This window comes from Yeguia hominis (assembly GCF_014384705.1).
Lineage (GTDB): Bacteria > Bacillota > Clostridia > Oscillospirales > Acutalibacteraceae > Yeguia > Yeguia hominis.
This window is the reverse complement of sequence record NZ_JACRSN010000016.1, coordinates 1-57671: the sequence shown is the minus strand read 5'-3', so window position 1 is coordinate 57671 and position 57671 is coordinate 1. Positions and strand designations below refer to the sequence as shown.

The 57671-nt window shown below is 49.5% G+C and carries 51 protein-coding genes and 2 pseudogenes (1 of these 53 running past the window's edge); 40 read left to right on the top strand and 13 right to left on the bottom strand.

All coding sequences use genetic code 11. The features are described 5' to 3' along the window. The 8 genes from hisD to IAG03_RS10425 form a co-directional block, all read left to right on the top strand. Positions 1-1136: the 3' portion of a histidinol dehydrogenase gene (gene hisD, locus IAG03_RS10465; protein WP_249319980.1), read on the top strand. 169 nt of this gene lie to the left of the window's left edge; the window shows 1136 of its 1305 coding nt (coding positions 170-1305); the start codon falls outside the window, past its left edge; its stop codon occupies positions 1134-1136. Then, positions 1124-2185: a histidinol-phosphate transaminase gene (gene hisC / locus IAG03_RS10460; protein WP_249319979.1), complete on the top strand. Its 1062-nt coding sequence runs from the start codon at positions 1124-1126 to the stop codon at positions 2183-2185. Before hisD ends, hisC begins: the two co-directional genes overlap by 13 nt. Further along, positions 2185-2763, top strand: coding sequence for an imidazoleglycerol-phosphate dehydratase HisB (gene hisB, locus IAG03_RS10455; RefSeq protein WP_249319978.1), 579 nt, complete (start codon positions 2185-2187; stop codon positions 2761-2763). The genes hisC and hisB overlap by 1 nt, the downstream gene beginning before the upstream one ends. A 66-nt stretch (positions 2764-2829) precedes the next feature. After that, positions 2830-3903, top strand: a complete 1074-nt coding sequence (gene hisA, locus IAG03_RS10450; RefSeq protein WP_346726135.1) for a 1-(5-phosphoribosyl)-5-[(5-phosphoribosylamino)methylideneamino]imidazole-4-carboxamide isomerase — start codon at positions 2830-2832, stop codon at positions 3901-3903. Positions 3904-3926: 23 nt separating this feature from the next. Next, positions 3927-4253, top strand: coding sequence for a phosphoribosyl-ATP diphosphatase (hisE, locus tag IAG03_RS10440; protein WP_249319977.1), 327 nt, complete (start codon positions 3927-3929; stop codon positions 4251-4253). Between the two features lie 122 nt (positions 4254-4375). Continuing rightward, positions 4376-5362: a biotin--[acetyl-CoA-carboxylase] ligase gene (locus IAG03_RS10435; RefSeq protein WP_249319976.1), complete on the top strand. Its 987-nt coding sequence runs from the start codon at positions 4376-4378 to the stop codon at positions 5360-5362. Next, a complete protein-coding gene (locus IAG03_RS10430; protein WP_249319975.1) occupies positions 5359-5919 on the top strand; it encodes a biotin transporter BioY in 561 nt (186 codons plus the stop codon). The genes IAG03_RS10435 and IAG03_RS10430 overlap by 4 nt, the downstream gene beginning before the upstream one ends. Further along, the gene (locus IAG03_RS10425; protein ID WP_249319974.1) at positions 5906-6307 is read left to right on the top strand and encodes a DUF1284 domain-containing protein; all 402 of its coding nucleotides are present in this window, start codon (positions 5906-5908) and stop codon (positions 6305-6307) included. The genes IAG03_RS10430 and IAG03_RS10425 overlap by 14 nt, the downstream gene beginning before the upstream one ends. A gap of 107 nt (positions 6308-6414) precedes the next feature. On the opposite strand, the gene IAG03_RS10420 is transcribed toward IAG03_RS10425, so the two are convergent. After that, positions 6415-7386, bottom strand: coding sequence for an RluA family pseudouridine synthase (locus tag IAG03_RS10420; RefSeq protein ID WP_249319973.1), 972 nt, complete (start codon positions 7384-7386; stop codon positions 6415-6417). Between the two features lie 141 nt (positions 7387-7527). Between IAG03_RS10420 and IAG03_RS10415 the strand changes: the two genes are divergently transcribed. The 7 genes from IAG03_RS10415 to IAG03_RS10385 all read left to right on the top strand — a co-directional run bounded on the left by IAG03_RS10415 (position 7528) and on the right by IAG03_RS10385 (position 16600). Continuing rightward, entirely contained in the window at positions 7528-8370 is an 843-nt protein-coding gene (locus IAG03_RS10415; RefSeq protein WP_249319972.1) for a JAB domain-containing protein, read from the top strand. Between the two features lie 172 nt (positions 8371-8542). Next, positions 8543-10513, top strand: coding sequence for an excinuclease ABC subunit UvrB (uvrB, locus tag IAG03_RS10410; RefSeq protein WP_249319971.1), 1971 nt, complete (start codon positions 8543-8545; stop codon positions 10511-10513). 38 nt (positions 10514-10551) lie between these two features. Further along, positions 10552-13371 (top strand): excinuclease ABC subunit UvrA, encoded by a 2820-nt coding sequence (uvrA, locus tag IAG03_RS10405; RefSeq protein WP_249319970.1) that lies wholly within the window; start codon positions 10552-10554, stop codon positions 13369-13371. Between the two features lie 126 nt (positions 13372-13497). Continuing rightward, on the top strand, positions 13498-14427 hold the full coding sequence (locus tag IAG03_RS10400) for a DUF5685 family protein (protein ID WP_249319969.1): 930 nt from the start codon (positions 13498-13500) through the stop codon (positions 14425-14427). Further along, entirely contained in the window at positions 14411-15052 is a 642-nt protein-coding gene (locus IAG03_RS10395; protein ID WP_249319968.1) for a J domain-containing protein, read from the top strand. The genes IAG03_RS10400 and IAG03_RS10395 overlap by 17 nt, the downstream gene beginning before the upstream one ends. Before the next feature lie 13 nt (positions 15053-15065). After that, on the top strand, positions 15066-15602 hold the full coding sequence (locus IAG03_RS10390; RefSeq protein WP_249319967.1) for a hypothetical protein: 537 nt from the start codon (positions 15066-15068) through the stop codon (positions 15600-15602). Between the two features lie 137 nt (positions 15603-15739). Beyond that, positions 15740-16600: a bifunctional 5,10-methylenetetrahydrofolate dehydrogenase/5,10-methenyltetrahydrofolate cyclohydrolase gene (locus tag IAG03_RS10385; RefSeq protein ID WP_249319966.1), complete on the top strand. Its 861-nt coding sequence runs from the start codon at positions 15740-15742 to the stop codon at positions 16598-16600. Between the two features lie 291 nt (positions 16601-16891). Here the strand turns inward: IAG03_RS10385 and IAG03_RS10380 are convergent, their stop codons facing one another. Then, the gene (locus tag IAG03_RS10380; RefSeq protein ID WP_249319965.1) at positions 16892-17311 is read right to left on the bottom strand and encodes a DUF3842 family protein; all 420 of its coding nucleotides are present in this window, start codon (positions 17309-17311) and stop codon (positions 16892-16894) included. Between the two features lie 251 nt (positions 17312-17562). On the opposite strand from IAG03_RS10380, the gene IAG03_RS10375 reads away from it, so the two are divergent. The 12 genes and pseudogenes from IAG03_RS10375 to IAG03_RS14685 all read left to right on the top strand — a co-directional run bounded on the left by IAG03_RS10375 (position 17563) and on the right by IAG03_RS14685 (position 29608). After that, positions 17563-18435 carry a MurR/RpiR family transcriptional regulator gene (locus IAG03_RS10375; protein ID WP_249319964.1) on the top strand — a complete coding sequence of 291 codons (873 nt, stop codon included), beginning with the start codon at positions 17563-17565 and terminating at the stop codon, positions 18433-18435. Continuing rightward, a complete protein-coding gene (locus tag IAG03_RS10370; protein ID WP_283243115.1) occupies positions 18432-19673 on the top strand; it encodes a BaiN/RdsA family NAD(P)/FAD-dependent oxidoreductase in 1242 nt (413 codons plus the stop codon). The genes IAG03_RS10375 and IAG03_RS10370 overlap by 4 nt, the downstream gene beginning before the upstream one ends. 50 nt (positions 19674-19723) lie before the next feature. After that, the gene (gene cmk, locus IAG03_RS10365; protein ID WP_249319963.1) at positions 19724-20395 is read left to right on the top strand and encodes a (d)CMP kinase; all 672 of its coding nucleotides are present in this window, start codon (positions 19724-19726) and stop codon (positions 20393-20395) included. 86 nt (positions 20396-20481) lie between these two features. Further along, complete coding sequence (locus IAG03_RS10360; protein ID WP_249319962.1) at positions 20482-21138, top strand: 1-acyl-sn-glycerol-3-phosphate acyltransferase; 657 nt, start codon at positions 20482-20484, stop codon at positions 21136-21138. Then, the gene (locus IAG03_RS10355; protein WP_249319961.1) at positions 21117-21707 is read left to right on the top strand and encodes a lysophospholipid acyltransferase family protein; all 591 of its coding nucleotides are present in this window, start codon (positions 21117-21119) and stop codon (positions 21705-21707) included. The genes IAG03_RS10360 and IAG03_RS10355 overlap by 22 nt, the downstream gene beginning before the upstream one ends. After that, positions 21704-23692, top strand: a complete 1989-nt coding sequence (locus tag IAG03_RS10350) for a bifunctional 4-hydroxy-3-methylbut-2-enyl diphosphate reductase/30S ribosomal protein S1 (protein WP_249319960.1) — start codon at positions 21704-21706, stop codon at positions 23690-23692. Before IAG03_RS10355 ends, IAG03_RS10350 begins: the two co-directional genes overlap by 4 nt. Before the next feature lie 156 nt (positions 23693-23848). After that, positions 23849-24916, top strand: a complete 1068-nt coding sequence (locus IAG03_RS10345; RefSeq protein WP_249319959.1) for a 5-bromo-4-chloroindolyl phosphate hydrolysis family protein — start codon at positions 23849-23851, stop codon at positions 24914-24916. Beyond that, complete coding sequence (locus IAG03_RS10340) at positions 24903-26033, top strand: toxic anion resistance protein (protein WP_249319958.1); 1131 nt, start codon at positions 24903-24905, stop codon at positions 26031-26033. The genes IAG03_RS10345 and IAG03_RS10340 overlap by 14 nt, the downstream gene beginning before the upstream one ends. A gap of 22 nt (positions 26034-26055) precedes the next feature. Next, entirely contained in the window at positions 26056-26625 is a 570-nt protein-coding gene (locus IAG03_RS10335; RefSeq protein WP_249319957.1) for a LemA family protein, read from the top strand. Between the two features lie 37 nt (positions 26626-26662). After that, the gene (locus IAG03_RS10330) at positions 26663-27640 is read left to right on the top strand and encodes a TPM domain-containing protein (protein ID WP_249319956.1); all 978 of its coding nucleotides are present in this window, start codon (positions 26663-26665) and stop codon (positions 27638-27640) included. A gap of 349 nt (positions 27641-27989) precedes the next feature. After that, positions 27990-29183, top strand: a pseudogene (locus tag IAG03_RS10325) (IS256 family transposase). Positions 29184-29326: 143 nt separating this feature from the next. After that, complete coding sequence (locus IAG03_RS14685; protein WP_488169039.1) at positions 29327-29608, top strand: biotin transporter BioY; 282 nt, start codon at positions 29327-29329, stop codon at positions 29606-29608. Here the strand turns inward: IAG03_RS14685 and IAG03_RS10320 are convergent. The 7 genes from IAG03_RS10320 to IAG03_RS10290 form a co-directional block, all read right to left on the bottom strand. Continuing rightward, positions 29497-30150, bottom strand: coding sequence for a cyclase family protein (locus tag IAG03_RS10320; protein WP_249319955.1), 654 nt, complete (start codon positions 30148-30150; stop codon positions 29497-29499). The genes IAG03_RS14685 and IAG03_RS10320 overlap by 112 nt on opposite strands. Before the next feature lie 300 nt (positions 30151-30450). Next, complete coding sequence (locus IAG03_RS10315; RefSeq protein ID WP_249319954.1) at positions 30451-32289, bottom strand: MGH1-like glycoside hydrolase domain-containing protein; 1839 nt, start codon at positions 32287-32289, stop codon at positions 30451-30453. A 23-nt stretch (positions 32290-32312) separates the two neighbouring features. After that, positions 32313-33152, bottom strand: coding sequence for a carbohydrate ABC transporter permease (locus IAG03_RS10310; RefSeq protein ID WP_249319953.1), 840 nt, complete (start codon positions 33150-33152; stop codon positions 32313-32315). Positions 33153-33154: 2 nt separating this feature from the next. Further along, positions 33155-34048 carry a carbohydrate ABC transporter permease gene (locus tag IAG03_RS10305; RefSeq protein WP_249319952.1) on the bottom strand — a complete coding sequence of 298 codons (894 nt, stop codon included), beginning with the start codon at positions 34046-34048 and terminating at the stop codon, positions 33155-33157. Between the two features lie 68 nt (positions 34049-34116). Next, on the bottom strand, positions 34117-35454 hold the full coding sequence (locus IAG03_RS10300; RefSeq protein ID WP_249319951.1) for an ABC transporter substrate-binding protein: 1338 nt from the start codon (positions 35452-35454) through the stop codon (positions 34117-34119). A gap of 280 nt (positions 35455-35734) precedes the next feature. Continuing rightward, positions 35735-36343: a YczE/YyaS/YitT family protein gene (locus tag IAG03_RS10295; protein WP_249319950.1), complete on the bottom strand. Its 609-nt coding sequence runs from the start codon at positions 36341-36343 to the stop codon at positions 35735-35737. Continuing rightward, complete coding sequence (locus IAG03_RS10290; protein WP_249319949.1) at positions 36337-37470, bottom strand: iron-containing alcohol dehydrogenase; 1134 nt, start codon at positions 37468-37470, stop codon at positions 36337-36339. The genes IAG03_RS10295 and IAG03_RS10290 overlap by 7 nt, the downstream gene beginning before the upstream one ends. 399 nt (positions 37471-37869) lie before the next feature. On the opposite strand from IAG03_RS10290, the gene IAG03_RS10285 reads away from it, so the two are divergent. Next, positions 37870-39618: a sensor histidine kinase gene (locus tag IAG03_RS10285; RefSeq protein WP_249319948.1), complete on the top strand. Its 1749-nt coding sequence runs from the start codon at positions 37870-37872 to the stop codon at positions 39616-39618. Further along, positions 39611-40441, top strand: coding sequence for a response regulator transcription factor (locus tag IAG03_RS10280; protein ID WP_249319947.1), 831 nt, complete (start codon positions 39611-39613; stop codon positions 40439-40441). Before IAG03_RS10285 ends, IAG03_RS10280 begins: the two co-directional genes overlap by 8 nt. A 274-nt stretch (positions 40442-40715) precedes the next feature. Here IAG03_RS10280 and IAG03_RS10275 read toward each other — a convergent pair. Beyond that, a pseudogene (locus tag IAG03_RS10275) lies at positions 40716-40957 on the bottom strand (transposase); the annotation flags it as partial. 308 nt (positions 40958-41265) lie between these two features. Then, positions 41266-42645 carry a citrate/2-methylcitrate synthase gene (locus IAG03_RS10270; RefSeq protein WP_249319946.1) on the bottom strand — a complete coding sequence of 460 codons (1380 nt, stop codon included), beginning with the start codon at positions 42643-42645 and terminating at the stop codon, positions 41266-41268. A 223-nt stretch (positions 42646-42868) separates the two neighbouring features. Between IAG03_RS10270 and spoIIP the strand changes: the two genes are divergently transcribed. From spoIIP to IAG03_RS10255, 3 genes are all read left to right on the top strand, one after another. Continuing rightward, positions 42869-44008, top strand: coding sequence for a stage II sporulation protein P (gene spoIIP, locus IAG03_RS10265; protein ID WP_249319945.1), 1140 nt, complete (start codon positions 42869-42871; stop codon positions 44006-44008). A 47-nt stretch (positions 44009-44055) separates the two neighbouring features. Beyond that, positions 44056-44391, top strand: a complete 336-nt coding sequence (locus IAG03_RS10260; protein ID WP_249319944.1) for a hypothetical protein — start codon at positions 44056-44058, stop codon at positions 44389-44391. A 211-nt stretch (positions 44392-44602) separates the two neighbouring features. Continuing rightward, entirely contained in the window at positions 44603-45283 is a 681-nt protein-coding gene (locus IAG03_RS10255) for a hypothetical protein (RefSeq protein ID WP_249319943.1), read from the top strand. 108 nt (positions 45284-45391) lie between these two features. Here the strand turns inward: IAG03_RS10255 and IAG03_RS10250 are convergent, their stop codons facing one another. Beyond that, positions 45392-46012 carry a hypothetical protein gene (locus IAG03_RS10250; RefSeq protein ID WP_249319942.1) on the bottom strand — a complete coding sequence of 207 codons (621 nt, stop codon included), beginning with the start codon at positions 46010-46012 and terminating at the stop codon, positions 45392-45394. On the opposite strand from IAG03_RS10250, the gene lepA reads away from it, so the two are divergent. The 7 genes from lepA (at position 45972) to mnmA (ending at position 55343) form a co-directional block, all read left to right on the top strand. Next, positions 45972-47780 carry a translation elongation factor 4 gene (gene lepA, locus IAG03_RS10245; protein WP_249319941.1) on the top strand — a complete coding sequence of 603 codons (1809 nt, stop codon included), beginning with the start codon at positions 45972-45974 and terminating at the stop codon, positions 47778-47780. The genes IAG03_RS10250 and lepA overlap by 41 nt on opposite strands. After that, positions 47773-48894 (top strand): radical SAM family heme chaperone HemW, encoded by a 1122-nt coding sequence (hemW, locus tag IAG03_RS10240; protein WP_249319995.1) that lies wholly within the window; start codon positions 47773-47775, stop codon positions 48892-48894. The genes lepA and hemW overlap by 8 nt, the downstream gene beginning before the upstream one ends. A 117-nt stretch (positions 48895-49011) precedes the next feature. Then, a complete protein-coding gene (locus IAG03_RS10235; RefSeq protein WP_249319940.1) occupies positions 49012-49701 on the top strand; it encodes a response regulator transcription factor in 690 nt (229 codons plus the stop codon). A gap of 24 nt (positions 49702-49725) precedes the next feature. After that, positions 49726-51234: a HAMP domain-containing sensor histidine kinase gene (locus IAG03_RS10230; protein ID WP_249319939.1), complete on the top strand. Its 1509-nt coding sequence runs from the start codon at positions 49726-49728 to the stop codon at positions 51232-51234. 44 nt (positions 51235-51278) lie between these two features. Next, positions 51279-53015 carry a S1C family serine protease gene (locus IAG03_RS10225; protein ID WP_249319938.1) on the top strand — a complete coding sequence of 579 codons (1737 nt, stop codon included), beginning with the start codon at positions 51279-51281 and terminating at the stop codon, positions 53013-53015. A gap of 321 nt (positions 53016-53336) precedes the next feature. Next, a complete protein-coding gene (gene cysK / locus IAG03_RS10220) occupies positions 53337-54269 on the top strand; it encodes a cysteine synthase A (RefSeq protein WP_249319937.1) in 933 nt (310 codons plus the stop codon). 6 nt (positions 54270-54275) lie between these two features. Further along, entirely contained in the window at positions 54276-55343 is a 1068-nt protein-coding gene (gene mnmA / locus IAG03_RS10215) for a tRNA 2-thiouridine(34) synthase MnmA (RefSeq protein ID WP_249319936.1), read from the top strand. 154 nt (positions 55344-55497) lie between these two features. Here mnmA and IAG03_RS10210 read toward each other — a convergent pair whose 3' ends face one another. After that, complete coding sequence (locus IAG03_RS10210; RefSeq protein WP_249319935.1) at positions 55498-55926, bottom strand: RrF2 family transcriptional regulator; 429 nt, start codon at positions 55924-55926, stop codon at positions 55498-55500. Between the two features lie 298 nt (positions 55927-56224). On the opposite strand from IAG03_RS10210, the gene IAG03_RS10205 reads away from it, so the two are divergent. After that, a complete protein-coding gene (locus IAG03_RS10205) occupies positions 56225-57520 on the top strand; it encodes an O-acetylhomoserine aminocarboxypropyltransferase/cysteine synthase family protein (protein ID WP_249319934.1) in 1296 nt (431 codons plus the stop codon). The last annotated feature ends 151 nt before the right edge of the window (positions 57521-57671 follow it).

Below are 57671 nucleotides of genomic sequence, written 5' to 3'. Positions count from 1 at the left end.
ACGGTGTGGAACTGGGAGCCTTGGAACTTCCGCAAGAGGAAGTCAGGCGGCTTGCGGAAGCGTCTGCACCGGAGCTTCGACAGGCAATTGCGCACGCGGCGGAAAATATTCGGGCCTTTCATGAGCGGCAAAAGCAGCAAAGTTGGTTTGAGACCCGTGCCGATGGCGTTATGGTCGGCCAGAGAGTGCGTGGGCTGAAGCGCGCAGGTATCTATGTGCCGGGCGGCACGGCAGCGTACCCCTCTTCGGTTCTGATGAATGCAATTCCTGCAAAAATTGCCGGCGTGGAAGAGGTTGTAATGGTGACGCCGCCTTCCAAAGACGGCGGCATGAATCCGGATATTTTGGCGGCGGCTGTGGCGGCCGGCGTGGATCGGGTGTTCTGTATTGGCGGCGCGCAGGCTGTGGCGGCGCTGGCTTACGGGACAGCGTCTGTGCCGAAGGTCGATAAAATCGTCGGACCGGGAAATATCTATGTCGCAACGGCAAAAAAGCAGCTTTACGGCGTGGTGGACATCGACATGATTGCAGGTCCGAGTGAGATTCTCATCATGGCAGACGAAACGGCGGATCCGCGCTATCTGGCGGCAGACTTAATGTCTCAGGCGGAGCACGATGTGCTGGCGTCGGCGATTTTGCTGACTACCTCGGAACGCCTTGCAGAAGAGACCGATCGGGAGATTGCCCGGCAGATCGCCGGTCTTTCGCGCAAAGAAATGATCGAAGCGTCTCTTTCCGGATTCGGTGCAGCAATTGTTTGCGATTCGATTGACGTTGCACTTGATTTTGCCAATACCTTGGCGCCGGAACATGCGGAAATTTGCACGAAAAATCCAATGGAGCTGCTGGGACGGCTGGATAATGCCGGTTCCGTGTTCCTCGGAAACTATTCTCCGGAACCGATCGGGGATTACTACGCAGGACCGAATCACGTCCTGCCGACAGGCGGAACGGCCCGCTTTTTCTCTCCGCTTTCTGTGGATAGTTTTGTCAAGAAATCCGGTTTTATCTATTATACACAGGACGCGCTGATGGCAGCCAAATCGGATGTCATCACGCTGGCAAACGCGGAGGGCCTGACGGCGCATGCGAATGCAATTGCAGTGAGGGCGGAGGAATTGGAATGTATGCGCTGAATGAAAAAGTAAAGAACCTGGTGCCGTATAGTCCGGTTGTCGGAACTTATCCGATCCGGCTGGACGCCAATGAATCCTGCTTTAATGCATCGGAAGCACTGCGGGCGGAATTCGCAGAGGCAATGATGCAGGCAGCGTACAATCGTTACCCGGACCCTTCGGCAGGCGCGCTCTGTGCGGCGTTTGCGGAATATTATGGGATTGATGCGCGTTACGTTACGGCGGGAAACGGATCCGATGAGCTGATTTCAGTCATCATGAACGCATTTTTGCTGCGTGGAGAACGGATGCTTACCCTGACGCCGGACTTTTCCATGTACCGGTTTTACGGGTCGCTGGCAGAGGCGGAATGTGTAGAATTTCCAAAAGACGACATGCTGAAAATTGATGTCGACGCCGTCATCGCAACATGCCGCCGGGAAAATATCCGGATGCTGATTTTCTCGAACCCCTGTAATCCGACATCAATCGGCCTCGACCGCGAAGCAGTGCGGCGGCTGATTCGTTCGGTGGATGCGCTCGTCGTGCTGGACGAAGCCTATATGGACTTTTGGGATCAGAGCCTTCTGCAGGAGGCGCCGACGTATGAAAATTTGATCGTTCTGCGAACCTGTTCAAAGGCGTTCGGTATGGCGGCACTCCGGCTGGGATTTGCGGTTGCAAATGATACGCTGATCCGGGTGCTTCGCGCGGTAAAATCGCCGTATAATCTGAACACCGTTTCGCAGGCGGCCGGTGCAGCGGTTTACCGCCGAAAGGAAGAAGCAAAAGCTGCAATTTCTAGAATTCTGGCGTCCAGAGATGTGTTGTACGCCGGATGCAAGGCGCTGGAATCGCAATTTCCGGATAGGCTGGCAGTACTTGAAAGTGTGACCAATTTTGTGTTGATCCGAACAGCGGAGGCCAAGCCCATTTATGAAGCATTGCTGCAAAAAGGCATTGCCGTGCGGCTCATGAAAGGCTGCCTCCGCGTGACTGCGGGGACAGAGGAAGAAGATCGCGCCGTGCTTTCGGCGCTGGAATCGATTTTAAAAGAGGGGGAATCCTGATGCGGCGTGCAGCAGAGATCCGTGAGACCAAAGAAACGGTAATTCAGGTCGATCTGAACCTGGACGGCGGCGCGGTGGAGATTTCTACCGGAATCGGCTTTTTTGACCACATGCTTACGGCCTTTGCGGTGCACGGCGGGTTCGGGCTGACCGTAAAGGCAAAAGGCGATCTGCAGGTGGATTGTCATCATACGGTAGAGGATACCGGGATTGTGCTCGGAAAAGCGTTTGCAAAAGCTTTGGGGGATTTTTCCGGAATCCGGCGGTACGGCAGCTTTTATGTACCGATGGACGAAGCGTTGGTGCTTGCGGTATGCGACCTGAGCGGGCGGGCGTATCTTGCGTTTCGGGCGGAGTTTCCCGAAGAACGGATCGGGACCTATGACAGCTGTATGACCGAGGAGTTTCTGCGGGCATTTGCGGTCAACGCCGGCATTACCCTGCACATCAAAGAGGAATACGGAAAAAATTCCCATCATATTACCGAAGCGGTTTACAAGTCTCTGGGGCATGCGCTCAAAGAAGCGGTGACACGCTCCGGCGGGGAAAATCCTCTTTCCACGAAAGGCGTTTTGTGATAGGATATAAATGAAAACCGGCATTGTGCAGTGGAAAGGATGCCGGTCGGAGAGGAGTGGAAGGACATGATTATTTTACCTGCAATTGATTTAAAGGATGGGGCCTGCGTTCGTCTGATCCAGGGAGAATACGATACCGCACACAAAGTTGCGGAAGATCCGGTTGCAACTGCAAAAGGATTTGAACATGATGGCGCAGTCTGGATGCATGTGGTTGACCTGGATGGTGCGAAAGCCAAAAAACCGGTCAATCAAGAGGTGATTTTAAACATTGTACGGAACACGGGGCTGCAGGTAGAAGTCGGCGGCGGAATCCGGGATATGGAAACGGTCGATTTTTATCTCAAAAATGGTGTGGCAAGGGTAATCCTCGGCTCTGCCGCGCTGAATAGCCCGGATTTTGTCCGGGAAGCCGTACAGAAATATGGGGAACAAGTTGCCGTCAGTATCGATGCGCGCAACGGAAAGGTCGCGGCGGACGGCTGGACAGAAACGACTGAGGTGGATTACCTCGATATGGCGGCGGAAATGGAAAAAGCCGGTGTGCAAAACATTATTTTTACAGATATTGCGCGCGACGGCACGATGAATGGTCCGAATCTGGATATGCTTGACCGGCTGAATTATGCGTTTTCGTTCCATATCATTGCGAGCGGCGGGGTCAGTAGCCTAAAAGATATCATCAATCTGACCAACCTCAATCTGTACGGGGCAATTTGCGGAAAAGCCCTGTATTCGGGTGCGCTGGATCTGAAATCGGCGATTACGGTTGCTGGTTTGGTCGAAGAGAGCGCTGCCCGGCGTCAGAAAATGCCGACTTTGGAGCGGTTCTTTCAAAAAAGCGGACTGATTCCAGCCATCGTTCAGGAAGAAGGAACCAACGAGGTTTTGATGCTCGCTTATATGAACCGGGAGTCGCTGAAACTGACAATTGAGACGGGCCGCACTTGGTTTTACAGTCGGAGCCGGCATGAACTCTGGAATAAGGGTGCCACCTCCGGTCATTATCAGGATGTTGTCTCGATTACAGCGGATTGCGACAATGATACGCTGCTTGTAAAGGTCCGGCAGACAGGCCCGGCCTGCCATACCGGCGCACATAGCTGTTTCTTCCGCGAAATTCAAAAAAGAACGTTGTGATGGAAACGAAAGGATTGGAAAATATGGACGAAGCAATGAAGGCCTTGTATAAAACGGTACTGAGCCGCAGAGAAACCAAGGCGGAAGGTTCCTATACCTGTTATCTGTTTGAAAAAGGGCTGGATAAGATTTTGAAAAAATGCGCAGAAGAATGCGGAGAAGTTCTGATTGCCGCCAAAAACGGCAACCCGGAAGAAACGGTCCTGGAGATTGCGGATTTGCTGTACCACCTGACGGTGTTGATGGTCAACGAGGGCATTTCGCAGGAAGCGGTTGCGGCGGAATTGGAAAAGCGCAGTGAAAAAACAGGAAATTTAAAGACTTTTCATCAGGTTGACAAAAATACGTAAATAAAAAAGAAGGTGCAGCCACTGCATCTTCTTTTTTACTCGAAATGTCAACCCTCATTTAAAATTTGGTTGACATGCCAGGTGAAAGCCGATTATAATAAAAGAAAGAAAGGGGTGAGTGTATGCATGTCAGAGAAGCAGTTCTGGAAATTTTAGAACAGAATAAAGGAACCGAATATCCGGGAGCGGAGCTTGCCAGAATGCTTGGCGTCAGCCGGAATGCAGTCTGGAAAGCAGTTCAGGAACTGAAGAAAAAGGGCTATCCGATTGAAGCGGTCGGCAAAAAGGGCTACTGTTTGTCCGGCGAGAGCGATATTCTTTCTCCGCAAAGCATCGGCTTTTGGCTTTCCGATTTTAAAACCCCGTTGCAGTTTGAAGTTTACGAGGAGGTTCCCTCCACCAATACCATTCTCAAACAAAAGGCGGAAGCGGGTGCGCCGGAGGGGCTTGTCTGCGTGGCCAACCGGCAAACAATGGGAAAAGGCCGTTTGGGGAGAAGTTTTTATTCTCCGCCTGATACCGGAATCTACATGAGTATTTTGCTGCGTCCGACGCTTCTCGCGCAGGATGCGCTGCTCATAACAACTGCGGCGGCAGTTGCCGTTGCACGGGTCATAGAAACAGCGAGCGGACGCCCGGCACAGATCAAATGGGTCAATGACGTTTATTGTGACGGCCGGAAGGTTTGCGGAATCCTGACGGAAGCTTCCATGAATTTTGAATCCGGCGGTCTTGCCTATGCGGTGTTGGGGATCGGGATCAACATTGCGCCTCCGGCAGGCGGATTTCCGGAGGAAATTTCCTCGATTGCAACCGCTCTATTTGGAGAGAACGCCCATGTCTCCGGCATTCGGAGCCGGCTGACTGCAGAAATTTGCAGAGCATTTTTTGAGTTGTATACAAAACTGCCGGATAAAACGTTTATGGAGGAATACCGCAGCCGATCGTTTTTGATCGGGTGCGACGTCGATGTCCTTTCTCCGGGCGGAAGCCGTCCGGCTCACGTGCTGGATATTGACGCGGATGCCAATTTGGTGGTGCGCTTTGCAGACGGCGCCGTTCAATCTCTTTCTTCCGGAGAAGTTAGCGTAAGGAGAAGATCAACATGACAAATACAAAACGAATCACAACAAAGGAACTCGTGCTGGGCGCCGTGTTTACAGCGGTTCTGATCGTTCTTTCCCAGCTTTCCATTCCGCTTCCGAGCGGGGTGCCGATCACACTGCAAACTTTTGCAGTCGCGCTGTGCGGGTATGTTTTGGGCTGGAAGCTCGGACTCTGTTCCGTTGGCGTCTATGTACTGCTTGGACTTGCCGGCGTTCCGGTGTTTTCAAATTTTTCAGGCGGAGCAGGTGTCCTGTTCGGAATGACCGGCGGATTTATTTTTGGATTTCTTGCCATGGCGGCGCTTTGCGGGGTTTCCGTTCGGTTTCAAAATCCGGCCATTTGCATTGCGTTGGGGCTTGCTGGACTATTGACGTGCCATTTGGCGGGCGCTGTCCAGTTTTCTCTGGTTACCCAAAATACCGTTTTGCAGTCATTCCTGATTGCATCGGTGCCGTATTTGATCAAAGATGTTCTTTCGGTCGCGGGCGCCTATTTGGTCGCGCTTGCAGTACGAAAAGGGCTTGCGGCGGCGCATCTGACGGGCTATGCTTCAAATTAGAGCGCATCATCTGTTCTGTACGGCGCTTTTTGAAGGCTGCGGATACGATGAGAGCTTTTCCCGAGAGATGGAGCGAATCCTGCAATGTCTGCAAATGAAACCGGAAATGCGCATCCGCCTTTGCTGTGGAGAAGCGGATCCGCTCTGCCTGCATTGTCCCAATCATACGCCGGATGGAGGATGCCGTTTGGGGACGGAAAATGTGCGAATGCGTGACCAGATACTTTTGCAGGCATTTTCTCTGCACCCTGGACGATACCGGTATGCAGAACTCCGGGCGCGTCTCAAAACAGGAACGAAAGCAGATTTTGAAGCGGTTTGCGGCGGATGCCGCTGGAAAGAAGCCGGATTTTGCAGCTTTTCAAAACTGCAAAAGGCGTTGCAATAAAAGATTGCCCTCTGCGATACCGATGGGTCATACAGAATCGCGCCCGCTTGTGTTGACCACACAAGCGGACAGCGGGTTCAGGCCGGTGCCGCAGAGGGCGTTTTGCATTATTTTTTGGAACTTCCGGAGTGGTAGAACTGATCCAAAAACCATACGTCTTCCGCTGTGAAGGATTTTCCGTCCAAATAGGAAAGAATTCCTGCGGGTGTTGTAAATCGGAAGGTCAGCCGATAGGAATAAAGTGCCTGATAAGGATATCCGGAACCACGGTTGTGTTTGTTGCGTCCGTATTTTCCGTCTCCGGCAAGCGGGTGCCCGAGATACGCGAAGTGCGCCCGGATCTGATGGGTCCGTCCGGTGAGCAGATCGACTTCCAGAAGAGAGCGGCCTCCCCGCTCAGCAAGGACGCGGTAGCGGGTGCGGATGGTTCGCGTGCGTGCATTCGGTGTGTCGGAAATATACACGCGGTTTTGCTCTTCGTTTTTTTCGAGAAAGGCTTCCAGTGTGGCTGATTTTTCTGCAAGGATGCCGTTTACAACGCAAAGGTAGGTCTTTTCCAGTTCCCGGTTCTTCATTTTTTCATTTAAAATGCGGAGCGATTCGGCGTTTTTGGCAGCAATGACGATGCCGCCGGTATTTCGGTCAATTCGATTGACCAGTGCAGGCGCGAAGCTGTTTTCTGCTTCGGGAAGATACTCGCCCTTGTCATAGAGATAATGCTGCAGACGGGCAATCAGAGAATCAAAATGATAGGTCTGATCCGGATGAACCAGCAGCCCGGGCTTTTTATCCAGCAACAGAATGTTGTCGTCCTCGTAGAGAATTTTGAGCTTTACCGGGGCTTTCATGAAATCATAGCTTTCCGGTTCTTTTACAAAAAATTCATCCTTGAGATACATGGTCAGGATGTCTCCGGCCTGTAAGCGGGTTGAAATTTCGCAGCGCTTTCCGTTGCATTTAATATCTTTTTTTCGAATCGCCTTGTAAAGCATGGATTGCGGCAGATTTGGGTATGCTTTGGTGAGAAATTTATCAAGACGCATGCCGGCGTCGTTTTCCAAAATCTGAACGGTCTGCATGGCGGATGCTCCTCCGAAAATGTTTCTTTTTTACAGTATAACACAAAACCGTACCGTTCGGGAATCGCAAGCCCTTTACAATCCTAAATATTTTCCATATAATAACGGTAATAGCGGGATATTCAGAAAGGAGGGCGGCGGATGATGAAGAACGAAGAAACACGAAGAAAATCCGCAGGGGAAGCGGCGCTTCATGCCGGGCACCGCCTTCGCGTGAAGGAGCGTTTTTTGCGGGACGGCTTGGACGGATTTGAACCGCATGTCGTTTTGGAAATGCTGCTGTACTATACCGTTCCACAGGGGGACACCAATCCGACTGCGCATCGTTTGCTTCAAAAATTCGGCTCTTTTGACCGGGTTTTGGATGCGCCTTATGAGGAATTGCTGAAAGTTAAGGGGATAGGTCCGTCTGCGGCGACATTTCTGAAATTGATTCCGGCGGTTTCCAGACGCTATCTGGAAGAGAAAGCGCTGGAAAAGGGCCGCGCGTACAGCATTGAGGAGGCGGCTCAAATTTTAATCCCCAAATTTGTTGGGCGCCAAAAAGAAGCCATCGCGGTATTGCTTCTCGACAGCAAAGGAATTCCCCTCTATTCCGGCATTGTTGCAGAGGGGTCCATTCATGCGGTGCCGGTTTACGTGCGGGAAATTATTCAGCTTGCCACCAATTACGGCGCAGATACCTTGATTTTGGCGCATAACCACCCGAGCGGCAATGCGGCGCCTTCGACAGGAGATATTACGGCGACCAAAGAAGTTCTTCGGGCTGTGGAAAGCGTAAATATGACGCTGGGCGATCACCTGATTATTGCCGGGAACGATTATACCTCTTTCCGGAAATCCGGATGGCTGCAGGCACTTGCCGAGGAACAGACCAGGAAAAACGCAAGAATGGACTGGTCGGTGATTTCTTCCGAAACACCGTTCGAAAATGCGCACGGAAATTGTGTTGCGGATCAAACAAAGAACCCAAAGGACGAATAGAAGAAACCGGAAGTTGAAACAATACTTCCGGTTTTTTTAAGAGAAATTTGCTTGTTTGAATCAGCATCAAACCGAGAGGATTCCCATTGACAAAAACCGACGAAAGCAGTAAAATAAAGATACAAACATTTGTTCTTGGGCGTAGGCGATTAACGCCGAATGAGGAAAAACGATGGAAAAACAAGGCTTTCATTTGGTATCCCCGTACCAACCCACCGGCGATCAGCCGGAGGCGATTGACAAACTGGTGGAGGGTATTCAAAAAGGAGATCGGGAACAGACGCTGCTGGGCGTTACCGGTTCCGGCAAAACGTTCACCATGGCCAATATCATTGCGCGGTTGAATCGTCCGACGCTGGTGCTTGCACACAACAAGACGCTGGCGGCGCAGCTGTGTTCGGAATTCCGGGAGTTTTTTCCGGAAAATGCAGTCGAATATTTTGTCAGCTATTACGATTATTATCAGCCGGAAGCATATATTGCCTCGACAGATACCTATATCGAAAAGGATTCCGCGATCAATGATGAGATCGACAAGCTTCGCCACTCCGCAACGTCGGCGTTGTCGGAACGCAGAGATGTCATCATCGTCGCGAGCGTCTCGTGTATTTACAGCCTCGGCGATCCGATCGACTATCGGACCATGGTGATTTCCCTGCGGCCGGGAATGCAGAAGAGCCGGGAGGAGCTGCTGCATAAACTGGTGGAACTGCAATATGAACGGAATGATATCGGCTTTACGCGGAATAAGTTTCGGGTGCGCGGCGATGTTGTCGAAATCTTTCCGGTACAGTCTATGGAGAATGCAATCCGGGTAGAATTCTTCGGGGACGAAATCGACCGGATCCGGGAGATCAACACGGTGACGGGCGAAGTCAAGGCCGATCTGAAACACGTTGCGATCTATCCGGCGTCCCACTATATTGTCCCACAGGAGAAGATGAAAGCGGCGCTGCAGGAAATTGAAGGTGAGATGCGGGAACGCGTCCGGTTCTTCAAAGCGCATGACAAGCTGATTGAAGCGCAGCGAATTGAACAGCGGACGCTTTACGATATTGAGATGCTGCAGGAAATCGGGTTTTGCCGCGGAATTGAAAACTATTCGCGGGTGCTTTCCGGACGGGCGCCGGGTAGCGCGCCGTTTACGCTGCTTGACTATTTTCCGAAGGATTTCCTGCTTTTTGTGGACGAGTCGCATGTGACGCTGCCGCAGGTACGGGCAATGTATGCCGGAGACCGCGCGCGGAAAGAGACGCTCGTGGAGTATGGCTTCCGTCTGCCGAGTGCATACGATAACCGGCCGCTGAATTTTGACGAGTTTTACGAGCGCGTCGGACAGGCAGTATTTGTCAGCGCAACGCCGGGCGATTTTGAACGGGAACGTTCTGCCCAGATTGTGGAACAGGTCATTCGTCCGACCGGCCTTTTGGATCCGGAAATTCTGGTCAAGCCGACAGACGGCCAGATCGACGATTTGGTTTCGGAGATCAATCTTCGCACGGCCAAGGGGCAGCGGGTTCTGGTGACGACGCTGACCAAAAAGATGGCGGAAGACCTTTCACAGTATTTGGAAAAGCTGGGGATTCGGATTCGTTATATGCACCACGATATCGACACCGTGGAGCGCATGGAGATCATCCGGGATCTGCGGCTCGGCGAGTTTGACGTTTTGGTGGGAATTAACCTGTTGCGGGAAGGCCTTGATATTCCGGAGGTCTCTCTGGTTGCAATTCTGGACGCGGATAAAGAAGGCTTCCTGCGCAGTGAGCGGTCTCTGATTCAGACAATCGGACGTGCTGCCCGAAATGCAGAGGGGCAGGTCATCATGTACGCAGACACTGTGACGCCTTCTATGGAGAGCGCAATTCGGGAAACGCTTCGGCGCCGGGAGATTCAGCAGAAGTACAACGAAGCGCACGGAATCACCCCGAAAACCATCGTGAAAAAGGTGACAGAGGTTCTGGAGATTTCGACGAAAGAGGAGTCTGAAAAGAAGAAAAAGAAGAAGCGCCTGACCGCATCTGAGCGGAAACAGGAAATTGAAAAACTGACAAAAGAGATGAAGGCCGCCGCACGGATGCTGGAATTTGAGTATGCGGCATATCTGCGCGACCGGATTAAGCATCTGGAGGAAGGCGGCTGATGCCGGATTCCTTCCATCATAAAGGAGAACAGACACGAATGGAATTAACAATTAAGGGTGCGCGGGAGCACAATTTAAAAAATATTGATATCACCCTGCCGCGGGACAAGCTGATTGTTTTTACCGGACTTTCCGGTTCTGGAAAGTCCTCATTGGCGTTTGATACCATTTATGCAGAGGGGCAGCGGCGCTATGTGGAATCACTTTCTTCCTATGCCAGGCAGTTTTTAGGGCAAATGGAAAAGCCGGATGTTGATTATATTGAGGGCCTTTCTCCGGCAATCTCCATCGATCAGAAAACCACGTCCAAAAACCCGCGTTCTACGGTCGGTACGGTGACGGAGATTTACGACTACCTGCGTTTGCTTTATGCGCGGATCGGTATTCCGCACTGCCCGGTCTGCGGACGGGAAATTCGGCAGCAGACGGTGGATCAGATCGTGGACCGCGTGATGGAACTGCCGGAACGCAGTAAGATTCAGATCCTTGCGCCGGTGGTGCGCGGCAGAAAAGGCGAGCACGTCAAAGAATTTGACGCAGCGCGCCGGGCCGGCTATGTCCGCGTTCGTGTGGACGGACTGATTTATGATCTCTCGGAATCCATCAAACTGGAAAAAAACAAAAAACACACCATTGAAATTGTCGTTGACCGGCTGGTTATGAAAGAGGAAATCCGGTCTCGCCTTGCGGATTCCATCGAAACGGCGTCAAGTCTTTCCGGCGGACTGATTCTTGTAAGCGTGCAGGATGGGGAAGAGCTGACCTTTTCGCAGAACTATGCCTGTCCGGAACATGGGATCAGCGTAGAGGAATTGACGCCGCGGATGTTTTCTTTCAATAATCCCTTCGGCGCGTGTCCGAAATGCATGGGACTCGGCGTGTTTATGAAGATCGATCCGGACCGCATTTTGCCGGACCGCCGGCTTTCCATCAATAAAGGCGGACTGAAGGGAAGCGGCTGGGCGATGGAAGGCAATTCGATCGCCTCGATGTATTTAAACGGCCTCGCAAGGCACTATGATTTTTCACTGGATACACCGATTGCAGAGCTTCCGGATCGGATTGTGGATATTCTGCTTTATGGAACGCACGGGGAAAAAATTGACCTTGTACGGGAACGCGGAAACGGCTACAGTGCCTATTCGGCGGAATTTGAAGGCATTATCAACAACCTTGAACGCCGGTTCCGGGACACGCAGAGCGCGTGGATCAAAGAGGAAATCGAAGCGTATATGAGCGCGGTGCCCTGTGATGCCTGCGGCGGACGGCGCCTGTCTCCGGTGAGTCTTGCCGTGACGGTCGGCGGAATCAATATCAGTGAATTCTGCGATAAGTCCGTGAAAGACGCGCTGCAGTTCCTCGATACGCTCACGCTTACGCCAAAGGAATCCATGATTGCCGCCGCGATTCTCAAGGAGATCCGGGCAAGACTGGGATTCTTAAAAAGTGTCGGTCTGGAATATCTGACGCTTTCCCGGGCGTCCGGAACGCTTTCGGGCGGAGAGAGCCAGCGGATCCGTTTGGCTACGCAGATCGGCTCTTCCCTGACCGGCGTTTTGTATATTCTGGATGAGCCGAGTATCGGACTGCATCAGCGCGATAATGACAAGCTTCTCGCAACGCTTCGGCGTCTGCGGGATCTCGGAAATACCGTGATCGTCGTTGAACACGATGAGGATACCATTCGGACAGCCGATCATGTCGTGGATATCGGACCCGGCGCGGGAATCCACGGCGGGGAAGTGGTCTATAACGGAGACGTCCCCGGGCTGATTGCCTGCGAGGATTCGATTACCGGCCAGTATCTGTGCGGAAAAAAGCGGGTGGAGGTGCCTAAAACCCGACGGACTGGCAATGGAAAGTCGCTGCGGATTGTGGGCGCTGCACAGAACAACCTGAAAAAAGTGAACGTAGAGATTCCATTGGGAGAATTTGTCTGTGTGACCGGGGTGTCTGGCTCCGGAAAATCTTCTCTGGTCAACGAGATTCTCTACAAAAAACTGGCGTCTACGCTCAACGGCGCAAAAATGCGGCCCGGAAAACACCGCGAGATTACCGGTTTGGATGCGCTGGACAAGGTGATCGAGATCAACCAGTCTCCAATCGGGCGCACACCGCGGTCCAACCCGGCAACCTATACGGGGGTCTTTACGGATATTCGGGAGCTGTTTGCTTCAACACAGGATGCCAAGGTGCGCGGATTTACGGCGGGGCGGTTTTCCTTTAATGTCAAAGGCGGACGGTGCGAAGCCTGCCAGGGCGACGGAATCCTGAAGATTGAGATGCATTTCCTGCCCGATGTGTATGTGCCCTGCGACGTCTGTAAGGGAAAGCGGTATAACCGGGAAACGCTGGAAATTAAATATAAGGGCAAGACCATTCACGATGTGCTGGAAATGACCGTGGAAGAGGGTCTGGCGTTCTTTGCGAATTTGCCCAAAATCGCCCGCAAACTGCAGACGCTCTATGATGTGGGGCTTGGGTATATCAAGATCGGCCAGCCGGCAACTACGCTGTCCGGCGGAGAGGCGCAGCGTGTGAAGCTGGCAACGGAACTCAGCCGCAGGCCGACCGGGCGGACGATTTATATTCTCGACGAGCCGACAACGGGATTGCATATTGCGGATGTGCACCGCCTGATCGACGTCTTGCAAAAGCTTGTGGACGCCGGCAATTCGGTTGTGGTCATCGAACACAATCTCGATTTGATCAAAACGGCGGATTATATCATTGATCTCGGCCCGGAAGGCGGAGATGAGGGCGGCCAAATCGTCGCAACCGGAACGCCGGAACAGGTTGCAAAGGTGGAGAAATCCTATACCGGCCAGTATCTGAAAAAGTATCTTTCATCTATTTAATGTCATAGTGGGGGCAGATCTCCGAAAAGCAGCGCAAAAATCGGCGGCTTGTGGGTTCTGCCTCCTAAAATTTACACATCGTTAATGAAATAGAATGCAGACGTATAGTACAATGAATTTGTAATCTTGCAAAACGGACTGGAGACGGATTTTGTGTTCGGTTATATTCGTCCGCTGAAAGCGGAATTGCTTGTGCGGGAATATGAGCAGTATCGGGGCGTCTACTGTGCGCTTTGTAAAAGCATCGGAAAACGGTATGGCGCGATTGCCAGAATGGCGCTCAGCTATGACGGTACCTTTTTGGCCTTGGTGCAGCTTGCAGGCGCACCGGATTGCCCTGGGTTTCAGCGAATGCGCTGTGTGGTCAACCCGCTGAAAAAGTGTACCTTCTGTACAGCCGGAGATGAGGCGTTTGCAATGGCCGCTGCATTTTCTGTGATTTCGGCCTACTGGAAGATTCGGGACGACCTGACAGACGCCGGGTGCTTTGGAAAACTTCGGGCGGCTGCTGTCTGGCCGTTTGCGGCTGCGGCACATCGGAAGGTCCGGCGTGCGTATCCGCAGTTGGAAGCGCTTGTGCAAACCATGATGAAACGGCAGGCGGAAGCGGAAAAAGCACAGACGCCGTCACTGGACGCCGCCGCCGATCCGACCGCGCAGATGCTTTCGGAGTTGTTTGCCATGACGGTGCAGAAAGAATCCCAAAAGCGGGTTTTCGCGCAGTTTGGGTATTTTCTCGGCCGTTGGGTCTATTTGATGGATGCCGCAGATGATCTGGGGAAGGATGTAAAGAGCGGATCGTATAATCCGTTTGTCCAGCGGTTCCGTCTGACGGCGGAAAGCCCGGAGGCAGATTGGACAAAGGCAAGGGAATTTTGCAATCAAAGCTTAAATGAATCTCTGTGGCAGGCTGTTACGGCGATGAATCTTATGGAGTTTCTCCGTTTTGGGCCGATCATCGAAAATATCGTGGCAAAAGGCCTGCCGGAAATGCAGCGGATAAGCTTGTTTACAAAGGATAAGAAGAAGGGGAAAATGCATGTCGGATCCATATAAAGTGTTGGGTGTTTCTCCAACTGCGACAGATGAACAGGTCAAGGAAGCTTATCGTGCGCTTGCCAAAAAGTATCATCCCGATCAGTATTCCGGAAGCCCGATTGCGGATCTTGCCGGAGAAAAGATGAAGGAAATCAACGAGGCATATGACGCGATTGTTGATGAGCGCAAAAAGCGCAAAGCCGGCCAACAGCCGGGCGGCAGTTCGTATTATAATGCCTATGCAAATACCAGTTCGGAATATCACGATGTCCGCAGCCTGATTATGGAAAACCGAATTGCGGATGCCGAACAGATCCTAAACGGCGTTCCGGTGGATCGCCGAAATGCAGAATGGTTCTTCCTGAAGGGAACGATCCTCTATAAACGGGGCTGGCTTGATGAGGCGTACAACCATTTTGTCCGGGCGTGCCAGATGGATCCTTCCAATATGGAATACCGCGCTGCAATGAACCAGGCAACCAATCAGCGCAATGGAACGGCCGGTCCGTACCGCGGCTATGGCGGCTACAATCCAAACGTGCAGCAAAATGGCAGCTGTTCCGCCTGCGACGTCTGTTCGTCGCTGCTTTGCGCGGATTGCTGCTGTGAATGTATGGGCGGGGATTTAATCCCCTGCTGCTGATCGCAGGTGATTCATGATGCGAAAAACGATGGCGGTAGCGTTCTGCGGGGTAATCGCAGCGCTGTGTATGGTTTTGATGCTGCTTGCGGGTGTTGTTCAGATTGCAACGATTGCGCTTCCGGCGCTTGCCGGAATGTTTCTGATGGCAATTGTGCTGGAACTCTGCGCAAAGTGGGCCTGGCTGACCTATGCGGTGGTATCGGTGCTTTCTTTGCTGTTTGTTTCAGACAAAGAAGCAGCGCTGATGTTTGTCCTGTTTTTTGGATATTATCCGGTTCTCAAGGCAACGCTGGATCGGATCCCTCGAAAATGGCTTTGCTGGGGAGCCAAACTCCTGATTTTTAATGCGGCGATGATTGCGGATTATCTGCTTGCGGTAACAGTTTTGATGGTGCCGCAGGAAGATTTTATGATGTTCGGCGTGTCAATTCCGCTGCTGCTTTTGCTGCTTGGAAACGTTGTGTTTGTGCTCTATGACTCTGCACTGTTTGGCGTGGTGGTTCTCTATTGCCGGCGTCTGCAGGGGAAATTGCATAAATTTTTGCACTGAACTGCGCTGCGGTCAGATGAATGCCGGGAAAACCAATTCCGACATTGTCAACCGCAGCGTTGTGTTATATAATACGTTCAGAGCGGAAAAATTTCGAGGCCCTGTGCCTGCGGAAGAGAAAAAATGGAGGTTGAGATATGGCAGAACCGTTTGTGCTGGATGGAAAGGCGCTTGCAAAGAAAATGGAAGCGGAATTGGCGGAGCGCGCCAAAAAAGTCATTGCCAAGACAGGAAGAGTTCCGGTCCTTGCAACGATTTTAGTTGGGGATAACCCGGCGTCGGTGACGTATGTCCGAATGAAGGGAAACGCCTGCAAACGGGTGGGCATCGATTCGAGAAAGGTTGAACTTTCCGGAGAGACTACGACAGAGGAATTGATTCGGGTTATTGAAGCGCTGAATGCAGATGACGATGTTTGCGGAATCCTGTTGCAGCATCCGGTTCCGGCGCAGATCGATGAACAGGCGTGCTTCAATGCCATTGCGCTGGAAAAGGATGTCGACGGCGTCAATACAGCGAGTTTCGGCGCGATGACCATGCACCTGGATGCCTATAAATCGGCGACGCCGCTCTCAATCATGTCCATTTTGGAGTATTACGGAATTGAGATTGCAGGCAAGGAGGCGGTTGTCATTGGACGCAGCCCGATCCTCGGAAAACCGGTTGCAATGCTGCTGTTAAATGCGGATGCCACGGTTACAATCTGTCATTCCAGAACCAAAAACCTGCCGGAAATTGTGCGTCGAGCAGATATTGTGGTTGCTGCGGTTGGAAAGCCGAAATTTGTAAAAGCCGAGTGGGTCAAAGACGGGGCAGTGCTGGTAGATGCCGGCTATAACCCGGGCAATATCGGCGATATTGATCTGGAACAGGCGGCGCCGAAATCCAGTGCGTATACGCCGGTTCCGGGCGGTGTTGGGCCAATGACCATTGTCAGCTTGATGCGGCAGACGATTCAGTCGGCAGAAAAGAAGGCTTTTGGAACAATTTGCGAATAAGCGACTCTACAGAGAGAAAGCGCCCGGAAGGCAGACTCCTTCCGGGCGCTTATTTGCTTGCAAAAACAATGGACGGCAGAATCGTCCAGGATACGGGGATTCTGATCTGGATAAACGAAGTATTCATGCGGATACAAAAGTCAGCCCGAACCGGCCTGGTTTCCAGTATGGCGGATTACACGGTCGCCATATCGGATCGCTGCACAATGCAGATGAAACCCGCCAACCCGTGCATGTCCGGTGAAACCCAATTTGCCGGTCTTACTGCCCGCGATTCTTAGCGCTTGATGCTTAGCTCTCCCGGGCAGAGGCCAGTTCCAACACTTTTGCGGCAGCATCGGCCGCATAGTCGGCGAGTGGGAGATCCTGGACGCCGGCAACAAAGGTATGGCAGCGGTTTACCGGAATCAGCACCTTTTGTGCCCGGCTGCTGCCGACTGCATGTGCCATAGCCGGAGTGATTTCACCGAGCAGGGCATTGGAAACAACAATGCCGATCGTCCCGATAATGATGTCGGCGTCGGCGGCATTGACGATGACCGGATTTTCTCCTGTTGCGGCAAAATCCGCGCCGGCGCGGAGCATGGCTGCGGTAGCGGCCGTGTTGGTGCCAATGGCGGTGAGTGTCTGGCCGGGTAATTTCTTTTTGAGCTGCTCGATCACAAGACTGCCGATTTTCCCGCCTTGTCCATCAATGACCACGATATTCATAGCTGCCGTTCTCCTTTTTTGTGGTGAAATTCTATCTGTTATTATAGTCGCTTTCCAAAATAGGTTCAAGACTTATTGCTTTAGAAAAACGAGGCGGACTTCAAAAATGCATAATTAAAATAAAATCCTGCAAAAATTGGGGCTAAGTCGCAAAAAAGCCTTGCTTTTTGCAGGATTCCGCTTTAAGATGGATGAAGAGTAAAAGCTGGTTCGCATTTTCGATGCAGGACAGGCAGGAAAGAAGGATGATTATGAACAGTCAGCTTTCAGAGCGGATCCATGAAAACATGGGCGGCTTTTCGAAGGGACAAAAGCTGATTGCACAGTATATTTTGAAGCACTACGACGAAGTGGCGTTTATGACGGCTGTAAAATTGGGGAATACGGTTGGCGTGAGCGAATCGACAGTCGTCCGGTTTGCTGCAGAACTCGGATATTCCGGATATCCGGCGTTGCAAAGAGCCATTCAGGAGATGATCCGTAACAAGCTGACCAGTGTGCAGCGCCTGGAGATTACCGCGCGGACCATCGCGCCGGAAAGTCTTTTGGATGCCGTGTTCAACCAGGATATCGATATGATTCGGCGCGCGATGGAAGAGGTCTCACATGAGGACTTTGACCGTGCAGTAGATGCCGTTGTCTCTGCGGAGAAGGTTTATGTTGTCGGTACGCGGAGTTCCTCTGCGCTGGCGACGTTTCTTTCCTATTATTTTGGCCTGATTTTAGATGATGTACATCACCTGAATGTCGCCAGTGAGGCGGAGATTTTCGAGCAGATGATCCGGATCGGGAAAGGCGACGCCGTGATTGGAATTAGTTTCCCGCGTTATTCCAAAAAAGTGGTCAAAGCCATGCGCTTTGCTTCGGATGTCGGCGCAAAATGCATTGCAATTACAGACAGCCCGGTCTCGCCGATTGCAGAAGCGGCAGACTTTTTATTGCTTGCCCGCAGCGGGATTGCTTCCTTTGTGGATTCTCTGGTAGCACCGCTGAGCCTTTTAAATGCGTTTATTGTTGCAACAGCCATTCGGCGGAAAGCAGACGTGGCAGAAATGTTCCGCCGCCTGGAGACCATTTGGGACGAATACGGTGTGTACGAAAAGGTGGATGAGAAAACAAATTGAGCGGATATGATCTGATTGTTGTAGGCGCCGGAGCCGCAGGGATGATGGCGGCCGGAACCGCGGCGGAGAACGGCGCGCGGGTACTCCTTTTAGAAAAAAATACCCGTCCGGGACGAAAGCTGATGATTACGGGCAAGGGTCGGTGCAATGTGACCAATCACTGCACGGCGCAGGAGGTTATCTCGAATGTTGTGACGAACGGGCGCTTTTTGTATAGCGCCGTTTCCCAGTTCTGCCCGGACGATACGATTGCTTTTTTCGAGCAATGCGGCGTCCCGCTCAAAATAGAACGTGGAAACCGGGTGTTTCCGGTGTCCGATCGGGCGGTCGATATCGTCGATGCGCTGGCAGGATATGTGCGGCGCACGGGGGTCTGCATCCGGCAGGAAGCGGTACAGGCGCTTTGGATAGAAGAGGGAAAGCTGCGCGGTGTTCTGGGTGCGTCGGAAACGCGATATCCGGCAGATCGCGTTATCGTTGCCTGCGGCGGAATGTCCTATCCCGGAACCGGATCTGACGGAATGGGGTACCGGCTTGCACAGCAGGCGGGGCATACCATCCTTCCGCTGCGTCCTTCTCTTGTTCCGATCGTTTGCGAGGGGACGGATTGTGCGCAGATGCAGGGACTCTCCCTGCGGAACTGTGCGGTGCAGGTTTACGACCGGCAGAAAGATCGGGTACTGTATGAGGATTTCGGGGAACTGCTGTTCACGCACTTCGGGCTTTCTGGCCCGGTCATTTTGAGTGCGGGCAGCCATATCCGCGATATGGAACCGGGACGATACGTCTTCCGGATAGATCTCAAGCCGGCGCTCTCTCCGGAAAAGCTGGACGCGCGTCTGGTGCGGGATTTTTCACAGCAGAAAAACCGCGATTTTCAGCATGTTTTAGAAGGGCTGCTTCCGCGGAAAATGGTTCCGGTTATGATGCGGCGTGCGGAGATGGAACCGCATGAAAAATGCCATTCTGTGACCAGAGCGCAGCGGCAGCGTCTGGCGGCGCTGATGAAATCCTTCGAAGTCGTAGCGGAAGGATTCCGTCCGATCGCAGAGGCCATTGTGACGGCAGGCGGTGTCTCTGTGCGGGAAGTTCAGCCGAAAACGATGGAGTCCAAATGGTTGCCCGGCCTGTATTTTGCGGGTGAAGTCCTGGATGTGGACGCCTACACAGGCGGCTTCAATCTGCAGATTGCATTTTCGACCGGAAGGGCGGCGGGAATTTCCGCCGCGGTCGGATAAATGCATCTGAAATGCGGATTCTATAATTGATAAAGTGAGGTTTGAGCAAAATGATAGCAGTTGCAATTGACGGGCCGGCCGGAGCCGGCAAAAGTTCGGTAGCGCGCAGCGCTGCAAAAAAGTTGGGATATCTTTACGCGGATACGGGCGCGTTGTACCGTGCGGTGGGGCTTTATATGCAGGAGCATGGAGTGAATTTTACCTGTCCTGAAGATATTGCAGCGGTAGCGCAGCAGGGTGAGATTACGGTGGAGCTTGCGTTTCAGCCGGACGGGCAGCATGTGTTTTTGTGCGGAGATGACGTGACCGGGAAAATCCGGACACCGGAGGTTTCGATGGCGGCGTCGCGGGTTTCTGCGGTGCCGGCAGTGCGGAAGCTGCTGTTTCAGCTGCAGCGGGATATGGCGCTGAAAAACAATGTCCTGATGGACGGACGCGATATCGGGACGGTCGTGTTGCCGGACGCGCAGGTCAAGGTGTTTTTGACGGCGTCTCCGGAGGAGCGTGCGCGTCGCCGGTGCGCAGAGCTTCAGGAGAAAGGAACGCCTGCGGAATATGAAACTGTGCTGCAGGAGATTCGGCAGCGGGATGAGCAGGATATGAACCGGGAAATTGCACCGCTCAAGGCGGCTCCGGATGCGGTGCTGCTCGATACGAGCGAGCTGTCCTTTGACGAGGTAGTAGACCGTTTGGTCGCGATTATCCGTGAAAAAACTGCCTGATCTCTGGCGTGGCCGGTAGATTTATTCATAATTGTTTTGTATAATCAGAAAGCAGAAGAAACAGCAGAAGAAGAGAAGGGATATCTGTGAAAACAAAAATGACGCCGCTGTACCGGTTTGCAAAAGTCGTGATTCCGGTCATTTATGCAATTTTTTCGCCGCTGGTGATCCGGCGTGCGGGTCCGCTTCCGGAGGGCAGGATGGTCCTTTGCAGCAACCACTTTTCGCTCAATGATCCGCTGTATCTCGGCGTGGCGCAGGAGCGGCAGGTCTATTATATGGCGAAGGCGGAGTTGTTTCGCAACCGCTTCCTTCGCTGGCTGCTTCGCGGGTTGGGCGCCTTTCCGGTAGAGCGCGGAACGGGAGACCGAAATGCGCTGGGAACCGCAGAACAGATCCTTCAGGAAGAAAAGACATTGGGAATTTTTATCGAGGGAACGCGCTCCAAAACCGGAGAGTTGCTGCGCCCGAAAACCGGAGCGGTGATGCTGGCGTATCAGAATCATGCGCCGATTGTTCCGGTCTGTATTACGGCAAAAGGCGGCGGAAAAATCAAGCCGTTTCGCAAGGTGTGCATTTCCTATGGAGAAGTGATTCTGCCGGAGCAGCTGGGAATTATAGAAGGAACCAGCGCGGAATACCGGCGTGCAAGCCGTATGCTGATGGAACGGATTGCCGCGCTGCGGGAACGGGATCTAGCGGATTTTGAGAAAGGCGATCTATGCTCTACACAGCAGGGCTGAAAATTCTGGGGACAATTTCCAGAGCCCTGTTTCGGATTCGGATTGACGGCGCGCAGCGGATTCCGCAAAGCGGCGCGGTCTTGCTTTTGAGCAATCACCGCAGTGTATGTGATCCGTTGTTTCTGGCGATGGGCTGCCCCAGACCAATCCGGTACATGGCCAAATCCGAGCTGTTTGACGAGCATGGTAAACTTGCCAGAGGGCTGCTTTACCGGCTGGGGGCTTTTCCGGTAAACCGGGAAAGCAGCGACTTGACTTCTTTGCGGACGGCGCTGTCGCTTTTGAAATCCGAAGCCGTTCTCGGCGTGTTTCCGCAGGGACGGTGTGTGTCAGATTGTGAGCCGTTTTCTGCGCTGCCCGGAGCCGCCTTTCTGGCGTTGCGTTCGGGTGCGTCGGTTCTTCCGGCGTGTATCCGGTGCAAAGGACGCGTCCGGCTTTTTAAGCGAATCGAAATCCGGTTTGGCGAACCGTTTGTTTTTCCGGCGGGACGCTATGGGAAACAGGCGGTTGAGCAGGCGCGGGCAGAAATTACCGGGCGAATTCAAAGGCTTTTGGAGGACGAAACTTGAAAATAGAAGTTGCAAAAACTGCGGGATTTTGTTTTGGCGTAGATCGGGCTGTCGAAATGGTATCCAAGCTTTTGCAGGAGGGCAGACGGGTTTATACATTAGGGCCGATTATTCACAATCCGCAGCTTGTGCGAAAGCTGGAAATGCAGGGGTGCGGAATTGTCGATACGCCAGAAGAGGTTCCCTCCGGCGGCACGGTGGTGATTCGGTCGCACGGCGTACCGGCGGCCGTGTTTGAAGAGATCCGTACGCGTGGGCTGGACTGCGTGGATGCAACCTGTCCGTTTGTTGCAAAGCTTCACCGGATTGCATGGGAAGAGTCCCGCAAAGGCCGGATTTTGCTAATTGCAGGAGACGAAAATCATCCGGAAGTCCGTGGAATTTGCGGACATGTGCTTCCGATAGCGGGGGAAATCCGCGGCTGGTTCGTCTTTAAAAATGCAGAAGAATTGGGAGTTTTGCTTGCAAACCACCCGGAATGGGGGCAAAAATCCATTTCTGTAGTTGCGCAGACAACATTTAACGTCTCAGAATGGAAAAAATGTCTCCAAAATATTAAAAAGGTATGTACAAATGCCGCAACTTTTGATACAATATGTAATGCTACTGCTTTGCGTCAAACGGAGGCGGTAGAGTTGGCAAAACGCGCCGACCAGATGATCGTCATTGGCGGACATCATAGTTCGAATACCGCAAAATTGCGGGATGTTTGCGCGGCGTTTTGCAAGACTGATCTGGTCGAAACTGCGGACGAGCTTCCGGTGGAAGCGTTGCGTACGGCACACTTTGTGGGGGTAACTGCCGGCGCATCTACGCCCGCAGACATAATAAAGGAGGTCCTAGTTACCATGGCAGAAATTATTGAAGACACCATTCAGAATCCGGCGGAGACCGGTGATCCCAATTTTGAGGAAATGCTGGAGGAATCTCTGAAAAGTTTGAATACAGACGAGAGAGTACACGGTGTAGTCGTCGGCGTTTCTCCAACAGAGGTTTATGTAGACGTCGGCAGAAAGCAGGCTGGATTTATTCCTGCTGCGGAGCTTTCGAACGATCCGTCGGCAAAACCGGAAGATCTTGTCAAAGTTGGCGATGAGATGGATTTGCTCATCATGCGCACAAACGACCAGGAAGGCACCATTATGCTTTCCAAAAAACGTCTCGATGCAATCCACGGCTGGGAAGTTATCGCAGCTGCAGAGGAAAGCAAAGAAGTCCTGACCGGAACCGTTACCGAAGTCATCAAAGGCGGTTTGATCGTCGTCACCGAAGGCATCCGCGTCTTTGTGCCGGCTTCTCAGGCGACTGCTTCGAGAAACGATCCGCTTGAGGATCTCCTGCATCAGGAAGTCAAACTTCGCATCATCGAAGTCAACCGTCAGCGCCGCCGTGCCGTCGGATCGATCCGTTCGGTGCTTCGCGATGAGCGCAAGGCGTTGGCTGAGAAATTCTGGGAAACCGTAGAAGAGGGCAAAGAGTACACCGGCGTGGTGAAATCGCTGACCTCTTACGGTGCGTTTGTGGATCTCGGCGGAATCGACGGCATGATCCATATTTCCGAGCTTTCCTGGAGCCGGATCAAGCATCCGTCCGAGGTTGTCAATGTCGGCGATACCGTTACGGTTTACGTCAAGGGCTTTGACCGCGAAAAAGAAAAGATTTCTCTCGGATACCGCCGCATGGAAGACAATCCCTGGGAGATCCTGAAACGCGATTATCCGGTCGGAACAGTCTGCGACGCAACGGTTGTCGGTATGACGACGTTTGGTGCGTTTGCACGGATCCTTCCGGGCATCGATGGCCTGATCCATATCTCTCAGATCGCAGATCGCCGGATTGAAAAGCCGCAGGATGTCCTGAAGGTCGGCGAGACGGTCAAGGTCAAAATCACAGATATTGATTTTGATAAAAAGCGTGTCAGCCTTTCGATCCGCGCACTTCTGGAAGATGCCGGCGAAGAGGCAGAAGCAACAGATGCTGAATAAGCAAAATTGATTTGCTGAAAAAGCGGCGTGTCCTTTAGGACGCGCCGTTTTTGTATTTTGTTCGGATTCCCGGGGGCATTTGCTTGACCGTTATCTGGAAATCGGGTACAATAAAAAAGCAAAGAACACGCCCAAAACTGCAGGAAGGAGCGACGTATGGATTTCTGGAAGGATCTCGAAAAAGGGATCGAAAACGAGCTGGAATCGTCCCGGGTTTACCGGACGGCTAAGAATATGGGAACGTATCTTGATGAGCAGCTTCATGTACGTGAAACGGTACAATCCTCACAGGTGTACCAGACGGTGAACGCTGTAAAGAACCATGTGGAAGAACAGGTTCGGGCACAAACAAATCGTGCGCAGAACCAAAGCCAACCCGACAATACGTCCTCTGGCCCTGCAGCTTCTGTTCCGCGTGGGGATACGGGCTCATACGGCGCAGCATCGGAATATCCGCAAAGCGCGCCGCCGGTTTATGAGGCGAAAGCACGCACGGTCAAACCGGCAAAGAAAAAAACTCCCGAACCGCCGGAAGGAATGCGCGCGGTTCGAAAAAAGTCTCCGGCGCCGTTTTATACGGTGGGTGTGGTTTGGGTGTTTTATGCACTTCTGTTTCCGCTTTACACCTGGTATCAGGTTTTGCTGGTTGCAGCGCTGTCGGTGCTCTTGGGATGGATTTCGTCAAAAATCTTCCGCGGGGCGGTCACCTATGTTCCGATTGAACCGGAACCGGAGCAGCCGGAACAACCGGCAGTTCACACCGGAGATCCGGAAGTCGACCGGATGATTGCGGAAGGATATGCCTATCTGCAGCAGCTTCGTCTGGCCAACGATGCCATAGAAGATGAGACGCTTTCGGCAGAGATGGACCGGATGGAGGAAACTTGCCGGAAAATTTTTGATTTTGTTGCAGAAAATCCGAAAAAATCCAGGCAAATCCATCGCTTTATGCAGTACTATCTTCCCGTGACCCTGAAGCTTTTGAATTCGTATTATAAGCTGAGCCGTCAGGGAATTGAAGGCGAAAACATCTCCACAACGATGTTTCATATTGAGGGCATGATGCACACCATTGTGATCGCCTTTGAAAAGCAGCTTGACGCCTTATTCCAGGATGAGGCACTGGATATTTCAACAGATATTACCGTTTTGGAAGGTATGCTCCGGCAGGAGGGCCTTCTCGACGAAACCGAACAAAAGGAGGATCCCCATGGACGAGATTAAATTGACACTGGACAACGCAGAAACGCCGGAATTGGTGTTGGATCCCACGGCAAAAGCGGAAAAGGATCGGGACGCAACGGCAGTAAAATTTGACGAGAGCACGCTGACGCCGGAAGAGAAACAGATGGTAGCGGCCTTTTCTGAAAAGATTGACCTCTCTAACACGAGCCAGATTCTCAATTACGGTTCGGCGGCACAGCAGAAAGTCGCCGGATTTTCCGAGACCGCGCTGCAAAATGTGCGGACAAAAGATTTGGGAGAAATCGGAGAGGCAATTACCGGCCTGGTGACAGAACTCAAAGGCTTTTCTGCGGAAGAAGAAAAAGGCTTTTTGGGAATTTTCAAACGGGCTGGAAACAAGCTCGACGCGATGAAAACAAAATACGAGAAGGCCGAAGTCAGCGTTGGCCGGATCGTAGACGTACTCGAAAACCATCAGATCCAGCTGATGAAGGATATTGCCATGCTGGATAAGATGTACGAGATGAATCTGACGTATTTTAAAGAGCTTTCTCTTTATATCCTGGCCGGAAAGCGCAAGCTGGAAGAAACCCGGAGCGGTGCACTGGTAGAACGGCAGGAAAAGGCAAAACAGACAGGCTTGCCGGAAGATGCGCAGGCAGCAAGCGATCTCGCGGCAATGTGCGACAGCTTTGAGAAAAAGCTGCACGACCTGGAGCTTACCCGGATGGTCTCCATCCAAACTGCCCCGCAGATCCGCCTGGTTCAGAATAACGATAAGCTGATGGCGGAGAAGATCCAGTCGACGATCGTCAATACCATTCCGCTCTGGAAGAGCCAGATGGTGCTGGCGCTGGGTCTTGAGCATTCGCAGCAGGCGATCCGGGCACAGCGCGAGGTGACCGATATGACCAATGCGTTTCTGCAAAAAAATGCAGAGATGCTCAAAATGGGCACGATCGAGACGGCGAAAGAGTCCGAGCGCGGCGTTGTGGATATTGAAACGCTGCAGAATACCAACCGTGCGCTGATTGACACGCTCGATGAGGTTGCCAAAATTCAGGAGGACGGGCGTACCAAGCGGCGTGAAGCAGAAGCAGAACTGGGCCGGATTGAGGGCGAGCTCAAACAAAAACTGCTGGAGGTCCGAAAATAACCGCTGAACCGAGGTGAAAGGAATGAAGCTGTTGCGGAACCGGGGCTTTGCGGTCGCGGTTATGGTTGTGTTCATCATCGGATCGATCCTGGGCGGCAGCTGCTGTTCCCTGCAAAAGCTTTCCGATGATGTACAGGATTTGTATCATACCGGGACAGATGGTCTCGGAGATGTGTCGGAATATATGTCGGTCTGCGAAACTTGCACAGGACAGCTGGTAGAGCTGGGAAACCAGTACCTGGGAAAAGACGCGGCGGTTTGCCAGACGGCAGAAACCTTGCTGCATCAGTCGGAGACATCCGGACAGCCTGCGGAACAGTATACGGCGAACCAGAAGCTGATTAAGAGCGCGGAGGCGCTCTATACCCAACTCAAAGCGGAGCCGAATTTGGATGCGACAGATCTGGAAAAAGTGGAGCGGCTGTATGCGGAGATTGCCGGAAACGGAGATCGCGTGGAACGCATTTCCATGCAGCGCCGGGATGCCTATAATGATGCAGCTGAGCGGTTTAACAAAGGGCCGCTTCGGGCTTTTCCGGGCGGACTCCTGGCAAATCTTCTGGGCGTTGAAAAATTGGATCCGATTTATTGAAGACGGAAAACGGTAGCTGTGAAAAGAGGCGATGCGGATGAATAGAATCAGAAAGGTCGGGGCAGGCGCGCTTGCGTTCTGTCTTGTGCTGCTTTTTGCTTTTTCTGGAGGCGGTTTGGTTTTTGCGAAGGCAAGTGTCCCGGATCCGACGACGGAGTTTTATGTAGCGGATTATGCCGGCGTGCTCAGTGAGGAAACAAAATCTGAAATTGTGCAGAAAAATGATGTCCTCTATCAGGAAACCGGCGCGCAGATCGTGGTGGTAACCGTGGATTCCCTGAATGGGGAAGAAATCTCAGATTACGCCTATGATTTGTTTTCTGCGTGGGGGATTGGTTCGGCAGAAAAAAACAATGGGTTTCTTCTGTTGCTTTCCATCGGGGATGATGATTACTACGCCTTGCAGGGTGCAGGACTGACCAAGCAATTTTCCGATTCGGCAATCAGCGACCTCTTGTATCAGTATTTAGAACCGGATTTTGCAAAAAAGTCATATGATGCCGGGGTCAAAAGTACATTTGAGGCTGTTTTGGAGCGAATGGAAGCAATTGGCGGCGTGACGTCATCCCAATCGTCTTCTGCGATTGTTTCCGGAAATCAAAATTCGCCGGTGACTTCGCCGAAGGAAAACAGGCCGTCCTTCATCCAGAGTGTGTGGCGTTTTTTGCGGCAAAGTATTTGGCGGACCGTGCTGATCATCTTGCTGATTTTGATCGTTTTGCGGTTGCTTTTCCGTCCAAGGCGTCGGTATCGCGGCGGATATCGTGGCCCGGTCGGATTTTCGCACAGGCCTCCTCCTCCGCCTCCTCCGATGGGCGGGTTCGGCGGGCCCGGATTCCGCGGCCCTCCACCACCTAGACCGCCGCATGGACCTGGCGGGTTTGGCGGCTTTGGCGGCGGTCGGCCTTCGGGTGGCGGACGTCCTTCCGGCGGCTTTGGTGGCGGCAGACCTTCCGGTGGCGGAAGAAGTGGCGGCGGCGGACGCTCTGCGGGAGGCGGAGCGGGACGCCGATAAGCGCCGGCAGATCGTCTTTCGCCTTGAGAAATTGAAAAGTAGCGCATAAAAAGCTCCGATATCCGTGTCAAAACGGGATATCGGAGCTCTTTTTGTATCCCGAAAACCATCGGCTATGCCGGTGGAGGAACCCGGTGAAAAAGCTTTCGCTTCAAGCGTCGAGCGAAGCGAGTTGAGAATAACAATCCAACAAATTTGTATGCACTCGATAAAAACGGCTGATGCCCGTTTACGGATAGATAAGGTAAGATAAGTTGCGCAAATTGAAAAGAGGATAAAAGAAGACATCGCTTGCAGGCTCTGGTAGAATGAAGTCACCACACAAACATTCGAAAGGAGACAGCAAACGATGTCCGAGAAAATTGTACAGCTGAACGAGGAAGTAATCAAGGGGCAGATCAAGGAATTGGTCTGAAGCAGCGTGGAAGAAACCCTGAACGAGCTGCTGGAAAAGGAGGCGGAGTCCCTGACGCAGGCGGCCCGCTGCGGGCGCAGCGAGGCCCGTCAGGGCTGCCGCAGCGGCCACTATGACCGGAACCTCACCACGACCTCCGGCGATGTCACGCTCCATATGCCGCGGCGCAAGGGCGTATCCTTCGAGACGGCCGTCATCGAGCAGCGGTATCGCCGCCGGGAGAGCAGCGTGGAGGAGGCCCTCATTGAAATGTATCTGGCAGGCGTTTCCGTGCGTCGTGTGGAGGACATCACCGAAGCCCTGTGGGACAGCAAGGTCTCGCCTGCCACCGTCAGCGAACTGAACAAGAAAGCCTGCGTCCGCATTGAAGACTGGCGGAACCGGCCTTTGCAGGGCGGACGCTATCCATATGTCTATGTGGACGGCATCTGCCTGCGCCGCAACTGGGGCGGAGAATACGAAAATGCCGCCATTCTGGCGGCAATTACCGTGAATGAGGACGGTTTCCGTGAGGTTACGGGCGCTGCCGAGGGGATGAAAGAGGACAAGGCCAGCTGGGTCGGCTTTTTCCAGCGGCTGCGCGGGCGGGGTCTAGACGGCGTAAAGCTCATCGTCGGCGACAAGTGCATGGGGATGCTGGAGGCCACGGGCGAAGTATTCCCAGATGCCAAATACCAGCGCTGCACCGTGCATTTCTACCGCAATGTTTTCTCTGTTGTGCCAAAATCAAAGGTCAAAATTGTAGCGAAACTGCTCAAGGCGATCCACGCGCAGGAGAACAAGAAAGCCTCCCGCGAGAAGGCAAAGGTTGTTGTTGCCGAGCTGAGAGCGATGAAGCTGAAGGAGGCTGCCAAGAAGGTCGAGGACGGCATCGAGGAGACGCTGACCTGCTGTGATTTTCCCGGCGAGCACTGGACGCGTATCCGCACCAACAATGTGATCGAGCGGCTGAACCGTGAGATCCGCCGCAGGACACGTGTGGCGGGAACGTTCCCCGATGGGAACTCTGCGCTGATGCTGGTCTGCGCGAGGCTTCGCCACGTGGCTGGAACCCAATGGGGCAACAAGAAGCACATGAATATGAACCATCTGGAGGCGGCTTTGAACGGCGTCCCTATTGCCGGCTGACTTCATTCAGCCGGAGTCTGCAAACCTTTTTGCGCATAATTCTTGACGGCACCGGAATTCAGGATAGAGAACGGCAAGTATTGTCCTCCGGAGATGTAAGTGTGAGAGGAGTTTAGAAATGAAAAAAGAAACAACAAAAAATAGTGTTATGCGCGATGTTTGCAACGGTGGTTATTGTTCTTTCTCAAGCGGCAATTCCCATGCCATCCGGAGTACCGATTACATTGCAAACCTTTGCAGGAGCTCTTTGTGAATATATGCTGGGCGCAAAGTATGGAATTGGTGCGATCGGTGTTACCAGTGGATTTGTTTTTTATTCTTCTAACTCCATAGCAACCGCTCTAACAGGAGATCCATCACAACCTTTTAGATGTAATGGAAAAGCGGCAAATAGAATAGAAGAAAAATCAATTTTATCAAAATGACACATGTTTTCGCCAATAACATATCCATGCTTGGCAAACATATCATGCACTGGAAAGAAATTTCCTTCGGATTTATCGGCGTTTAAAGTATCAATGGCGAAAAAGGAAACGCCCAATTCAATTAGCAGTGCTCCACTATCCCGATTTAAGAAAGGATGTTGTGTAAAAAGAGGTGTGCCGGCATATTTCCACCAATCGGTTCGAAATAATGGAATAGTTCCGGGTTTGATTGCCTTTTGATAGGGAAGAATATCTTGAGGTGTAATCTCCTCACAAACGCCTTTCTGACTTACGTCGATCAATACGGATTTTCCGCAAAACAAAGAAAGTGGAAGGTTTTCTACGGTGAGCCCTGCATCAGAGACATGAAAGGGCGCATCAATATGGCTGCCGGTTTGTGTTCCCGTTATTATGGTAGAAAGATTGTACCCATAGTTTGACATTGTACAAAATGGCGTGATAGAGGGAACAGGGTCCCCAGGATAAATGGGCGTATCATTTCCTATTTCCCAGGAAAGATCAATGAATTTTTTTAATTTCATAAGTTTCTCCTAAAATATTATTTACTGCAAGCTTAAACCGGTTGTAGTAAATATGTTGCTTAAAAATAGCAGCACAAAAACAAAGAGATTTGCAGTAATAAAATGATATATAATGGTTAAAAATGCTAAAATTCTGTCTTTGTTGATACTTCTTTTAACCTATATGACAGCAATGAAAGATAAGGCGAAGGGCAGAGTGAGCGGTTAATTCCGGAAATTTTTTAGCTGTATCGGAGAAAATAGCTTCGGGGAAGATAGAAAGCATGCTGCTTTCTATCTTCCCCGAAAAATCGCATGAGATTAAGTGGCAGAGAAATCTTGTACAGGCGGATCCAAATAGAAACGTCCTAAAATCATGAAGGTTGCAGAACCGGAAACATATCCGCAATTTTTTAATGCTTCGCCTGTTTCCGCGTTATAGCACTCGGCCATTTTTTCGGTATTTTTGTAAAGATCCATATAAGCTTTAGCCAACTGGCGAGCTAATTTTGGTTCCCCACATTTATAAAGTCCATCTACTGTACTGAGGGTTTGAGTCCACCAAATAGGACCGCGGAAAAATCCATTTGCTTCATAAGTTGGGCTATCAATTGCTTCGGAGGCCAGGCCATATGGTGTAATATATTTTTTGGTTTTTAACTCGTGAATAATAGCATCACGGCATTCTTTAGGAAGTCTTTTTCCCAGCATCAAAGGGGTGAACAACAAAGGAGTGGCCCCATCAATTCTTTTCTTTGTATAAGTATTTAAGGCAAATGGGAGGTGTGTTTTAGGATCAAATAATGTTTCCACCAAAGTATTAACCATTTTAGCGGACAACTTTTCCCACATAGAGGCCTCTCTCCAACGCCCAAGCTTTGTGGCGATTTTAGCCAGAGTGTCCATTTGAAGTATCATATAAGTTGAAAGATCAGGAGAGGTAACACCATTATCAGCTGCAAAGATAATATCATCATCGTTGCATGCATCATTGCCATGCATGTATTCACAGAGGCCATTTTGATCGCTATCACAATAATTAAGAAAATACCAAGTGTAACGAGATATTTTTTCGTAAAGCTCATCTAATTGCTTTCGGGAGAAATTATAACGTTCCATCATTTTACCAACAATGTAGCCGATGTTTGGAGGCATTTGATGGTTGAAGTCTTGCAGTGTGTCTCCAATCATATGAGGAATTCCGCCGATGTCATTTTGACTGTCAAAAAGTGTTAATAGTTGATCGTAAGCCAACTGAAAGTCAGTTTCAAAAAGTCCCAGCGCAATGAGCCAGGCTTCAAATCCCCATGTGTAACAAACGACATTTTTAGTAATAAGAACCGTATCCCGCTTTAAAAACCCAAGAGGACGGACGACGGCTCCCCAAAAGATGTAAGCAATCAATTCTTTAATTTTATCGTATTCCGTAGGTAATACAGGCATACTATGATGGAATTTTTGAAATGCTTCGTTCATGTTTTTTTCCGCAGCTTCAAAATCATAGGGACCTTTGGGCTCGGGCCATTGATAGCGATCCATATCATGAATGGCAAGCAGAAATTCCCCATTGTCTTCATTGCAAATATAATTGCATTTCGTACAAGTCGAATGGCTATGGTCGTTCCACTCTAATTCAGAAGAAATATTTCCTTTTTGTACATAGAGACCAAAGCGATCATGCTGACTGGAACCAAAAGTATGATGAATTTTATAGTATGTTCCCTCGGGACAATGAACCGGCAGCGTGTAAGCTATACGGCCATCGAGTGCATATTCCATTAATAGTCCCAGATTTTTTCCGACGCCTTTGATAAGCAGCGTTTGGTCATCCTGATAGGTCATTTGGATGTTTCCGGCAGATGTAATAATCTTGATGCAGCTAAAAGTGGAATCTAACGAATATTCAACAGGTTTTCCATCTATGAGTGGAGTGAAGCGTGTGATTTCCATATTATAGTCTTGTACGCTGGATTTTACAGAACGCAGATAGAGCCCAGGTGTAGTAATAAAAGGTGTTTTATCAGCTTGAGTACTATGTGCGTCGTCTCCGAAGCTTCCGAAGTAGGAAACATAATAATCGGATTTTAAATAATTTACGACGGTCCAGGAACCTCTGGTTGTAAATGGAATGTAAGAAATATCTAAGCCATTAATATTCATATAAAAAGCTCCTTTTAATAAGATTACCCTTTGATACCAGCACCAATTGCAAGTGCCTTTTCAAGCTGCTCCCCCAGAAAAGCATATAAAATAATAGCAGGCAATGAAGCCATAACCATTGCAGCACCCATACCGCCCCAGTCAGTAGAGTTCTGATTTCGAAAGTTAATCATGCCTAAAGGAAGCGTTTTTAGTGATTCTTTAGAAATCATAATGAGTGCTATCGTAAATTCATTCCATATACCGATAAAAGTGTAAAGGTAGGCGGCGGCGATAGCAGGAACTAAAAGAGGGCAAATGATGGCAAAAAAGGTGCGTATAATGCCTGCACCGTCAATGTAAGCTGCCTCCTCAAATTCATAAGGGATTTGTCGCATAAATCCGTAAATAATTAAACAGGCAAAAGAAAGTTGAAATGCTATGTAGGGAAGAATTAATGCTAAATGAGTATTAGCAAAATGCCACTTTTTTACTAAAATAACCATAGGGATTAAAATTATTTGCATGGGCACAAATAATCCAAAAGCGATATAAGATCTGGCGATTTTAGAGAACTTCCATTGCATTCGAGCGGTGGCATATGAAAATAATAATGCCAAAAGTACGGTAAGGGTAACGGAAATGAAAGTTACAATTATACTATTTTTAAAGTAGATGGGGATGCTGAATTTGCTCCAAGCATTTTTATAATTTTCAAAATAAATAGATTTGGGAAGACCAAAGGGATTATGGAGAATAATTTCTTCATTTGTTTTTAGAGACATTAAAAGCATATATACAAAAGGATAAAGGTTAAACAATCCCAAAAGAATTAAGAAGAGCCAAATAAAAGGTTTGGCTAATTTATTTCTAATATAAAGCATTGCTAACAGCTCCTTTCCTTGTATATATCGTGGCGATTGAATAATTTATTGATAATGGAATAAAATATTTCACATTCAATAACAATAATCACAGCTACAGCACAACCGTATCCATATTTTCCCCTAATAAAAGCTGTTTTGTACATAAGATATGCTAAGGTGTTGGTGTAATCGCCGGGGCCTCCGTTTGTCATAATAAAAATTGTATCAAAGGCGTTGATAGCAGTGGAGGTTGCAAAAACAAGACAAAAGCGTAAGGCTTCCTGCAGCATAGGGAAGGTTATGTGGCGATGCATTTGTAAAACCGAAGCACCGTCAATTTTAGCGGCTTCAAAATATTCTTCCGGAATAGAGCGAATGTTAGTGTAGTACATCATAAATGCAAGCCCCATATACTGCCATGCACTTACAAATGCAACCACTAATATTGCAGTATTTGAATTTGTAAGCCATTCCTGACGGTAAGTAACTCCTAACATCTCAAATATTTTGTTAAGAAGACCGGAATCGAAATTAAAAATACTTAACCACATTTGACAAACAACCGTAGAGGAAATGATGACAGGAAGAAAAAAAGCGGATCGAAATAGATCGCGCATTTTAGAGCGAATGGCTACCAATAAAAGTGCTGCCAGCATGCCTATAATTAACATATATCCTAACATCACTGCAAGATAAATCAGTGTATTTTTTTGGCAAAGCAGGAATAGGCTTGAAGTAAACAATTTTTTATAGTTTTCAAAACCAATCCAAGTTCCGGAGCTAATTCCATCCCAGTCGAGCATGCCGCCGTAAAGCGCTTCTACAATTGGATAAGCAACCAGGACTGTAAACAATAAAAGCGTTGGTGCTACAAAAAGGATTAAGGTTAAAGAGTAGTTTTTAAATTTTTTCAATTGAATCATCTGCCTTTCTAAGGAAAAACGGGGAGTTTTTAGCTCCCCGTTTGAAAGGAAAAGTACAATTAATCTGCTGCAAGAATTTCCTGCATCATTTCATTTGTTTCTTTTGTAAAGTCCTCAACAGAATAGTCTCCAGTGAAAAATTTGTTGCATTGTTCACAAATCACACCATAAGAATCGCCGTGATTCCAAGCCCAAGGCATGGGGGTGATGGAGTCAACCTTTAAATTGAAATATTCTTGAGAAAGAGGTCCAGATTTCTTTTCAGCTTGAATATCATTAGTGGTAAGCTTTTCTGTGGTATAACCGTTTTTATAAAGGCCTTCAACATTTCCAACACTGAAGTAGCAAAGCCATGTAGCTGCAACATCTAATTCTTTTGCGGTAGGAGAAACAGCATAGCCGTTGTTGCGATCACCGCCGCCAACACGATTTGCTGTATCCTGTGGTTGGCCTTCATCCTGAAAAGGATATCCAACCAGTTTGAAGGTTCTGCCTTCGGCGCGGGAATCAAAATAGTCGGTCCAAGTGGTTCCGGGCAAACGGCACATAGCAGCTTCATTATTTAAGAATGAAAGACGGGCATCTTCTTCTGAAATAGTAAAAGCTGAGGGAGAAAACATTCCGGCATCCACTAGCCCCTTAACTTTTTCGGCAGCTTTAACAAACACATCATCTGTGGCAGAAATAGTTCCTTTATCTATATCCCACAGATTATATCCTTCGCGTGTAAGTACAAAATCAAAATATAGTGCAGTTTGAAATCCTTCCTTGAAGGAATCAGCAACGGGGGTAATATTATTGGAATGGCATGCTTGAATAAAATCAAGAAACTCATTGTAGTTGGTAGGCATATCGATTCCCAAAGAATCCAACAAATCCATATTAGCGATTAAATCTACGGTGCCGGAAGATCCACCAGAAAATCCATAAATATGCCCATCTAATGGGTCTGATAATTCATCAAGCGAGTCCCGATCCATTTGATTAATTAAACCGGTTTGCTCCATCCATTTATCAATTGCTTGATTGTTATTTGACTTTTTAAAAATTTGAACCAATGCATTGTTGGTTACATAAAAGTCCGGCATAGTTCCAGCAGCGGCAAGGGTTTTAATTTTCACATCGCCATCCTGAGGATCTGGTTCAATATTTAATGTTACGTTGGGGAATTTTTCTTTTGCCGCAGCTACGCCAGCATCAAATCCACACTGCGAGCTTTCATCAATTGTTAAGGCCCAGATAGTGTATTCAATAGTAGTATTGTAATCTATTTCACCGGAGGTGGAGTCACTGCTGCTTTCGGAAGAGGATGACGCTTTATCTGATTCCATACAGGCAGTGCATGATAAAAGCAATAGCAGAACGAATAGCAGGCTGATGAGTTTTTGTTTTTTCATAGCTTTCCTTCCTTTTTATAGTTTATAGTGTGATATTATAGAGATAATATCATTGTTAGCAACAAGTGCTGATTCAAACGAAATGTTTTCCTGTTACTTGTTAATCAATGATAGCTTTTAAACAAAAAGCTGTGTGGCCACACAGAATCTCTAAAAACTGATTATATTTTATCATAAAAACTCAAAATGTAATGCAATAAAATAGTACATCCCTTATGAATTCGCCACAAAATAGAAGAATTTGCTACATTTTTGTTATTTCTGTCATAATGTTATTGTGTTAAATCCATTTTGTAAGTGATTTTACAGCAGGCATGGCTATATTTACCAGCTTTCCAAATAGAACAGCAGAGAGTAATGTTCCAATTCCGGGTTTAACGCCCATAATAAGCGCCAGAAGCGTTAGAACAAGATAGACAACGGTTAATCCAAAACCATAAGTTTTGTGGCAAAGTTCTGCTGTTAACATGCTAAGCATATCAAGTGATTGATATCCAAAATGGAATTGTACATAGTAAGCCAGAGAAATAACAATAAAAACACTTCCTAAAAGGAAACAGATAATCTTCCCTAAGAAATTTAGTTCCGGAAATAGGTTTTCCACTAATAGAGTCCAAAAATCCAGACATGGCCCGGCTCCAAAACAAAAAGCGGCAGTTCCAAAATGAATATAATTTCTTCGCAAAAATAAGAATATAAAAAAGCAAAGACCTTCAAAAAGCAGGGCTGCATTTCCAAGACTAATGGAAAGAACAAAGGAGAGACCAATTTCAAAGCTGGTGAAAGGATCAGTTCCCCATCCGGCTTTTGTAAAAAGCACGACTCCTAAGGTCATAACCGGAACGGCCGGAAGAATGGCAAAACACTTACGTAGATTTTTTTTTACCATTCCGTTTCTCCATAAGCTTTTTGCAGAATATGCTGGTAATCCTCTGCTGTAATTGTTCGAACATTGCTCAGTGAAAGGGAATTCTTCTCTGCTTTTTGTGCCAGCATAGGAATATCCTCTATACAAACCTTTTCGAGTTTGTTATAAAGAGGAATGGAAAGCGTTCGGTTCATTTCCCGAATTTTTTGCACCAAATTTTCAGTGCGAAGACAATGCGCAAGCTTTTGGTAGCGTTCGGCACATGTTAGTTGATTAAATTCTACGATATAGGGCAAGAAAATAGAATTGGCAACACCATGGGGAATATCGTACCAAGCGCCGATTGTTTCGGCAATTGCGTGAACAGCGCCAACATTGGAATTGATAAAGGCCATGCCTGCCATGGAGCTTGCTATGAGCATTTTTTCACGGGCTTCAAGGTTATATCCATTTTCATAAGCAGTAAGGAGATAATCGCCTACTAATTTTGTGGCTTCTAAGGCTAAAGCATCTGAAAAAGGGTTCCTTTCTTTTGCAGTGAAGGCTTCAATAGCATGAGTAAGCGTATCCATGCCGCAGCTGGCAGTAAGTCCCTTGGGCAGAGACAGCGTCAGTTCAGGGTCACATATGGCAACCGTCGGATACAGCTTGTCTGAATCCAGGATGCTCATTTTAAAACGTCGTTTGGTATCTGTGATAACAGCCACGTAAGTTACTTCGCTGCCGGTGCCGGCGGTGGTGGGGATGCAAAAAAGCGGCAGAGGAGCACAGGGGAGGTCGCGTTCCTCATAATCTTGAATTGACCCGTGATTGGTGCAAAGGACAGCAGCCGCTTTTCCTTGATCCATGGAGCTGCCGCCTCCTAAAGCAACAATAGCCTGAGCTTGAAATTGCTGTGCCAAAAGGGCAGTGGCCTCGCAATCAACATCCCGCGGATTCGGTTTTACGGAAGTGTCAAGAATAGTTTGAATTTGAGAGACGTTTAAAATTTGTTCAAGGCGCTTGACAATGTCACTTTGTCCTAAAAAGCTGTCGGTTAAGATAAGGGCTCTGAAAATTCCTCGTTGTGCAAGCTCTTTTCCAACAAATGAAAGTGAGCCTGCGCCAGAAATTAACTTTGTTTTTTCAGAGAAAACAAAAGAATGCATAATATGATCCTCCTTCCAATGGTTTTTTCATCATAGCAGTTTTTGTAATAGCAAGGGTATAAGAATATGCTACCATTTTGTAAAATATAAGCGAATAGCACTAGTTCGCGAGAAAAACCAGATGGCTTTTCTTGACTTTTTGGGCGTTTTTACTATAATGAAAAAGGAAGGCAAAAACGAGGAACATAGAGCTTGTCCCAACAAAGTGGCTCTACCTGCGCAAATCGAATGCTGCGAACGAGAGAGGCGGCTGACGGACTCCGTTACGGGCGGGTTCGCCCAAGGGGAACACTGTCTGGCCGTTTACTCTCCCATTCCAGCGGCTTCGGCTTTGAGATGGAAAAAGACGCGGCTGGCTGCCACGTCTTTAATTCATGATTATTGTAGGAGGTGAAATCAATGAAAAAGCTATCAATTCGTAAAAAGATGCTGCTTCTTTTTATTCCTCTCTTTTTAGGTTCTTATTTTATATTAGCTTTTTTGTTGATGCGCTTAATTAGTACATTTTATAATACTCAATTAAAAAATTCATACAAGGATCAAACGGTGATATTATCCCTGCAAATAAACTCGGTCTTGGATGAATTACCAGCCTGTGCACTAAATATTTTGAATGATTTTAATAGAAATGAAAATAGAACTTTACTGACGGAACCGGCAGATTCCCGTTTGGAAAAGTATATGCAGGATAAAAAGATACAGGAGCTTTTATACAACAATCTCTATTTATATCCGGATGTCAGGAGCATTGGACTTTGTGGGCCAGATCTAGAACTTCATTATACGGGCTATCATATGAAAGACGCTTGGAATGAACAGGCAATTGAAACTGTTAAAAAAGCAATTTATCAATATAGTACGCAGGATATCTGGTATCCATATGAACAGCGGGAATATCTGACAGACACGGTGGATACTCCAGTTTTAACGCTGGGCAAAAAGATTATCAGTGTGTCAGATGCGGAATTAATTGGTTATGTTTATATAAATTTGAGGGAAACATCTATGTCGAATTTGTTTTCTTCCCTAGAAGATGCATTCACACATTATTATGTTATAAATGCAGAAGGAACCGTTATTTCTGCAACAGAAAAATCCTTGCTCACGCAGAAGATTTTTGCAGATTTAATAAGGAATTACCAAGACAATGTGCCGTTTGAATATGAAAATAGCTTCGTTACAATAAACGCATTGTCGCAAAATAACTTGTATTTGATAGGCATAACGGATAATGCGGCACTACGGGCAACGTCCTCTCAGATTTATCAAAGTGTTTTTTGGGTTTCAGGATTAACACTTTTGGCACTGACAGCATGTATTGTTTTTTTTTCAAGGCGTCTTTCTCTTCCAATTGAAAAACTGACAAACCGGATGCGTCATATGGAAGGAATCGATTCTGGTGTTGTGATAGAACACAAAAGGAATTGTGATAATGAAATTGAGGATATGAATTGGTATTTTTCTCAAATGGTGAAGCAGGTCAATATCTCTTTTGAAGACTTAAAACAATCGGAAGAGCAAAAGCGAGAGCTGCAACTTTCTTTGCTGCAAGATCAAATTAAACCGCATTTCCTGTATAATGCATTGGATGCTATTTATGTAATGGAATTTATGGAGCAGCGTAAAGAAGCAATGGAGGCGACAAAGGCATTAGCGGATTTTTATCGTTCGGCGCTTTCCGATGGCGAAGAAATTGTTACTATTGGGCAGGAAATTACAATGAGCACCAACTATCTAATGATTCAAAACTTTCGTCATTCCAATATTTTTCGGTATTCTATACAGGTACCAAACGCACTTTATCCTTACACAATTCCTAAACTTACTTTGCAGCCGATTATTGAAAATGCGCTTTACCATGGGCTGCGTGAAAAAAGTGAAGGAGGAACCCTATATCTGGTGGGAAATGAAGAAGAAAATTATATTTATCTCACAATTTCAGATGATGGCGTAGGTATGGATGAAGAAGCGCTTCGGCATTTACGAACAAAATCCAAATCGCATTTTGGTTTATATAGCGTAGATGCACGGATTAAGCTTTATTTTTCACCGGAGTGCGGTGTTACAATCCAAAGTGAACTAGGAAAAGGGACGGTAGTGACAGTAAAATTACTAAAAAGGCGACAGGAGAAAACCGAAGATGGATGAAAAAATTCGTTGTGTGGCATCGGACGATGAGGCTTTATTTCAGGCCTACCTGAGAAAAATTATTCCTTGGGAGGAATATGGTTTTACGCTATGTGGCGTTGGAGCAGACGGAGAGGAAACACTTGCTATGATTCGGCAGTTTAAGCCACAGCTTTTGCTTTTGGATATCAATATGCCGAAGCTTAATGGATTGGAATTGTTGAAAAAAATTTCGGAAGAAAAATGTAGGCCGGCGCATTGTGTAATTATCAGCGGATATCGAACCTTTGAGTATGCTCAAACAGCTATGCGTTTTTCAGTGGAAAATTATTTGGTTAAGCCATTTACAAAAGAGGAATTGCTGGAGTGTTTGCTGCCGATTCGAGAAAAAATTCAGTTGGATTGTGAAACGGTTTTTCAATCGACATCTGCACCGAAAGTTGTGAGCAATCCTGTGTTGGATCGGTATCATGCGATTTTACAGGAAGAAAGTTTGACACGTTCCCATGCTTTATTAAAGAAAGCTTTGCTTTATATCGATAGTCATTATGCGCAAGAACTGACGCTTCAAGATATAGCGACGGCGCTTTATGTTTCTCAAAGTTATCTTAGAAAGGTTTTTGCAAATGAAATCCAAAATTCTGTGGGTGCTGTTTTAGAAGAAATTCGGCTTAAAAAAGCTTGTGAGCTTCTGGAGAAAAACATGTACTATGTGTCAGATATTGCGGAGATGGTAGGGTATAGCAATCCGACCTATTTTACAAAAGTTTTTAAAAAACGTTTTGGCATTACGCCCAGTCAATATGCTGTCCGTTTTATGAACTCCTTAAAAGATGGTGATTGATAAGCAACAGACAAGTGAACTTATTTTTATAAAAAAAGAAGTGCCGCAAATTTGCGGCACTTCTGAATAACGAATATTCGACAATCAATGTAAAGGGTCGTCAGCAATCTACCCATTCGATTTCTTGCTCAACTTGCCAAAATGTTTTTCCATCAAAAAGGGGTGCTTTTTTCGAACGCTTCAACGCACTTAAAACAATTCCTCTGTTCTGTTGAAATTACTATATTAGCATCAGACATTTTATAAAATTCTAATGCATCTGAGGCTGCCTTATTGTTTCCATTGAATTTACACGGACACGCGGCATGTGGAGCGTAATGTCGCGCCGGAGGTTGTGGTAAGGTTCCGATCATAGCGGCCGCTGCGGCAGCCCTGACGGGCCTCGCTGCGCTCGCAGCGAGACTCCGCCTCCTTTTCCAGCAGCTCGTTCAGGGTTTCTTCCACGTTGCTTCGGACCAATTCCTTGATCTGCCCCTTGATTACTTCCTCGTTTAGCTGCACAATTTTCTCAGACATCGTTTGTTGTCTCCTTTCAGAATGGTGTGTCGCAACTTCATTCTGAAAGAGTCTGCAAATGATGTCTTCTTTTTTGCTCGTTTCAATTTGCGCAACTTATCTTACCTTATCTATCTAAGCGCCGGCAGATCGTCTTTCGCCTTGAGAAATTGAAAAGTAAGTAGCGCATAAAAAGCTCCGATATCCGTTTTGATACGGATATCGGAGTTCTTTTTGTACGGACGATTCCTGCTTAAATACAGTCTCGCCTAAAGAGAATTCAGAACAGCCCAGGATGTGGGGGTACATTGAGACGATCAACAGCCTGGTTAAGGACGCTGATCAAGCGGGACAAAAGCCCGTGGCCCCTGAATTGCGCCGTAAGCGGGACGAATAATTTTGTTGGCGTTGATCAGTTCTTCCATGCGATGCGCGCTCCATCCGGCGATTCTGGAAACTGCAAAAATCGGCGTGTAGAGCTGGGTCGGAAGATCCAGCATGCTGTACACGAACCCGCTGTAAAAATCGACATTCGGGCTGACGCCTTTATAGATTTTTCGTTCTTCCGCAATGACTTTCGGGGCCAGACGTGCGACGTTGGAATAGAGCGTATATTCCTTTGAGCGCCCTTTTTCTTCGGAGAGATTTTTGACAAAGCGTTCCATAATATCTGCGCGGGGATCCGAGAGCGAATAGACCGCATGCCCCATTCCATAGATCAGGCCGGAATGGTCAAAGGTTTCTTTGCGGAGAATCGAACGCAAATAACGCTCGATTTCTTCATCATCGTCCCAGTGGTGAACGTTCTTTTTCAGATCTTCAAACATCCGCACGACCTTGATGTTCGCGCCGCCGTGCCGCGGTCCCTTGAGCGAACCGAGTGCAGCTGCAATTGTAGAGTAGGTGTCTGTGCCGGAAGAGGAGACCACGCGTGTGGTGAATGTAGAGTTGTTTCCGCCGCCGTGCTCTGCATGCAGCACCAGACAAATATCCAGCACGGTTGCCTCGAGTTCGGTGAATTGCTTATCCGGACGGAGGATCCGCAGAAGATTTTCCGCAGTAGAGAACTCCTTTTTCGGCGGATGGATATAGAGGCTCTTGTCATCGTGATAATGCCGGTAGGCCTGATAACCGTAGACAGAAAGCAACGGAAACAGCGCGATGAGCTGTAAACTCTGACGCAGAACATTCGGCAAAGAAATATCGTCAGCCTTTTTATCATAAGAATAGAGTGTCAGCACGCTTTTGGAAAGCGTATTCATCATATCATGACTTGGGGCCTTTAAAATGACGTCCCGGACAAAGTTCGTCGGCAGCGTTCGGTAACAGGAAAGCAGTTCCGAAAAATTCTGAAGCTCTTCTCGGTTGGGGAGCTCTCCAAAAAGCAGAAGAAAGGTTGCCTCTTCAAAGCTGAAATGATGGGTTGTTTCTGCATCCTTGACGAGATCTTCCACATCGATGCCGCGGTAATACAGTTTTCCTTTTGCAGGTACCAGCTTGCCGTTTACCATCTGGTGTGCACGAATATCAGAAATCTCCGTAAGGCCGGCAAGCACGCCCTGACCGTTGATATCACGTAATCCGCGCTTTACATCATACTTTGCATATAGGCTGGGATCGATCGTGCTGGTTGCTTTGCACCGTTCTGTCAGTGCCACAATCTCTTCTGTGACCTCCGAAAAATTCGTTCGATTCCGTCTAATCGCCATAATACACATCCTTTCTCTGTTTGTTTGCGATACAATTTATAAAAAGAACTTCATCTTCGGCCCGACTTTCTTAGGGCAGGGGTTTCAAGAGCAATTGCGGGCAAATAGATTTTTTATAATTATACCGTGTTTTGGCTTTTTAAAAATGGACAAATTATGAATAACCGGGTTGAATCGGTAAGTCTTATTTGGTTTGGAAAACGAAACGGAGGCGACGCGAGCGATGCGTTTGAATAAACAGAAAGGAAAACTTGTTTTACTGCGCGGCGCGGGAAGCGTTGCAGCAATTCTGCTGATTTGTTGCTTTGTAGTCCGGGTTATCCCGTTTGCAAGGGCGGAAAGCGCGAATGCGGCGCTTCTTTCAGCCAGGCTTGTCCTTCCCGGAGAATCGGAGTCCGCTGCGGATGCCGCGAGTTCGCTCCCGGAGGATTCCGATAGTGCCTTTGAGGAAAAAGCAGAAAGCGCCATCTTGCCGGACCCGGAAGCGCAGCTTGGAGAACCCGCAGCGTCCGAGTCGGAGACGTCTTCGGCGGACTCGCAACCGGAAACGCAGCCGGATCCGGAAAAGGGAAAAACGTATCCGATTATCGAAACGGTGGTCGGCGGCGGAACGCAGTATGGGAACCTGTTTATAAAAACAGATTCCGGCATGGAGCTTCCGGATTTTACGGAGGAACTCGCGTCAGATCCAGATGTTTCAGTGGCAGTAGACGGGTCACCGACCGTGCTGCTGTATCATACGCACACGTCGGAAGCTTATATGGAATCAGACAGCACGTTCTATTATGAATCCATGAAATCCCGCAGTGATGATCCGTCCCGGACAGTCGTTGCAGTGGGGGATGCCATCGCAAAAGCGCTGGAGGAAGCGGGAATTGGAGTCATTCATGATACGACGGTTCACGATACGACATACACCGGTTCCTACGCCCGGTCCGAACAGACAGTTCGGGAATATATGGAAAAGTATCCGGGAATTGAAATTACGATCGATATCCACCGGGACGGTTTGGAAACGGCGGATCAGGAGAAAATGAAACCGACGGTTGAAATTGACGGAAATAAGGCGGCGCAAATCATGATTATGAGCGGATGCGACGCGGATGGCTCCCTGAATTTTTCAGACTGGAAATATAACCTGCGGTTTGCGCTCCAGATACAAAATCGGATGACCGCGCGGTATGGCGAACTGATGCGGCCGCTCTATTTTTGCGATCGGAATTATAATATGCACCTTTCGCACGGTTCTATTCTGGTCGAATTCGGCACGGATGCCAATGCGGTCTCGGAAGCGGTCTATTCCGGAACGTTGTTCGGGAAAGGGCTGGCGGAGGAGATTTTGGCGCTGGCGGATGAATCCTGATCTTCCGGGTACGATATTCCCAGATCGTTTTTGAAAGGAGAACGGGAATGTCGGCAGGAAAGCGTGTGGGTGTAATCATTTTGGTGCTGCTTTTATGTGCAGCGGCCGTTGTTTGCGGCCTGGCGGCTGCAGAATATTACACCAGGCAGACCGGATTTGGCGGAGCGGAGATTCCGCTCTTTATTGAAAAAGACGCGGATGAGCGAATTTGGCTACAGGTTCACGCGCTGGGAATGGAACAGTCTTATGAACTGACGCCGCTTCTGGCCTTTTTGGAAAAAGTACAGGCAGTTGTGGACATGGAGCCGCACAGACTGGGCGGCATGTGTGGGGGGACAATGTCGGCTTTTATCCGGAATGGACGCAATTTTTACGGACTTTGAAAGAAAAACGCAAGGAAAGTGTTCGGGAAATTGTAAAATTCCCGTGAAGTTGTTGTCTTTGCTGTCGAACGTTGTTATAATAAAAAGAAAGATTTCCGCCGTAAAAAGCAGACGGAGTGGTACGATGAAAACATCAGCGAGAAGGATCTTTGCGCTGTTTGCGGCGATCCTGTTGATATATGGAGGATGGAGCTTCGGCGGTACAGGTTGGTTGGCAGTTCCAGTTTTCGCGGAGAGCGGAACAGAGGGAGAATCTGAAGGAACGCCGGATCCGGAACCGACGCCAGACCCGGAACCCACCCCGGAGCCGGAGCCCACGCCGACTCCAACCCCAGAACCGACCCCGACCCCGGAGCCAGAGCCGACGCCGGAACCGGAACCGTCTTCCACAATTACACCGGTTCCTGTGGAACCAACCCCAGAGCCGACGCCGGACAACCCTTGGGAGCCGGAACCGGAGCCAACCCCAGAGCCGACACCGGAACCGGAGGAATCTTCTGAGCACGAACCAAGCGCTCCGGAATCGATTGCAGAGTCCTTGGCAATCGAAGAAAGCAGCGCGCTTTCTTCCGCGCTTGTTTCTTCAGAAGGGCTGTCTCTTCCGGATATCAGCGGATTTTCCTCATCCGGGACATCTGTTTCGGTGATTAATACGCAGAAGTCGAATCTGATCGGCGTGATTTGCTGGATTGTGATCGGAATTGGAATTTTAGTGGTCATTTTCGTTTTGTTCCGATCTATGAAAAAGCCTTCTGCAAACGCGAAGCCGGGCCGCAAACATTACCGCAGAACGAGACTAAAAAGGACCAAACGTCATCTGCTCGGAGACGAGTACTACAAGAAACATAAAACGACCAGCTCGAAGCTGCGCTTTAAATCGAAACGCAAATAAATAAGAAGGCCGCTCTTTCGAAACAGACGAAAGAGCGGTTTTGTGTTTTGCTCGCGAATGAAGGGGGAACATCCGGCAAAAGGCAGTAGAAAAACAGGGAAGGACGTGTTATAATAACCTCAACGTGTCCTGCTCCGCATGGCGGCCGGCTGTGCCGTCCACGCAAAACGATGCGTTTTGCCATGTTGAGAACATTTTGCCAAAGGCATAATAACCTCGACGCGCCCTGCTCCGCATGGCGGCCGGCTGCGCCGTCCACGCAAAACGATGCGTTTTGCCGCGTTGAGAATATTTTGCCAAAGGCATAATACCCTCAACGTGCCCTGCTCCGCATGGCGGCCGGCTGTGCCGCCCACGCAAAACGATGCGTTTTGCCGTGTTGAGAACATTTTGCCAAAGGCATAATACCCTCAACGTGCCCTGCTCCGCATGGCGGCCGGCTGCGCCGTCCACGCAAAACGATGCGTTTTGCCGCGTTGAGAATATTTTGCCAAAGGCATAATACCCGCAACGTGCCCTGCTCCGCATGGCGGCCGGCTGTGCCGCCCACGCAAAACGATACGTGTCCCCCAAGGCTTGATAAAGGGCATCGCTCTTTTTTGAAATTTTTATTTGCGCAAATTGCGCGAAACAGCGATAAAAAACGGAAACACCGCACGGAATGTGCAGAATCAGGATAGGTGAAGAAATGGCAGTATCACAGGAGAAAATCCGGAATTTCAGCATCATTGCACATATCGATCACGGAAAAAGTACGCTTGCGGATCGGATTCTTGAAGAGACGCAGTCGGTTGATCTCCGCACGATGGAAGATCAGCTTCTGGACAATATGGATCTGGAGCGAGAACGCGGAATCACCATAAAGGCGCATGCAGTGACCCTGCAATACAAAGCCGATGACGGGGAGACCTATGTCTTTAACCTGATCGATACGCCGGGACACGTGGATTTTAACTATGAGGTGTCTCGGTCTCTTGCCGCCTGTGAGGGCGCCGTTCTGGTTGTAGACGCCTCGCAGGGCATTGAAGCACAGACACTGGCCAACACCTATCTGGCGGTTGATGCCGGGCTGGAAATTGTCCCGGTCGTCAATAAAATTGATCTGGCCAGCGCCGATCCGGATCGTGTCTGCAATGAAATCGAGGATGTAATCGGGATTCCGGCGCAGGATGCGCCGCGTATTTCTGCAAAGCAGGGAATCAATATCCGTGCAGTTATGGAACGGATTGTGACAGACATTCCTGCGCCGTCCGGAGATGATGCGGCGCCGCTGAAAGCATTGATTTTTGACTCTTACTATGACGCCTACCGTGGGGTCATCGTGTATGTCCGTTTGAAAGAAGGCCAGGTGCATCCAGGAGATACCATTCGGATGATGGCGGTTGGAAGCGAATTCACCGTTGTGGAATGCGGCCATTTGCGCGCAACGCGCCTGGAACCCTGTGACGGCTTGTACGCGGGTGAGGTGGGCTATATTGCCGCTTCCATCAAGGCTGTGCGAGAAGCAATGGTCGGAGACACGGTAACGCTTGCGGATCGTCCGGCGGAAAACCCGTTGCCCGGATACCGTGCGGCGCAGCCGATGGTGTTCTGCGGGATTTATCCGGCGGACGGCGCGCACTATACCGATTTGCGCGAAGCGCTGGAGAAATTGCAGCTGAATGATGCGGCGCTTTCCTTTGAACCGGAAACATCGGTTGCGCTGGGATTTGGATTCCGGTGCGGATTTTTGGGTTTGCTGCATATGGAGGTTATTCAGGAACGTCTGGAGCGCGAATACAATCTGGATCTTGTCACAACGGCACCGAGCGTTGTTTATCATATTACCAAAACAAACGGCGAAAAACTTTCGGTCGCGAACCCGACGAACTATCCGGATCCGGCGCTGATTGCTTCAGCAGAGGAACCGATGACAAATGCGCATATCTATACACCGAGCGAATTTGTCGGAAACATTATGGAACTTTGTCAGGAACGGCGTGGTGTATTTAAGGATATGAAATACCTCGATACGGATCGGGTGGATATCCACTATGCGCTGCCGCTCAACGAAATTATTTATGACTTTTTTGATGCGCTGAAGTCTCGCACGCGCGGGTATGCTTCGTTTGATTATGAGCTTTCCGGATACGAAAAGTCGAATCTTGTCAAGCTGGACATTATGCTCAACGGCGAAATTGTCGATGCGCTTTCCTTTATCATTCATGCGGATAAGGCGTATCCGCGCGCCAGAAAAATGGCGGAGAAGCTGAAGGAAAAAATTCCGCGCCAGCTTTTCGAAGTCCCGATTCAGGCCTGTATCGGCGGAAAAATTATTGCGCGCGAAACGGTAAAGGCTCTGCGGAAAGATGTTCTTGCAAAATGCTATGGCGGCGATATTACCCGCAAAAAGAAACTGCTGGAAAAGCAGAAGGAGGGCAAAAAGCGCATGCGCCAGCTCGGTACGGTAGAGGTGCCGCAGGAGGCGTTTATGAGTGTGCTCAAGCTGGATGAGTAAGCCTGTCGGACTGTATGTCCATGTTCCTTTTTGCATACAGAAATGCCCGTATTGCGATTTTTATTCGCTTCCTGTATCGGATGACGGAATGAATTCCTATACCGAAGCGGTGCGGCGGGAAATCGTCCGGTTTGCCCGACTGCATCCGGGCGTTTCTGCAGATACCGTCTATTTTGGCGGCGGCACGCCGAGTTTGCTGGGTGAGGCAAGACTTTGCTCCATCTTGCATACGCTGACCCGGTCTTTTTGTGTTTTGCCGGATGCAGAGATCACCCTGGAAGTCAATCCCGGTGATTCGCTCCGCACACTTCTGCAGGAGGTCCGGCGCGCAGGTTGGAACCGCCTTTCGATCGGTATGCAGTCTGCTTCCGACGAGGAACTGAAACTTCTCGGACGGCGCCATACGGCGGCACAGACAGCGGCCTGTGTGGAGGACGCGTTGACGGCTGGATTTTCCAATTTTTCGCTGGATTTGATGCTGGCTATTCCGGCGCAGACAGAAGAGAGCATTTGCCGGTCGATTGCATCGTGCGCTGCGTTTGGCGCGTCGCATGTTTCGGCCTATTTACTGAAAATTGAAGCGGGAACCCCATATTCCCGCTGTGCGTCGACGCTTTCCCTGCCGGACGAAGAAGAAACAGCATCGCGGTATCTTTTGGCCTGTACGGAATTGGAACGGCATGGATTTGCGCAATATGAAATTTCCAATTTTGCAAAGCCGGGCAAGCAGAGCCGGCACAATCTGAAATACTGGCACGATGCGCCCTATTTGGGCTTTGGGCCGGCCGCACATTCTTTTTTCGAGGGCAGGCGTTTTTTTTATCCGCGAAATTTGCAGACGTTCTGTGAAACTGCCGCGCCGGTTTCGGACGGTGAGGGCGGCGGATTCGAAGAATACGCCATGCTGGCGCTCCGGCTTCGGGAAGGCCTTTGCAGGGCGGCCTGTGCGGAACGGTTCGGCGAAGCGGGAACGGCGGCGTTTTTGAAGGTGTTTCAAAAGGCGAAATGCTATATGGCGGCCGGGTTGGTGGATGGCACGCCGGAATCGGTCGCGCTGACCAGAGAGGGATTCCTGGTTTCCAATGCGCTTTTGGCGGAGCTGCTTTCGGAATAGACACGGGCATTGCATTTCTTCATAAATTTTCAAAAAAAATTCACGTATTCTACACGTCTGGTTCGTATAATAAACTTGGGATTTCCCAAATTTTGATGAGAAATGAGGAGTGGGAACATGGCGGTTGGAAAAATTTTAATCGTAGACGATGATCAAAACATCTGCGAGTTGTTGCGTCTTTATATCGAAAAAGAAGAGTTTGAGGTTGCAATTGCCAATACAGGCAAACAGGCGCTGGAATTGTTTGAATCTTTCGGACCGGATCTTATTTTGCTGGATATCATGCTTCCGGAACTGGATGGATGGCAGGTTTGCAGAGAAATTCGGAAAACCTCCCAGTGCCCGATTATTATGCTGACCGCGAAGGGAGAGGTGTTCGACAAGGTTCTGGGATTGGAACTCGGTGCGGACGACTATGTGGTCAAGCCCTTTGAGACCAAGGAGGTTGTCGCCCGAATCAAGGCGGTTCTGCGCCGCCTCGGCAAAACCGGGGACAAGCAGGTCAAGGAGGTTAAATACGACAAGCTGTCGATCAACCTGACAAACTATGAACTGAAAGTCAACGGCGTACAGATCGATACGCCGCCCAAAGAGATGGAACTGATTTACCATCTGGCAAGCAATCCGAACCGCGTTTTTACCCGGGATCAGCTTCTCGATGAGGTGTGGGGATTTGATTATTATGGGGATTCCCGTACCGTCGATGTCCATGTCAAGCGTCTGCGTGAAAAATTGGAGGGTGTCTCCGATCAGTGGTCGCTCAAGACGGTCTGGGGCGTCGGATACAAGTTTGAAGTAAAAAGTTAACCGCGGCTGAGGAGCGGAACAGGCATGCAAAAATCACTTTTTAAAAAATATTTGCGGATTACCAGCTTTATCATCGCGATGTGTTTTGTGTTTTTGATTTTGGTGATGATTGCGCTGATGTCCCGTCAGTGGCGGGACGACAAACGGGAGCTTCTGGGAAAAAACGCGTCGGCAATCGCGACACTGGCCAGCAACAATACGACCTATGATGCGGGAAACGATGTCTATGTCGTCAATGAGCTGGTTATGCGCCCGTTTATTCAGGCGTTTGCCAAAAACAGCGATGCGGATATTTTCATCACCAATGTCAGCGGAGAATGCCTTTTAGGGGAATATCAGAAAAGCGGCAAAGAGACGCTCGGAACCCTTCCGGAGGAGGTCGTTGCGATTGCGCTGCAGGGGCAGTACGCGGCGCAGGGAACGCTGAGTGGGTTGTATGACCGGCCGTATTACGTTGTTGGAGTGCCGGTGCATGTGACCGATGAGGACGGCGTGCTCCGGACGATCGGTATTGTTTTTTCCGCAACCAGCGCGGAGTCTCTGACGGCCTATTGGATGGAGACGCTGCATATGTTCTTGTGGGTCGGCATTACCATTTTCATGGTCGCCTTCTGTATGGTCTGGATCTTTACCTATAAGCAGATTCAGCCGCTCCGGCAAATGGCTGCGGCGGCCCGCAAATTTGGCGAAGGCGACTTTTCCACCCGGATTCCGGTTTCCAGCGAGGATGAAATCGGGCAGCTTGCAACGGCGCTGAACCAAATGGCGACTTCGCTGGCTTCCGGCGAAAGCATGCGCCGGAATTTCATTGCAAACGTTTCGCACGAACTGAAAACGCCGATGACTACGATCGCGGGATTTATCGACGGAATTTTAGACGGAACGATTCCAAAGGAGCAGGAATCCAAATATTTGGGAATTGTTTCGCAGGAAGTAAAACGGCTTTCGCGCCTTGTACGCACGATGCTGGATTTGTCGCGGATCGACAGCGGAGAGCTGAAAATCCGTCCCGGGCGCTTTGACCTGACACAGACTGTTTTTTCAACGCTGATTACCTTTGAAAAGCCGATTGAAGAAAAACATCTGGAAATTCGCGGACTGGAAACGGCGGAAAGTCTTTATGTGGATGGCGACCCGGATATGATCCATCAGGTTGTCTATAATCTGATTGAAAACGCCGTAAAGTTCACAAACGAAGGCGGATACATCGAAATTTGTATTTTTGATGCCCCGACACACAGCGGCGTCCGCATCCGCAACAGCGGCGCAGGAATTGCACCGGAGGAAATCGGAATGATTTTCGACCGGTTTTATAAGACGGATAAATCCCGCAGTCAGGATAAAAACGGAATGGGCTTGGGGCTTTATATCGTCAGAACCATCATCCGGCTTCACGGCGGCGAAATTACGGCGTCAAGCGAACCGGAGGAATACACGCAATTTGAATTTTGGCTTCCGAAAAAACAGGAGGCCCCGAAGTTAAAGGACGGTGCACTGCCTTCGCAACCGTCCGAAACCGGAAAACAGGCATAAAAACTGCGCGGCGGAATGTGCCGGCGCGGAAAGGAAAATGAACGATGTGCGATCAAAATTTTACGCCGTTTGATGCAAAAGAAGCAGAAAAGGACGCTTTGGATGCGTCGGAACAGAACCCGGAAGCTGCAGAGTCGGCCCAAGTACAGGCACAGCCCGAGGAAAGTCCGGTGACGGAACCGGATTTTAACGTGCAGGAGCAGGAGACGCCGACGCAAACGCCAAAAAGTTCGGAGCAGCAGGAGCCGGCTGCAGAACCTCGTGCGCAAACGCCGCCTTCCGGCGGAGAACCGGGACCTTCTTATGGCGGACCTTCGCCCTATGCGCCTCCGTATGCACAGGGCGGGTATTATCCGCCGCAGCCGCCGCGTGCGCCGTATCCACCCTATGCGCCGCCGCAATCCGGGCCTTATGGTGCGCCGCAGGGCGGATATTATCCCCCGCAGCCGCCACAACCGCCGCAGCCGCCGCGTTATCCGCAGCAGAATCCCGGGTGGGGATCTTCACCATACCGGCAGCCATATTATCCTCCGGTGCAGCCCGCAGCTCCTGCGCCGCGCGAAAAACTCAGTACCGGCGTAAAGGTCTTTTTGTGGATTGTCGGCGCGTTGATCGGTACGCTGTTGATTGGCTTTGTCAGCTATGGGGCTTATACAATTGTGACAGCGCCGGATGACGGCAATACGATTTCGTCCATGCCGGTGGATCCCGGCCCGGAGGAAAGCACGCCGCCTGCGTCCGGGGAAAGCGGCTCTGAGCCGGAGAGCAGTACGCCTTCGATTCCGGTAGTGCCCAACACAGAGGGGATTCGGATTGAAAGCAAGACAGGCGACGAAAAAAGCGCAAAAGAAATTTACCAGTCGATTGCGCCGAGTCTCGTCGGAATTGTCGCGACGCCGAGAACGGAATCTGAGAATGCCGGGGAGTCCCAGGGCTCCGGCATTATTGCGACCGCAGACGGTTATGTGATTACCAATGCGCACGTGGTGCTCAATACCCGGAATATTGATGTCAAGGTGATCATGCACGACGACACCGAGTACGATGCAGTCGTCGTCGGGTATGATAAGACGACGGATTTGGCAGTTTTGAAAATCAATGCAGAAAGCGATCTCGTCCCGGCAGTATTTGGAGATTCTGAAAAGCTGGCGGTTGGCGACTGGGTTCTCGCAATCGGCAATCCCGGCGGCGTGGATTTTTCCAGCTCTCTGACACGGGGGATTGTCTCGGCTGTAAACCGAAAAGTCGGTTCCAACAGCGAAAACGGCATGACCTATATTCAGACCGATGCGGCGATCAATCCGGGAAATTCCGGCGGCGCGCTGGTCAATATGTATGGACAGGTTATCGGAATCAATTCCTCGAAAATCGTGGCTTCCGGCTATGAGGGGATGGGATTTGCAATTCCGATCAGTAAGGCAAAATTCATTGTCGATGATCTGATGGCATCCGGTTATGTGCAGGGCAGAACGCGCCTCGGAATTCGCGGCATGGATGTCTCGATGTACGAGGTGATGTCGGGGCGTCCGCAAGGATTTATTATTGACTCCATCGATGAGGACAGCGCGTTTTCCGGAACGGATGCGCAGAAGAACGATATTATTACCGCACTTGACGGCACGGAGGTCACCGGTCTGCAGGATATTACCAATATCCTGAGCACACATGCGCCGGGAGACCGCGTGACCGTGACGCTGTATCGGCAGGGAATGCGCGGCAATGAGATTACCTTTGATGTGACAATTACGCTTTTGGAAGACAAAGGCGAAACGCAGAATTGACGGTTCTGCTGAAAGAAAACAGGCCTTTCCTGATCAGGAAGGGTCTGTTTTTTGTCCCGAAAAGCGAATATGTGACATACGTGGCGTCGAATGGCATTCATCTTATCAAAATCGCAAACAAAAAATGGAAAAAACCAATTGACAGGTTGCAATTCCAGTGCTATAATCACACTAACATATAAGAAAGGTATGTAATAAAAGTGCTGATACAACGCTTATTGCGCCGCAATGTGAAAAAGGCAGCGTTTCGATGTTCCGGAAACCAGATGGACCAAAAATCATTTTGATGAAATAAAACAACACAAAAGGAGAGAGTTGAACATGTCCAGAATTTATACATCCGCAGATCAGCTGATTGGAAGAACGCCGCTGTTGGAACTTGCCCATATTGAAAAAGAAGAAGGACTTTCCGCAAAAATCTACGCAAAGCTGGAATACTTCAATCCAGCGGGCTCTGTAAAAGACAGGATCGCCAAAGCAATGATCGATGAAGCAGAAGCTTCCGGCGCGTTGAAGCCCGGTTCCGTCATTATTGAACCGACTTCCGGAAATACCGGAATTGGTCTGGCTTCTGTTGCGGCTGCGCGTGGATATCGCCTGATCATTGTGATGCCGGAAACGATGTCCGTGGAACGTCGGCAGATCATGAAAGCTTATGGCGCGGAACTGGTGCTTACAGAAGGCGCAAAGGGTATGAAGGGTGCAATTGCAAAGGCAGATGAACTTGCAAAAGAAATCCCGAACAGCTTTATCCCGGGACAATTTGTCAATCCGGCAAACCCGAAAGCGCATTTTGAAACAACCGGACCGGAAATCTACGAAGACACCGATGGCAAAGTGGACATTTTTGTTGCAGGGGTTGGAACCGGCGGCACGGTAACTGGTGTTGGAAAATATCTGAAGGAAAAAAATCCTTCTGTCAAAGTTGTTGCAGTGGAGCCGGCGGACTCTGCGGTCCTTTCTACCGGCGTAGCGGGCAGCCATAAAATCCAGGGAATCGGCGCCGGGTTCGTTCCGGATGTCTTGGATACGAAAATTTATGACGAAGTGATCCCTGTAAAGAACGAGGATGCATTTGCAACCGGAAAACAGATCGGCAGAAGCGAGGGCGTTCTGGTGGGGATTTCCTCCGGCGCGGCAGTTTGGACGGCGATAGAGCTTGCCAAACGTCCGGAGAATCAGGGAAAACACATTGTAGCGCTCCTTCCCGATACCGGTGACCGCTATTTGTCCACGCCTTTGTTTGCGGATTGAGGCGCTATGAAGAGAGCAATGATTGCGATGAGCGGCGGCGTGGATTCCAGCGTCGCCGCTTATTTGACACAAAAAGCCGGGTATGACTGCATTGGGGCGACCATGCGGCTTGCGACCAATGCGGAAACGGGAATTCCGGAAGGACATTCCTGCTGTTCGCTGTTCGATGTGGAAGACGCCCGCAGCGTAGCCTATCGGTTGGGAATTCCCTATTATGTGTTTAACTTCACAGAGGATTTCCGGGAAAAGGTGATCGATCGGTTTGTCGATGCATATTGTAACGGGGAAACCCCGAATCCCTGTATTGACTGCAACCGGTATCTCAAGTTTGAAAAGCTGGTTTTGCGTGCAAAGGCGCTGGAGTGCGGCCGGATTGTGACGGGACATTATGCGCGGATCGAACAACAGCCGTCCGGGCGTTATGTCCTGAAAAAAGCGCTGGACGAGACGAAGGACCAAAGCTATGCGCTCTATCATCTGACGCAGGCGCAGCTTGCGCATACACTGTTTCCGCTCGGTTCACTTCCCAAAACGGAAGTGCGCAGAATTGCGCAGGAACAGGGCTTTTCAAATGCAAAAAAGCATGACAGCCAGGATCTTTGCTTTGTGCCGGATGGAGACTATGCCGGCGCGATTGAGCGATATACGGGGAAACGCTTCCCGCACGGGCCGTTTTTGGATGAGAACGGCGCGGTGATCGGAGAGCATCGGGGAATCATTCATTATACCGTAGGTCAGCGAAAGGGCCTTGGATTTTCTTTTCCGGAACCGGTCTATGTTTGCCGGATTTGCCCGGAGACCAACGCGGTAGTACTGGGCAAAAATGCGTCTCTTTATGAAAAAACGCTGCATGCAGAAGAAGTGCATTGGATTTCCGGCGAAGCCCCGGAGCATCCGGTTCGCCTGAAGGCAAAAATTCGATACCGCCAGCCCGAACAGCCCGCAATCGTGACGCCGGAGGGTGAGCATGCAATTTCCGTGACGTTTGACCTTCCGCAGCGAGCGATTACGCGGGGACAATCCGTGGTTTTATACGACGGAGACATTGTGGTTGGCGGCGGCACCATTCGCTGAAGAAACGAGCAAATTTGCGGGGTTAGAAAGGCTCTGCAGTTCGAGGCTCTTTGTATGACCGAATCAAGTATGACCGAATCAGACCTGCTATATAATAAAGAAAAAACGCGTGCGCCGAATGTTCGGTACACGCGTTTTTGGAGTCGATCAAAATTCAGATGACAAAATCGCCGACGGATTCGTCACGCACAAGATCCGCAATGGTGATCCCCTCGAAAAAGTCGTCGATCAACCGGTACAAGGATTGCCACATCCCAAGCGTTCGGCATTCAGCGGCGCGTTTGCAGGTGTTGGGATGTGCATCGAGACAGGCGACTGGTGCAAGGCTGCCTTCAATGGCTTTCAAAATGCTGCCAACCGTATAGGCATCCGGCGCGCGGTTTAATCGATAGCCGCCGCCTTTTCCGCGCATGGCATCGACGAAGCCCATTTTGCTTAGAACAGAAACAATACTCTCTAAATATTTTTCAGAAATTTCCTGTCGCTTTGCGATATCCAGGAGAGGAATATAGGCCCCCGTGTTATGTTCTGCGAGATCAATCATAACGCGCAGGGCATAACGCCCCTTTGTAGAAATCATCATGGAACTCGTCCTCCTTTTATAAACATATTATACTACAGGGTTAATGGAAATTCAAGGTAAAAAATTCAAAAACCTATTGACAAAATATGTTGAACGCTTTATAATTCTATTAATCCACAAGGGAAGTAGGTTAAAACGATGAAAAATCAATTCGAAATGCTGATTCGGGCTAACTATCGTTTCGGACGAATGTGATCCTCTGCAGAATATGGAGACACAAAAAAACAGGCCTTGCTTTCGGGAAAGTTGAGGAAGCTTCCGAATGCAACAAAAAATTAAAAACGAAAGGGTTTTTCATATGGCAAAGAAAGCATATAAATTTGAAACATTGCAGTTACACGTCGGGCAGGAAACGCCGGATCCCGCTACAGACGCCCGTGCGGTACCGATTTATGCGACGACATCATACGTATTCAAAGATAGCGCACAGGCAGCAGGCCGCTTTGGGTTGACAGAGGGCGGAAATATCTATACGCGCCTGATGAATCCGACCTCCTCTGTATTTGAAGAGCGAATTGCGGCGTTGGAGGGCGGCGCTGCGGCGCTGGCGGTTGCGACCGGTTCTGCTGCAATTACCTATGCCATTCAGAATATTGCGCTTGCCGGAGATCATGTGGTTTCCTCTACGAATCTTTACGGTGGAACCTACAACCTTTTGGCCAACACCCTGCGCGATCAGGGCATTACCACGACTTTTGTCGATCCGTCCGATCCGGTCAATTTTGAAGCGGCAATTCAGGAGAACACGAAGCTTCTTTACGCAGAAAGCCTAGGGAACCCCAATTCCGATGTCATTGATCTGGAGGCAATTGCAGCCATTGCACACAAACACGGAATCCCATTTATTGTGGACAGCACGTTTGCAACGCCGTACCTGCTTCGCCCGATTGAACACGGTGTAGATATCGTGGTCCATTCTGCGACGAAATTTATCGGCGGTCATGGTACCGTAATGGGCGGTGTCATCGTCGACAGCGGAAAATTTGATTGGGCACAGAACGATAAATTTCCCGGCCTGTCAAAGCCGAATCCCTCGTATCACGGCGTTGTCTTTACAGAAGCTTGCGGCAATTTGGCCTACATCTTAAAAATTCGTACGACCCTTTTGCGAGATCAGGGTGCAACGATTTCCCCGTTTAACTCGTTCCTTCTCTTACAAGGACTGGAGACCCTCTCACTGCGTGTGGAGCGCCATGTCGAAAACGCGCTGAAAGTGGTGGAGTTTTTGAAAAACCATCCGCAGGTTGAGCGTGTGAACCATCCGTCTCTCGCAACCGGACATGCCAAAGAACTTTATGACCGCTATTTCCCGAAGGGTGCGGCGCCGATTTTTACGTTTGAAATCAAAGGCGGCGCAGCGGAAGCGAAAAAATTCACAGAGAGCCTGACGCTGTTTTCTCTGCTCGCCAATGTGGCGGATGTAAAATCTCTGGTAATTCACCCGGCTTCCACGACGCATTCGCAGCTTTCCGAAGAAGAACTTCTTGCAAGCGGAATTAAACCGAACACAGTCCGTCTCTCCATCGGGACAGAACATATCGACGATATCCTGGAGGACTTGGAACAGGGCTTTGCCGCTGTTCGCGGAGAATAACGCTTTGAAAAATAAAATCCCGGCTTTTGCATTGAAGTGACCCCAAAAAGTTAGACAATATTCTGAAGTAAAAAATGTTCAAGCAGCCGAAAGGGCTTGCTGTCTGTGAATTGCAGGCGGCAAGCCCTTTAGCTTTGCCTTGATTCTGCGG

Coding starts and splice junctions, on each gene's coding strand:
- IAG03_RS10335 (WP_249319957.1), top strand. CDS start 26,056: ATGAAGCTGTTGCGGAACCGGGGCTTTGCGGTCGCGGTTATGGTTGTG.
- IAG03_RS10230 (WP_249319939.1), top strand. CDS start 49,726: ATGCAAAAATCACTTTTTAAAAAATATTTGCGGATTACCAGCTTTATC.
- IAG03_RS10395 (WP_249319968.1), top strand. CDS start 14,411: ATGTCGGATCCATATAAAGTGTTGGGTGTTTCTCCAACTGCGACAGAT.
- cmk (WP_249319963.1), top strand. CDS start 19,724: ATGATAGCAGTTGCAATTGACGGGCCGGCCGGAGCCGGCAAAAGTTCG.
- hisC (WP_249319979.1), top strand. CDS start 1,124: ATGTATGCGCTGAATGAAAAAGTAAAGAACCTGGTGCCGTATAGTCCG.
- IAG03_RS10235 (WP_249319940.1), top strand. CDS start 49,012: ATGGCGGTTGGAAAAATTTTAATCGTAGACGATGATCAAAACATCTGC.
- IAG03_RS10205 (WP_249319934.1), top strand. CDS start 56,225: ATGGCAAAGAAAGCATATAAATTTGAAACATTGCAGTTACACGTCGGG.
- IAG03_RS10435 (WP_249319976.1), top strand. CDS start 4,376: ATGCATGTCAGAGAAGCAGTTCTGGAAATTTTAGAACAGAATAAAGGA.
- IAG03_RS10310 (WP_249319953.1), bottom strand. CDS start 33,152: ATGCTTTATATTAGAAATAAATTAGCCAAACCTTTTATTTGGCTCTTC.
- hisA (WP_346726135.1), top strand. CDS start 2,830: ATGATTATTTTACCTGCAATTGATTTAAAGGATGGGGCCTGCGTTCGT.
- uvrA (WP_249319970.1), top strand. CDS start 10,552: ATGGAATTAACAATTAAGGGTGCGCGGGAGCACAATTTAAAAAATATT.
- IAG03_RS10300 (WP_249319951.1), bottom strand. CDS start 35,454: ATGAAAAAACAAAAACTCATCAGCCTGCTATTCGTTCTGCTATTGCTT.
- IAG03_RS10315 (WP_249319954.1), bottom strand. CDS start 32,289: ATGAATATTAATGGCTTAGATATTTCTTACATTCCATTTACAACCAGA.
- IAG03_RS10280 (WP_249319947.1), top strand. CDS start 39,611: ATGGATGAAAAAATTCGTTGTGTGGCATCGGACGATGAGGCTTTATTT.
- hisB (WP_249319978.1), top strand. CDS start 2,185: ATGCGGCGTGCAGCAGAGATCCGTGAGACCAAAGAAACGGTAATTCAG.
- hisE (WP_249319977.1), top strand. CDS start 3,927: ATGGACGAAGCAATGAAGGCCTTGTATAAAACGGTACTGAGCCGCAGA.
- uvrB (WP_249319971.1), top strand. CDS start 8,543: ATGGAAAAACAAGGCTTTCATTTGGTATCCCCGTACCAACCCACCGGC.
- IAG03_RS10225 (WP_249319938.1), top strand. CDS start 51,279: ATGTGCGATCAAAATTTTACGCCGTTTGATGCAAAAGAAGCAGAAAAG.
- IAG03_RS10320 (WP_249319955.1), bottom strand. CDS start 30,150: ATGAAATTAAAAAAATTCATTGATCTTTCCTGGGAAATAGGAAATGAT.
- IAG03_RS10285 (WP_249319948.1), top strand. CDS start 37,870: ATGAAAAAGCTATCAATTCGTAAAAAGATGCTGCTTCTTTTTATTCCT.
- cysK (WP_249319937.1), top strand. CDS start 53,337: ATGTCCAGAATTTATACATCCGCAGATCAGCTGATTGGAAGAACGCCG.
- IAG03_RS10345 (WP_249319959.1), top strand. CDS start 23,849: ATGGATTTCTGGAAGGATCTCGAAAAAGGGATCGAAAACGAGCTGGAA.
- mnmA (WP_249319936.1), top strand. CDS start 54,276: ATGAAGAGAGCAATGATTGCGATGAGCGGCGGCGTGGATTCCAGCGTC.
- IAG03_RS10270 (WP_249319946.1), bottom strand. CDS start 42,645: ATGGCGATTAGACGGAATCGAACGAATTTTTCGGAGGTCACAGAAGAG.
- IAG03_RS10390 (WP_249319967.1), top strand. CDS start 15,066: ATGATGCGAAAAACGATGGCGGTAGCGTTCTGCGGGGTAATCGCAGCG.
- IAG03_RS10380 (WP_249319965.1), bottom strand. CDS start 17,311: ATGAATATCGTGGTCATTGATGGACAAGGCGGGAAAATCGGCAGTCTT.
- IAG03_RS10260 (WP_249319944.1), top strand. CDS start 44,056: ATGTCGGCAGGAAAGCGTGTGGGTGTAATCATTTTGGTGCTGCTTTTA.
- spoIIP (WP_249319945.1), top strand. CDS start 42,869: ATGCGTTTGAATAAACAGAAAGGAAAACTTGTTTTACTGCGCGGCGCG.
- IAG03_RS10420 (WP_249319973.1), bottom strand. CDS start 7,386: ATGCAGACCGTTCAGATTTTGGAAAACGACGCCGGCATGCGTCTTGAT.
- IAG03_RS10430 (WP_249319975.1), top strand. CDS start 5,359: ATGACAAATACAAAACGAATCACAACAAAGGAACTCGTGCTGGGCGCC.
- IAG03_RS10385 (WP_249319966.1), top strand. CDS start 15,740: ATGGCAGAACCGTTTGTGCTGGATGGAAAGGCGCTTGCAAAGAAAATG.
- IAG03_RS10340 (WP_249319958.1), top strand. CDS start 24,903: ATGGACGAGATTAAATTGACACTGGACAACGCAGAAACGCCGGAATTG.
- IAG03_RS10210 (WP_249319935.1), bottom strand. CDS start 55,926: ATGATGATTTCTACAAAGGGGCGTTATGCCCTGCGCGTTATGATTGAT.
- IAG03_RS10425 (WP_249319974.1), top strand. CDS start 5,906: ATGCTTCAAATTAGAGCGCATCATCTGTTCTGTACGGCGCTTTTTGAA.
- lepA (WP_249319941.1), top strand. CDS start 45,972: ATGGCAGTATCACAGGAGAAAATCCGGAATTTCAGCATCATTGCACAT.
- IAG03_RS10375 (WP_249319964.1), top strand. CDS start 17,563: ATGAACAGTCAGCTTTCAGAGCGGATCCATGAAAACATGGGCGGCTTT.
- hemW (WP_249319995.1), top strand. CDS start 47,773: ATGAGTAAGCCTGTCGGACTGTATGTCCATGTTCCTTTTTGCATACAG.
- IAG03_RS10250 (WP_249319942.1), bottom strand. CDS start 46,012: ATGATGCTGAAATTCCGGATTTTCTCCTGTGATACTGCCATTTCTTCA.
- IAG03_RS10355 (WP_249319961.1), top strand. CDS start 21,117: ATGCTCTACACAGCAGGGCTGAAAATTCTGGGGACAATTTCCAGAGCC.
- IAG03_RS10415 (WP_249319972.1), top strand. CDS start 7,528: ATGATGAAGAACGAAGAAACACGAAGAAAATCCGCAGGGGAAGCGGCG.
- IAG03_RS10290 (WP_249319949.1), bottom strand. CDS start 37,470: ATGCATTCTTTTGTTTTCTCTGAAAAAACAAAGTTAATTTCTGGCGCA.
- IAG03_RS10330 (WP_249319956.1), top strand. CDS start 26,663: ATGAATAGAATCAGAAAGGTCGGGGCAGGCGCGCTTGCGTTCTGTCTT.
- IAG03_RS10295 (WP_249319950.1), bottom strand. CDS start 36,343: ATGGTAAAAAAAAATCTACGTAAGTGTTTTGCCATTCTTCCGGCCGTT.